Below are 57,671 nucleotides of genomic sequence, written 5' to 3'. Positions count from 1 at the left end.
CTATATAATAAATTTCATTATATTATCAGTGAAATGAGTTTAGAAAATTACGAATCAAAATATTGACAATAAATTATCAATGTGATAATGTTAAAATATATTCATTGAATATATTCGATGAATATATTCAATGAAGTATATAGAATAGTAAGCAAATGGAGGAAGTATTACATGAACAAAAAGTATAGTAAATTATTTGAACCTATTAAAATAGGTAAAGTAGAAATACCAAATCGTTATTCAATGGCACCAATGGGACCAGTTGGATTTACTAGTGAACAAGGAGCATTTAATAAAGCTGGAATTGATTATTACGTAGAAAGAGCAAAGGGTGGAACTGGACTTATAATTACTGGTATTTGTAATGTGGAAAATGATATAGAGCCTTTACAAAATCCAAGCATACCTTGTGTTACAAAGAGTCCACTACACTTTGTACAAAGTGGAAAAATATTAACAGAAAGAGTTCATGCATATGGAGCTAAGATATTTTTGCAGTTAACTGCAGGATTAGGACGTTCAGGAATACCAAGTTTCTTGAAAGGTAAATGTGTAGCACCATCAGCACAAGAAAATAGATGGGATGCAAATATAAAACATAGAGAGTTAGCAACTGAAGAAGTTAAAACCTACATACAAAAATTTGCAATGTCTGCAGCAATAGCAAAAAAATCAGGTTTTGATGGTGTAGAAATACATGCAGTTCATGAAGGGTATTTATTAGACCAGTTTGCAATATCTTTTTATAATAAGCGTACTGATGAATTTGGTGGAAGCTTAGAGAATAGATTAAGATTTGCAACGGAAATAGTTAAATCTATAAAAGCAGTTTGTGGAGAAGATTTTCCAGTTTCTTTAAGATATTCATTAAAAAGTATGATGAAGGGACTAAGAGAAGGTGCACTTCCAGGAGAAGAATTTGTGGAAGTGGGTCGTGATTATGAAGAAGGATTGCAGGCAGCTAAAATATTAGTTGAAGCTGGATATGATGCATTAAATGTAGATGTAGGAACATATGATTCTTGGTACTGGAATCATCCACCAATGTATTTTGAAGATGGTATGTATAGATCATTTGGAAAGATGGTAAAAGAAGTTGTAGACGTACCAGTAATATTAGCAGGTAGAATGGATAACCCGGATATAGCTTTAACTTCATTAGAAAATGGTGAAGCTGACATAATAGGATTAGGAAGACCTTTACTTGCAGATCCATATTTACCTAAAAAAATTAGGGTTGGAAAAATTGATGATGTAAGACCATGCTTATCCTGTCATGAAGGTTGTATGGGAAGAATAGAAAAGGCATCAGGATTATCTTGTGCAGTAAATCCAGCCTGCGGAAGAGAAGCTACTTATGGAATAAGTAAAGCTGATGAAGCTAAGAAAGTATTAGTAATAGGTGGGGGTATTTCAGGGCTTGAATTTGCAAGAGTTAGTGCTCTTAGAGGGCATGAAGTAGAACTACACGAAAAATCAAATAAACTAGGCGGAAATATAATACCAGGGGGAGCACCAAACTTCAAAAAAGATGATTATCATTTAGTTAATTGGTATACAAAAGCAGTTAAAGATGCAGGGGTTAAGGTATTTATGGAATCTGAGATGACTGCTGAAAAAATTAAAGAAAGCAAGTTCGATGTAGTTGTGGTAGCTACAGGTTCAAATCCTATAATGTTAAATCTTCCAGGATTTGATAATGGGAAGGTTGTAACAGCTGATAAAATTTTATTAAATCCAGAATCAGCAGGGCAAAAGGTAGTTGTAGTTGGAGCTGGTTTAGTTGGATGCGAAACTGCGTTATGGTTAGCTCAAAAAGGAAGAGAAGTAACAATTGTAGAGGCAAGTAAGGAAATTTTAGGAGGACCTCACAATTTACCGTTTATGAACTATGATATGCTTAAAAATTTATTAAAATATGAAAATGTTAAAATAATAACATCAACATCTATAGCAGCAGCTAATGATGAGGGAGCAATAGTTAAAAACAGTGATGGTATAGAAGAAATATTAGAGGCAGATACAGTAATAATGTCTATAGGATATAGATCAAATAAAAATTTATATGATGAGTTGAAAATGGAAATAGAAGATTTATATATATTAGGAGATGCAAAACAAGTAAAGAATATCATGTATGCTATATGGGATGCATATGAAGTAGCAAGAAGTATATAATTATAAAAGAGTTGTGTAAAATTATGTTTTTATACAACTCTTTTATTTTTATTTAGCCAATTATCCCTAGTATCGTCTATATTAAATCCACTACTTTTAAAATCTCTAAACGTTTCTTGATGAACGATAGTACTTTAAATTAACTTTAATTTTCAGTATAATATTTTAAGTAATAATAAGGTGAAAATTTAAATAAACTACTTACAAACTGGTAAATGCTATGTAAGGGAGTAATTTAGTATGAAAAAAATGATAGAATCTATAATGCTTATGTTCAAATATTGAAGGAAGAACTAGTTCCAGCAATGGGATGCACAGAACCAATTGCAATAGCTTATGGAGGAGCTAAGACTAGAGAGGTTTTAGGTGGAGTTCCTGAAAAATGTAAAATTGAGGTAAGCAGTAACATTATTAAAAATGTAAAAAGTATTATTGTACCAAATACAAATGGATTAAAGGGGATAGAAGCAGCACTGGTAGCAGGAATAGCATATTTAAATGGAGATGATAAATGATGGATTATCATAAAATATTAGGTGTAGAAAAAAATGCATCAAAAAAAGAAATAAGAGAAGCGTATGAAAAGCAAGTAGAAAAAATTAAAAAGGAAGTAGTTAATGAAAAACGACTTAATGAATTTTTGAAGTTATTTAATGAGGCATATGAAGCTTTAAATAGGTTAGAAGAAAGTCCACTAATGGATAAAAATGAAACGCTAATTATGCAGCCGCAAGAAATAGAAAAGGAATTGGAAGTTAATAATAAAAATAGAAATTCAGTTTCTAGAAATAGATCAAAAAGCAAAGTTAGAAATACTAGCACAAAAAAGAAAGACGATGGTAAAAGAGGATTTTCAGAAAATAAAGATAAGAAAAATAATAGGAATGATAATAGAGAAGAAAAACTTAGAAAACAAAAAATGGTTGAAAAAAGTCCCAAAAGTAATACTAAGCAAATATTTGATTTGTTTATGTTACCATTTAAGATATTAGCTTTACCATTAATAGCTGTATTATCAATAATAATATTATTATGTCAGATCATAAATGTAGTTTCATGGATAGCATCTAAAGTATTAATAGTTGGATCTATATCAATAGGAGCTATACACCTATATCAGGTTAATTTAGGACAAGTTATAAATTATAATATACTGATTTTGGCTACTTCAGTATTATTAGCATCATTCTTCTTACCTTATATATTAAAGTTTGTGTTGAGAATTTTTGAAAAATTAAATAATATGTTAAAAGACTTTGTTTTTTAATATTTATTTAAGATGATATATAAATTTAAGTATTAAATATAATAGGAGTATAAGGAAAACTATGAAAATCTGAATATTGGATTTTGAACTGCTCTCTGTCTACTTGACAGGGAGCAGTTCATTTTCGTGGATTTTTAGCATTTTTTATTTTTATACTTTAGATTAACCATAATATACAATTAATTTAGTTTCAATTTAATAACATAATATATATTTTATGTTATTAAATTTATATAAAAATATTAAGTATATTACATAAATATGATAAACTGATTGTATAATACTATTTATTACATAAAAACTAAAAAATTGTTATAAGGTTAGGTGACGTTATTTTGAAATTAACCAAAGAATATGTTGAATCAACTGCTTATAATGCAAGTTCATTTAATAATGCAAAAAAGCTTGTAAGCAAAAATCAAATTATAAAAACACATATTATAGGAGATAAGACTCTCATTTATGGGGAGTGTATGGGGAGTGGAAAAAAGAATTATATAGTATCAGTAGACTTTATTAATGAAAATGAACCTGTTTTCAGATGTAGCTGTCCAAGCAGACAGATTCCATGCAAACATGCAACTGCACTTTTATATCAATATTTTGAAGATAGCAGTAAGTTTGAAACAGGGGAAATTCCTGAGGATGTTTTAAGGAAAAGAGAAAAAATAGAAAAGAAGGAAGAAAAGAAAAAAGAAGAGATAATAAAGCCTAAGAAGGTTAATGTAAGTGCATTTATAAAGAAAATGAAAACACAGCTTGAAGGTTTAGAAATTGTAGATAAATTTATAAATGACACGCTTTCAGTTGGACTTGCATCTATTACATTATCACAGATAAAGATATACAACAAAGAGCTAATAAAATCTTTAAACAGTAATTATTATCTTCCAGAACATTCAGTAATAATAGGGGATATTTTAGAAAATTTAAGAATTATTAAGGAAGATAAAGATATAGAGGATGAAATATATTATGAAAAAACATTGGATTCATTAGGATATATTCAAAATCTTAATGTAAAAGCTAGAACTGTTTTAAATAAGCATATTAAAGAAAAGAAATTTATAGATGAAGAGAGTGCTGATATATTTACAAAGCTCGGTTATATATGGAAACTTAGTGAACTCAGAAATCTTGGCTTTTACAGTGAAAATGGAAAGTTATTGCAGCTTGGTTTTTATTGTGAAGAAGATGACTTAAGAAAAACCTATATTGATACAGGATTTTACATAAATCTTAGTGAAGATAAGATCTATAAGACGATGAATTACAGACCTTATCGAATAAGTAACAAAATTAAGGAAGAAGATACGATATTTGAAGTTTTTGAGGTACCTGAATTTTATATTTATCCAGGTCAGAATAATCCACGTATAAGATTTGAAGGCGGAGTTATGAGAAAAGTTTCAAAAGAAGATATAAAAGAAATAAGAAAATCTGCTAAGACAAATTATAAAGAAGCTTTAAAAGAAGTAAAGATTCAGCTTAAAAATACATTATATGATAAACATCCAATTTTCTTAATGCATTATAATGAGCTAGTTAAGTTTGGAGAGGAGTTAGCAATAAAGGATGACCATGGAGAAACAATTATGCTTAAAAATACAAAAGATACCTCAATGCCTTCAACACTTGAAAATTTAAAGTTTATGCTTGGTAGTAAAGATTTAAAAGAGAATGTAATGCTTGGTATATTTGAACATGATTTAAATACAGGAAAACTTACAATGCAGCCTATAAGTGTTGTTACAGATGATCAAATTATAAGAATATTAGGATAGTAAAAGGTGATATTATGAACGAATTATTAATACAGTTAAAACATTCCTTAGGACAAGCTGCTGTTTTGGGAACAAAGTCTTTAAGTGATGATTTCAGACTTAAGAAAATATCTGAGAAAATAAAGTTATTAAGCGGTAAAGCGCAAGTTTTTTCTAAAATATATTCAATGCTTGAAGGTCTTTTAAATGAAAGTAGTGAAAATGCTTATATTATAATGTGTGAGCTTGTGAATTTAATTAATGCAGTTTTATATACACAGGGAAATTCCCAAAGCATTGAAAAAGAAGAAAAATTTGAAATTGATGAAAATATAAAAGGAACTTCAGTCTTAAGATATTCAGAAATAAGAAATATAAAAGAAATTTTAAAAGGTGGAACTACTACAAAATGGGCTTCATTAAAAAAAGCATTTAAGGAAAATAAACTTTTTGATTACAGGCTATTAAATGATTTATTAGGCGAATTATCTAATTCATATGTATATGAGTATGATTTTAGTATTGTAACTATTCTTTCACAATATAATGAGGATATTGTACATATATTAATGGAGAAATTTGAAAAAAGTGATAAAGTTGCAAAATGCAATATTGTAAAAATAATATCTAATGTTGGAAAAGAAAAATATAATAATTTTTATAAAAAGTGTGTTCTTGAAGAGGATGCTGATAATGTAATAGCTGTAGCAATCAAAGCATTAAAAGATGATAGAAATAATGAACAATTTCTTTTGGATTTAAAATTAAAAAAGAAAGCATTAAAAGAAGCAAGAATATTAGCGCTAGCATGTATGGATACTGAAAAGGCAGATGAAGAAGTTAAAAAATATTGCTTAAAAAATATAAAATTTTTAAATGAAGTTTTAAATGAAAGACTATTTATTAAAGAAGATGAAATTATTGAACTTATTGAAGAAAGCATGACAAAGGAATTTGGAGAAAAAAATACTAAGGACTATGAGTTTTTTTATGAAATGCTTGATGCATCAAAGAATTTTAAATCCAAAAGGATTATAGAAGTCTTAAAGAAGGCTGTTGATTTTGAATTTAATTTAGGAGATTATAAGAGAAATGCAGCAGTAAACCTTTTTTATCAGGACGATGAGGCGGTATATAAATATCTTTTTGATCTTAAGAAAAAGAGTGAATTTTATATTGGAATAAGTTTTGCAGCTGCACAAAAGATATATTCAAAAGAAGAGATATTTGAAGAATTTTCAAAAATTATAAATAAGAAGTTTTCACCAAATGAATCAACTCTTTCAAATTCAATAAAAATTATGTTTAATTATTATTATATGTCAGGTTATGTTGTAGGAGCATCTGATCGTATACCTGTAAATATAATAAATTTTAAGTCGTGGGACGAAAGATGGGTATATACTGCAATGAATGATAAAAACCTTATTGATTATGCATATGAATTTGTAAGCAAAGATCTAAATGATCAAGAAAAAAGCAGGGTAAAAAAGTTCTGTTTAAATTATATTGAAAATATGAAAAATGAACCTGAATCAAAAGGCAAGAAAGTATATTATCTTGACACAAACCATAGTAAAAATATATGTGATGGAAACAGAATAAGAAGTATAATGACAATATTATTTAAAATTGGAGCCAAAGAAGAAGCCATGAATAATGTTTTATATTTTTCAAAATATTTCAGATATTTAACACCTGCTTATCAAGTATATATGAATGCTGATGATATTACATTTTTAGAAAATCTTAAAAATGAAGTATCAGAATATGTACTTTATGATGATGCTGTATTAAAGAGAATTGATTATCTTATAGACATTTTAGCTTTAGGTAGATAAACATATTTGTTTTAGTGGAATTATAAATAACATTTGAAAAATTAAATGATAAAAATTAGAAGCGGGAAGGATAAATGTAGAATGAAAAAGAAAAAAGATATATTAAGACATCCAGCAGAAGTTCTTTATAAAAAAGAAATTGATATTTTAAAGAAAAGTGATAAAAATTCAATACCATCAGGATGGCAAATGTCTCCTAAAGCAGTTCTTACATATATTATAGGCGGTGAAGTTGATGGCAAGAAAATAACTCCTAAATATATAGGAAACAAGAGGCTTGTTGAAATATGTATTGCAACACTTCTTACAGATAGAGCACTTTTATTAGTTGGTGAACCAGGAACTGCAAAATCATGGCTTTCAGAACATTTGACTGCTGCTATTTATGGAAATTCCACAAAAGTTGTACAAGGCACAGCAGGTACAACAGAAGAACAGATTCGTTATTCATGGAATTATGCAATGCTTCTTGCTAATGGTCCAACTTCAGAAGCTCTTATAAAAAGTCCAGTTTATAGTGCAATGGAAGAAGGGGGAATAGCGCGTATTGAAGAAATTTCGAGATGTCCATCTGAAGTTCAGGATGCACTTATATCACTTCTTTCAGAAAAGAGGATTTCAGTTCCTGAACTTGGAGAAGAAGTTCCAGCAACAAGAGGTTTCTCTATTATTGCTACAGCTAATACAAGAGATAAAGGTGTAAATGAAATGTCAGCAGCACTTAAAAGAAGATTTAATATAGTTGTTCTTCCAGCTCCTGATGATATGCAGACAGAAGTTAATATTGTAACAAAAAGGGTTTCACAACTTTCAGAAAATCTTCAACTTAATTCACCACTTCCATCAGAAAAAATCATAGAAAAGGTAGTTACTATATTTAGAGAATTAAGAAATGGTGTAACAATTGATGGAAAACAAAAAATAAAGCCTGTTTCAGGTGTATTATCTACAGCAGAAGCTATTTCACTTCTTGCAAATAGTATGGCACTTGCAGCCGGATTTGGAAATGGTGATATAAGCGATTATGATCTTGCTTCTTCACTTCAGGGGGCAGTTATAAAAGATGATGAAAAAGATGTTCTGGCATGGAAGGAATATCTAAACAATATATTGAAAAAAAGAGGACAAGAGTGGCGTGAGCTTTATACAGCATGCAATGAGATGAATTCTTAGACTATTAATTGAAAAAAGTTTTAAGGAAAGTGAGAAAAAAGTATGAGTGGAAGCAATAAAGAAGTAAATATCCATGAAAAAAATTATGCAGCCAGCTTCTTCCCTGTAAGACATCTTTCCCCTAATGGAGCATATGCTTTAAAAAAATACTTAGATAAGATAAATCCCGATATTGTACTTGTAGAAGGGCCAAGTGATGCCAATAATGAACTTGATAATATAGTAAATAGACATGTTGTGCCTCCAATTGCAATATTGGCTTATACGGATGAAATGCCTGTTAAAACAATTCTTTATCCTCTTGCATCATATTCACCAGAGTATGTTGCAATAAAATGGGCAAAATCTAATAACAAGGAAGTACGTTTTATTGATTTGCCATCAGATGTGTTTTTGGCAATGGAAAATATGCTTTGTGAAGACGAAGAAAATACAGAAAGATCTGATGATTCCAATATAAAAAAGGATCTGGAACTTAATGATAAACAGATCAGTAATGAAGATGAAATTTATACAGATATATATGAAACATTATATAGATCATGTGATGAATTTGACTATGATGCATTCTGGGAAAGGAACTTTGAACATCTTGACTATAATTATTATAGACAGGCCATGATGGAATTTGGAAGCAATTTAAGGCAGATACAGGAAAGCAGACAAAAAGATGATGCGAGAAATATTTTAAGAGAAGCTTTTATGAAAAGTGAAATTGAAAGGGCTGTAAAAGACGGTTACAGAGAAAATAAAATGGTAATAGTCACTGGTGCATATCATACATTAAGCCTTATGAGTGAAAAGACTTTACCACTTAGTGAAGAAGAAATAAAAAAACTTCCTAGAAAATCTTCAAAGCTTACTCTTATGCCTTATTCATATTACAGGTTAAGTGATAGAAGTGGCTATGGGGCAGGAAATAAGGCACCAAATTATTTTGAAATGATGTGGAAATTATTAAATGAAAATAAACTTGATGAACTTCCACAAAGATATCTTACTGTAATAGTAAGAAGTATGAGAAAAGAAGGTCATATAAAGTCATCAGCAGAAGTTATAGAAGCCGTAAGACTTGCAAAAGCACTTTCAAATATGCATGGAGGGAATATTCCTATTCTTCAGGACTTAAGGGACGGGGCAAAAACATGTCTTGGAGAAGGAACGTTCAGTAAAATTGTGACAGCAGCTGCTGAAGTTGAAATAGGTACTAAAATAGGGCATCTTCCAGAAGGAATGTGTAATACATCTTTGCAAAATAATTTTAATTTTATGATAAAGGATTTAAAGCTTACTTCATATAAAACTTTAGTTGCTACTGATGTAACTTTGGATTTGAGGGAAAACCGAAGAGTAAAAAGTGAGAAATCAGCTTTTATGGATTTAAATCGTTCATCATTTTTACATCAGCTTGAGGTATTAAATATTTCTTTTGGTAAAATTCAGAGAAGATTAAATGGAGATAATAACTGGAAGGAAGCATGGACATTAGCATGGAGGCCTGAAACTGAAATTGAAATAGTTGAAGCATCACTAATGGGGGATACAATAGAGATAGCAGCAGCGTATGTACTGAAAGATAGGCTTGATAAAGCAAGTAAGATAAAAGAAGTTTCAGAGATGATTTCAAAATGTTATGAGTGTGGTATGGATAAAATGGCATCATATTCAATTAATATACTTCAGAAACTTGCAGTGGATATAAATGCTTTAGATGAAATTTCAGAAGTTGCATTTAATTTATCATATATAATTAGATTTGGAACAATAAGAAAGATAGACACAGAAATATTAAAGCCAATTTTATCAGAACTGTTTTTAAGGGCAGCGCTTATAATGGTTGAATGTTCAAACTGTGATGATGCTGCAGCAAAATTATTAAGCAAATCAATTGAACAGCTTGATGTAATAGCACAATACCATGAGGATGTAGTTAATACTGAAATTTATATAAGAGAACTCATAGAGCTTTCAAACAGAGATGACAGAAATTCAAAACTTTCAGGAATAGCATGTTCAATTCTTATAGAAAGAGGACTTATTGATAAGGAAATGCTTAGCAGTGAAATTGGAAGAAGACTTCTTCCAGGAATTCCACCAGATATAGGAGCAGGATGGTTTGAAGGGCTGGCATGTAGAAACAGATATGTTATTTTAGGAAATCTCACTATATGGGAAAAGCTTGATGAATATATTATGAATCTTGATAAGGAAGAATTCAAAAGTGCAGTAGTATTTCTTCACAGAACATTCAGTACCTTTAATGGAAAAGAAAAATATATGGTAGCAGAAAATCTTGCAAACTTATGGGGAATAAGTGCAGATGATTTAAGTGAATATTTAAATGAAGAATTATCAGAAGATGAAGAAAAAATATTAGAAGATCTTGATAATTTCAATTTTGATGATTTTTAGGGGGTAGAATGTTTGGAGAAAACTGAAAATATAAAAAAGTGGAGAATGGTTCTTGGAAAAGAAAGTGAGGAATCATTTAAAAGCATAGTTGGAGATAAAGGAATTATAGCACTTGATAAAGAAGAACTCCTAATGGCTAATGCATTAGATGCCATTTATGACAACAGCAATCATGAACTTGAGAAATATGGCGGTGCAGGTAACGGGTTTTCTGCTCCTAAGATTTCAAAATGGCTTGGAGACATAAGAAAAATATTTGACAAGGATATAGTTAAGGTAATTCAAAATGATGCAATAGAAAGAAAAGGAATGAAACAACTTTTGCTTGAACCAGAAGTATTAAATGGAATGGCACCAGATATAAATCTTGCTTGCACATTATTAACACTCAAAAACCAGGTTCCAGAACGTTCAAAAGAAAGTGTACGTCAGTATATACAAAATATTGTAGAGGATATAAATAAAAGAATAAATAATGATGTGCAGAAAGCAGTTCTTGCAGCACTAAACAAAAAGAATCATGTTTCAAGAGGAACAGCATCAAGTCTTGATTTTAACTATACAATAAGAAGGAATTTAAAAAATTTCAATAAAGATTTAAATAAAATAATACCTGAAAAAATGTATTTTTTTGAGCATATGAATAAAGCAAATGGATGGAATATAATACTTGATATTGATCAGAGTGGATCAATGGGAGAATCAATTTTATATTCAACAGTAATGGGATGTATTCTTGCAAAAATGTCATCTGTAAGTACAAGGGTTGTTGCATTTGATACAAGTATTGTTGACCTTACTGAAAAATATGATGATCCTGTTGATATGCTTTTTGGAATACAGCTTGGTGGAGGTACTGATATACATAAATCAGTAGTTTATTGTGAGCAGTTTATAAGAGATCCAAAGAAAACACTTTTATTTCTCATATCAGATCTTGAAGAGTGGGGTAATCAGGGTGCACTAATAAATAAGATAAAATATCTTAAAGAAAGTGGAGTAACTGTTGTGTGTCTTCTTGCAATAAGTGATAATGGAGAACCATATTACAATAAGGATCTTGCAAATAAGTTTGCTAAGTTTGGAGTACCGAGTTTTGCATGTTCACCCAATTTTCTTCCAGAATTACTTGAAAAAGCATTAAAGGGTGAAGAGATAAGGATAGATAAAAAATAATTTTATGTTGGAACATTTTAATTTCTTGTAAGCAAGTTATATATATTAAGGTAATTAAATAAAAGCAGCAGATAGTTTTGATTTGACATGAAACTATCTGCTGTTTGAGGTTGTACAGGAATTTACAATAAATAAGTTATGAAATAATGTAATCTTCACAAATATTAAAAGATAAAGGACACATAAGTAAATCTTCTATTTTACTTCCATCATTAAGAGCTTTGTTTATAGCGTTAAATGAAGCACTGCAGGTTACAATATTTCTAAATTCATCATTATTAAAACAACCTCTTCTTATTTGATTATCAATAGTTTGATATATCCAGTTATAAGAAGTAAGCTGATCTTTAAATAAAGTAACATTTTCGATGCTACTACATAGTGTCATATTCTCAGCATATTGTACTTCAGGAAAGATAAATTTACAGAATATCTCTGGAATAAAGTTAAATAAGTCACATGCTAAAGATGGATCATTACACATTTTTATGAACTGATAATATAAATTTTCATATTTTTCGTTTGTATCACATAATTTAAACAAATCTAATGCTTTTAGTGTATTGTGAATGACTTGTTCTTTGCTGAATTTGTATTGAGTGTAGGTTTCCTTAGCTTGTATCAAAACAAAGAATTGCTTTTCTGAATATAAAGTAGTTTCTACATCCCATTCTTCTGCAATTTTATTTAATATTTTAGTAATGTTGTTACTTACTATTCCATTTATTCGACATTCACAGTTAACTGAATTAGCAGTTTTGCTAAGATATATTTTTACCCAGTATACTGGTTTGATGCCTAATCTATTTTTTATTTCATTATTAATAACTTCCCAATAATCTATAGGATTTTGTTGAACTTTCTTTTTACCTTGAGATGATATGCAGCTTTTATATAGTTTGAATTTACTTATCTTTTTGTTAAATTTACTTTCAAAGTCTTGTCCATATTCATCCTTTAAAGCATGTGTTATACCACATAAAGCAGAAAAACAGAAGCTGGCAGTTGCCTGTTGTAATGCTATATCTGTAGTATTTCCAACACCTGCTGATGATTCAACAAACTCTTCATTAAATAAATTATGTTTTAACACAAATATAACTTGTGCCATATTTTCAGTAGCTTGAGGAACATGTACTTCTATTTTTAACTTTATATCTGTTATAAATAATGAATTAGATTCTAGTACACTATTTTCAACAGAATTAATCAGTATATTAAGTACTTTTTCTTCATTTGTTAAATCAGAATTATTTAAAGCATTTTCATTTTCTTGAGTATTATAAAAATTATTTGAATCCATATGATTTTTGTCTTTTTTTCCTTTGAATAAGTTGCGTATAAAACCCATTAAATAATCTCCTTTTGTATTTAGTTACAATTTCAATAATATATTTACAGATACTTATTATTCCAATAAAAGTATAAAATAACTTATATGGATTAGTCAACTTAAATAGTAATATCAAAGGATTTAATATTACTATTTAAGAAAATTGAAAAAATCTATTTTCTATGGATATTATTATCGTTGAAATAACTAATACTAATATTGCTTTTTTTTAACTCTATTTAATGCTATGATCTTCATTAGTTCCTTTTAAACAATGCTATAAACGATTTTGTAATTGAGCTTATCATATATATGTAATTATGATAGTAATGTAAAAAAGACAAGGATATAGAAGGAGGAAATAAGATGTTTAATAAATTAACAGATAGAGTTTATTATATGGATTTTGAACAAGAAGGGGATAGACCAGTTTTAGGATTAGTAGTAGGAGATTCGTATTCATTAGTGATTGATGGTGGTAACTCAAAAGATCATGCAGAAAAGTTTTTGAATTATGTACAGGAATTAGATATACCAAAGGTTAAATATTTAGTTTTAACTCACTGGCATTGGGATCATGTTTTGGGAATGAAAACTATGAATTTAATTAATATAGTACATAAAAAGTCTAATGAAAAATTAGAATGGATGAAAGGATTAGAATGGACTGATAAGGCTATTAGGGAGAGAGTAGAAAATGGACAAGAAATAGAATTTTGTGAACAACATATAAAAATAGAGCATCCAAATAATGATAGAAATATAGAAGTAGCAAATGCAGATATTATATTTGATGGAAACATAGGGATAGATTTAGGGGGAGTAACAGTAATGGTAGAATATATAAATGCTGACCATTCAAAAGATTGCTGCTTAGTAAATGTAGTAGAAGAAAAGGTAACATTTATGGGAGATGCGATGTATTTAGATATGTATAATGGGCCATGGAGTTATTCAAGAGAAAAGCTATATCCACTTTTAGATAAGCTTATTTCTTATGGATCGAAATATTATATACCATCTCATCATTCTAAATATACCAATGAAGAGTTTAAGGTTTTCATAAGATATATAAAGGAAATCGGAGATTTGGTAGGGGAATCTACTGATTTAGAAAAGACTATATCAAAAATAAATAAGGTTAGAGATGAAGAACTATCAGAATGTAATATGGAAGATATAAATGTATTTATAGAAGGAAATAAGAAAACTGGTGAAGTTAAGGAAAAACCTACAGCGGATTTATATTAAAGAAAATTATAAAGATAGAAAATAATTATTTAATAGGATTAGTGAATATCATGTAATAGACCAGTAGTATAAACAAATAAAGTAGAATTGTAGCCACCAGTGAATTTATCTATATTCAATGGTGGTTTTTCATTTAAAATGAAATCTAAATTTGTTGAATCGTGGGAAATAATACCGTTGCATTTAGAAAATTCTCTGTTATAATAAATTTATAATTTAATGATATCCATATAATTTTTGCAATTGGGCAAAGAGTTTCTACAAGAAGCCGTAAACTTCTTAGCTATGGGTTAATCCGTTTTTGCTATACAATATTCTATATAAAATTAGAAGCTGTAGCTACCATTGGATTTACCTATATCCAATGGTAGCTTTTTTATATTTATTTTTAGGAGGAGAGTATGAATAATAAAGGAATTCTCGAAAAATTATTTAAGTTAAAGGAAAATGGCACAACAACTAAAACAGAAATTTTAGCTGGAATAACAAGTTTTATAACTATAGCCTACGCCATATTAGTTATTCCAAATATTCTTAAGGAAGCTGGTATGAATTCTCAAGGAGCCTTAGGAGATGCAGCTAATAATTTAAGTATAATAAATGACCCTGTAGTAGGTGCTATATTTACAGCTACTTGTGTTATTTTTACAATAACTACATTATTTATGGGGTTATATTCTAACCTTCCATATGTGCTAGGACCAGGTATGGGACTTGTAGCGTTCTTCACTTATGGAGTATGTTTAACCATGGGATTTACCTGGCAACAAGCGGTGGCAGCTGTATTTATATCAGGTATTGTATTCATAATATGTACAGTAACATCTTTAAGACAGTTAATAGTAAATTCCTTGCCTCAAAATTTAAAAATCGCAATGACTTCCGGTATAGGACTATTCATAGCTTTAATAGGACTTAAAAATGGGGGAATAGTAATAGCAAATCCAGGAACTTTAATGCAATTTGGAGACTTTACTCAAAAGGGAATTTTACTTACTATTATAGGAATTTTCATAATGGTAATTTTAATGGTAAAAAATATTAAGGGGTATATGATTATAGGCATAGCTGCAACTACCCTTATTGGAATTCCTATGGGTATAACAAATTTAGCTAATGTAAAAATATTCTCACTTCCTCCATCTTTGGCACCAACATTTATGAAGATGGACTTTAGTGGTCTTGTATCTCATAATGGGGCTGGGGCTGTAGGAGCAATAACAGCTGTGGTAATGGTTATTTTAACATTTTCATTAGTGGATATGTTTGATACTATAGGAACTTTGGTAGGTACTTCGCAGAAGGCAAATATGATAGATGAAAATGGAACACCTAAAAATATGAATAAAGCTCTTATAGTAGATTCCTTTTCAACCACTCTTAGTGCATGTTTTGGACTTCCTACTATCTCAGTGTATATTGAATCAACTGCTGGAATTGCAGAGGGAGGGAGGTCAGGTTTAACAGCTGTAGTGGTAAGTATATTTACAGCTTTAACTTTATTCTTTTCTGGTTTAGTTGGGATAATACCTGCACAAGCTACTGCACCAGTTTTAATTCTTATAGGTATTTTAATGATTCAAACAATAACAAAGGTTGATTTTTCAACACTAGATGAAGCTATACCAGCTTTCTTTACTATAGTTATGATGCCTTTTAGTTACTCAATAGCTAATGGAATAGCTTGGGGTATAATTACTTATCCAATAGTTAAGTTGGTTGCAGGTAAAAGAAAAGAGGTTCATCCTCTTATGTATATCTTAGCAGCACTATTTGTTTTAAGATATATTTTAATACCACAATAGAAAAATTGTTATAAAAGAATCAAGTAGAAATAAATTGGTACATATAGAATATATACTTATAAAAAAGTGTCTTTAGTCAAAGTTATTTATTATATAAAATGTTTATCATTTTATATAAATTAGGTATAATATTAAATGAGAGATAAAAACACAGTTCTGTTGGTAGTCAGAACCTATATAAATATATAGCAGTAACCTGCCCTCCTGGGTTGTCCATTCTCTTGAGAATTTTTTATTTTCAGGAGGAGAAATTTATGTTAACATCAGTTAAACTAACAGTTTTTTTCAACGAACCTTTTTGGATAGGAATTTTTGAAATTCAAGAAGGGGAATACTACAAAGTTAGTAAAATAATTTTTGGTGCAGAACCAAAGGATGCAGAAGTTTTTGAATTTGTATTAAACAATTATTACAAATTGAGTTTTATTAAACAGGAATTTGAAGAGAAAAAGTTTTTAATAAAGCGTGTGAATCCTAAGAGGGAACAACGACTAATAAAAAAACAGTTAGAAAACAAGGGGATTGGAACGAAAGCACAAATAGCCTTAAAAAAGCAACATGAAGCTAATAAGATAGAAGGTAGGAAGAGAAGCAAAGAAAAAAAGGAAGCAGAAGAAAGAAAACAGTATAAAATGAAGAAAGATAAACGCAAAGAAAAACATAAGGGACATTAGTCATTTAATAAGAGGATATTATATGGAAGAACAATATTATGAAAATATATTAAATATTAAAACAGCTGGAAAACAAGATTTAGAAGAGGCAACTATACATTATAATAGATATGAACCAACAGCCTATGAAGCTTTAAATAAATTATGTGAAGAATATAAATTAAATAATACGGATTCAGTAGTTGATTTCGGATGTGGAAAAGGCAGGCTTAATTTTTACTTAAATTATTTATTCAAATGTGAAGTTACTGGAATTGAAATGAGTAAATATTTTTATAAACAAGCTTTAAATAATAAAAAATGTTATTTAGAAAAGCATAACGGTGACGAAGGTAAGATTAAATTTGTTTGTACATTAGCAGAAAAATATCAGATTCAACCAGAAGATAATAAGTTTTATTTTTTTAATCCCTTTTCAATAGAAATTTTTATGAAGGTAATAGATAATATTATAGGTTCAGTATATAAAAATAAAAGAAATATAGAAATTATACTTTTTTATCCTTCAAATGATTATATATTTTTCTTAGAACAATATGCATTTTTTATGATAAAGAAAGAAATAAGATTAGATAATTTTAAAAATGATAGTAGAGATAGATTTTTAATATATAAGTTATCATATATATAAATATCTTTTAGAAAAAATATAGAACTAATTAAATTAATAATAGGTAGATTTATTTTACATAAATCTACCTATTATTGTATTTAGAATGCCAATAGTTATATTTGTGATTTCGGAGAGATCTTAGTGAGGATTAGAAAAAATAATATAGCATAAGTTGATAATGTCTAAAAACAATCTTTAATGATTTTATATTTGTTGTCAATTTATAATAAATTATGTATTGAGTTTTTAACAAATATTAGCACTTTCCAATTTAATTTATTAAAATGATAAATTAAATAACGTATAATAAGTGGAAATCAGGGGACTAAGAAAGAAAAAAGTTATCAAAATGAGAAAAAAGTTATCAAAGTGATAATTATTTAATTTTTTTTTGTATATAAAATGAATTTAATTATTATAAGCTTAAGTAATGGGTAAAAATAGTAAATTTAATTGGCATAAGTATTGCGTAATAATATTTATAAAAATCATTGTAAACGTATAACAAGGCTTTAGTACAAGGGGGAGTTTTTTTATGGGATTAAATGAGAAGTCTTTACTTTTTCAATTTGAAGGTAGACCAAATTTAAAAGAAATAGTTCCGTTAGGATTACAACATGTTGTAGCTATGATTATTGGGTGCGTTACTCCAGCTATAATAGTAGCAGGTGTATGTGGATTAAGCCCAGAAGATAAAATTCTACTTGTTCAATCATCATTATTTTTTGCAGGGATAGCAACTTTAATTCAACTTTTCCCTATATTTAGAGTAATTGGTTCTAAATTGCCTATAATTGTAGGAACAAGTTTTGCTTATGTACCAACATTAATAGCCATAGCTGATGAATTTAATATTGCAACAATTTTGGGAGCACAAGTAATTGGAGGAATAGTAGCTGTTATTTTTGGAATATTTGTTAAAAAGTTAATTAAATTATTTCCATTAATAGTAACAGGAACTGTTATATTCTCAATAGGTTTATCATTATATTCAGTTGCTATTAGATATATAGCTGGTGGATCTGGAAGTTCAACTTTTGGTTCACCTAAAAACTGGGGGATTGCACTTATAACTTTATGTGTAGTAATATTTTTAAATTATTTTACTAAAGGATCATTAAAGCTTGCATCTATATTAGTAGGAATTATTGTAGGTTATATTGTTGCTTTATGTTTTGGAATGGTTTCTTTTACAGATGTTCAAACAGCAGGGTGGATGCAAATACCTAAATTTATGCATTTTGGAATGAGCTTTAATGCTACAGCAATTATATCTATGGTTATAATGCATATTGTAAATTCTGTTCAAGCAATAGGTGATTTTTCAGCTACTACTGGGGGAGGAATGAATAGAGTTCCTACAGACAAAGAGCTTTCAGGTGGAATAATTGGTAATGGTATTAGTAGCATTGTTGGTGCATTTTTTGGCGGTATGCCTACTGCAACATTTAGTCAAAATGTTGGCATAGTAACCATGAACAAAGTTATAAATAGAAGCGTATTTGTATTTGCTTCAATAGTTATTATAATATCAGGAATAGTACCTAAATTTGCATCAATATTAACAAGTATTCCACAGTGTGTACTTGGAGGAGCTACACTATCAGTATTTGCAACTATTACAATGACTGGAATTAAGATGATTTCATCAATTAAACTTACAGCTAGAAATACTGCTATTGTAGGCTTATCAATTGCTTTAGGTGTAGGAATAGTTCAAGTTCCAGATGCATTAGCTTTATTCCCAGCTTGGTTTATATCAATTTTTGGGAAATCTTCAATAGTTGTAACTACATTAGTAGCTATAGCCTTAAATTTAATTTTACCAAAAGATGAGACAGACGTAATAAGCATTAATAAATAATAGAATATAAATAAAAAATTATAACGATAGCGAGAAAGAGCTAATGGAGCATATAGATATCTCGTCTCTACCATAAAATCCACAATAAATTAGTATTGTGGATTTTTGTATTAATCTTTGTAATTAGCAAGTATTAAGTTTAAGTCAAAAATTATATCATAACATATATTAATAGTTTCATATTATATTTAATATAAAAACACAGTGATTTTATATTTTGTTCAAGTATAGTATGAAAAAATCAAAGCAATTTATGAATACAGTTATAAGAATAAGAAAATTATGTGAAAAATATCAATCCTTATTATGGATTATATGATATAATTTTCCTAAAGGTAATGCTTTTTATTATTTAAATGTAAGGCTCTGTTTTAAATGCGTGTTGATATATGTAATAGGTAAAGTGGCATTTTACTCAGCCCACTTTGCTAAAACATAGCCAAATATAAAAAAATAAAAGGATGGAATTTAACAAAAATGGGGGTCGAGAATTATATGGATAAGTATAAAGTCATTGATATTAAGAAAAGTGTTTTTGAAGATAATGATAGACAAGCAGATTTGCTTAGAGAAGAATTAAAAAAAAGTAAAACTTTTTTATTAAATTTAATGTCCTCACCAGGTTCTGGCAAAACAACAACTGTTTTAAGAACTATTGAAGCTTTGAAAGATGAAATGAGAATAGGAATTTTAGAAGCAGATATTGATTCAGATGTAGATGCAAGTACTGTGTCTAAAACTGGTACTAAAGTAATACAATTGCATACAGGTGGTATGTGCCATTTGGATGCAGATATGACAAAACAAGGTCTATATGGACTAGGAACAGAAGAAATTGATTTTGCAATATTAGAAAATGTAGGAAATTTGGTATGCCCAGCAGAATTTGATACTGGTGCATCAAAAAATGCAATGATTTTAAGTGTACCAGAGGGGGATGATAAGCCTCTAAAATATCCTTTAATGTTTTCTATTGTTGATGTTTTATTAATAAATAAGATAGATGCAATAGATTATTTTGATTTTAATTTAGAAGCAGTTAAAGAGTATGCTACAAGATTGAACCCAAATATTAAGATAATTCCTATTTCTGCTAAAACTGGAGAAGGAATTGATACATGGACTGAATGGATACGTACTGGAGTTAAGACTTGGAACGAAAAATAATGTGATATAAATTTTAAGCTATATTTTAAAACCATGTTGATATTGTAGTATAAAGCTCATGGACAGAGGAATTTACTTTAAGAATACTAAAATATCAACAGGCGCTTAAAGCATAGCAAATTTTAAATGGGGGAATAGATATGGTAAAACAAAAAGTATTGGATTTTGCTAATCATATAAGTATGAAAAAAAGAGGTTCAAAAGCTGCAATTACACCAGAAGACCCAGAATATAAAATTTTAGAACCAGTTGTTACGGATGAAATGGCAGAAGTAGGACTTTGTCTTGAATTACGTAAAAAGAAGAGTGCTGAAGAAGTGGCTGCTTTGTGTGGTAAATCTGTAGAAGAAACAGCAAAGCTATTATTAGATTTAGCTTTTGCAGGTGCTTGCTTTGTAAATGAAATAGATGGGGTTGATAAATTTTGGTTTGATCTTTGGGTTCCAGGGCAAATGGAAATGATAGTTAACCACCCTAGTAGGGAAAGTATTGAAAATTATAAGCAAATTGCAGAGGCTTTTGAAGGGTATGGAAGAAAAAAAGCTTATATAACAGCAGGTGTTTTTTCAGTAGGAACAGGTCCTATGCGTGTTATTCCTATAGAAACAGCTATTCAAGGTGAGACTAGAAGAGCATCATATGAAGAAATTTCTAAATATCTTAATGAAAACACTGTTTTCTCTGTTTCAGATTGTTCTTGTCGTACATCAAGAGAAGCTATGGGAGAAGGATGCGGTCATTTAAAGGAAGATATGTGTATTCAACTTGGACATGCTGCGGAATATTATATACGCACAGGAAGAGGTAGAAAAATTACTCGTGAAGAAGCTTTTGAGATTATTAAAAGAGCTGAAGAAAACGGTTTAATGCATCAAATACCAAATGCAGATGGCCCAGGGCATACTCATGCTATATGTAACTGTTGTGGATGTTCATGTTACGCTACAAGAATTGCTGGAATGTTCCAAAATAATGATATGGTGCGTTCAAATTATGTTTCGAGAATAGATAAAGATAAATGTGTTGCTTGTGGAGAATGCGTTCAAGTTTGCCCAGTTAATGCATTGAAATTGGGTCAAAAATTATGTACTAAAACACCGATTGTTGAGAAGAAGAGAGAAGATTTTGCTCACAATACAGAGTGGGGTGATGACAAATGGAATGTTGATTATCGTATCAATAGAGAAAATGTTGTTGAGACTGGTACAAGTCCATGTAAAACAAATTGTCCAGCTCATATTTCTGTTCAAGGTTATATTAAGTTAGCGTCTCAAGGTAGATATAAAGAAGCACTTGAACTTATAAAACATGAAAATCCATTTCCAGCAGTATGTGGACGTATTTGCCCAAGAAAATGTGAATCTGATTGTACTAGAGGAGATATTGATGAGCCAGTTGCTATTGATGAAATTAAGAAATTTATTGCTGAACAAGATTTAAATATGGAAAATCGTTATGTGCCAAAATTAAGACATGAATATGGTAATAAAATTGCTATTGTTGGCGCTGGTCCGTCGGGTCTATCTTGTGCTTTTTACTTAGCACTTGATGGTTACAAGGTAACTGTATTTGAAAAGCAAAAAGCGCTTGGTGGTATGTTGACACTTGGAATTCCATCTTATAGATTAGAAAAAGATGTTATAAATGCAGAAATTGAAATTTTGAGAGAATTGGGAGTGGAATTTAAAGTTGGTGTTGAAGTTGGTAAAGATGTAAGTCTTAAATATTTAAGAGACCAAGGATACGAGGCATTCTATCTTGCAATCGGTGCTCAGACAGGTAGAAAACTTGGTGTTGAGGGCGAAGATTCAGAAGGTGTTATTACAGGTGTTGATTTTTTACGTAATGTAAATCTAGGCAATGAAGTAAAACTTGAAGGAAATGTAGTTGTAATTGGTGGTGGAAATGTTGCAATTGACGTTGCAAGGACAGCTACAAGAGTTGGTGCTTCAAAAGTTAATATGTTCTGTCTAGAAAGTAGAAAAGAAATGCCGGCACTTGATGAAGAAATTGAAGAAGCAATGGAAGAAGATATCGAGGTTAACAATTCTTGGGGTCCAAAAAGAATTATTAAAGAAAATGGAAAAGTTATAGGAATAGAATTCAAAAAATGTCTTTCAGTTTTCGATAAGAGTGGAAAATTTAGTCCTGTATTTGATGAAAATGAAACAAAGATTGTTAACACAAATCATGTTCTGATTTCAGTAGGTCAAGGAATAGATTGGGGCAATTTGCTAGAAAATAGTAAAGTAGAATTAAATCCAAACAGGACAATTAAAGCAGATTCATTTACTTTACAAACAAAAGAACCAGATGTATTTGCAGGTGGAGATGCTTTGACTGGCCCTAAATTTGCTATAGATGCTATTGCTTTAGGTAAAGAAGGTGCAATATCAATTCACCGTTATGTTCATCCTGGACAAAGCTTAGTTTATGGACGTGATAGAAGAGTGTATCATGCATTGGATAAAGAAAACTTAACTTTAGAAGGTTATGATCATATTAAGAGACAAAAAATAGATCATATAGAAGGAGCTAAATCAAAAGAAACATTTAGAGATTTACGTCCTACATTTACAGAAGAGCAAGTGAAGAAGGAAACAGAACGTTGTCTTGGTTGTGGAGCTACAACTGTAGATGAATATCAATGTATAGGTTGTGGTGCATGTACAACTAGATGTAAATTTGATGCTATTACACTTTACAGAAAATATGATGCACAAAGCGTAACACTTAAAGAGCTTAAACCTAAAGTTATTAAAAATGTAATTAAGCGTAAATTAGTAATTAAAGCTAGAAGAATTAAAAAGAGTCTCAAAAGAAATTCTTAATTAGAAAAAAGTAAGGTGGAATAGCAAAACATTGTACAAAAAAATACAGTGGGGAACACAAAATTCCATTTAGATTTTTAATATAGGGAAGTAGAGGTGGTTTTAGTTGCATGAATTAGGAGTGGTGTTTGAAGTTGTTAAGACTGTTAAAAATTTCGCAGAAAAAAATAGATTGACCAAAATAGAAACAGTAGTGCTTCAAATTGGTGAACTTTCATCTATGATTCCAAAATATATTGAAGCTTGTTATCCAGCAGCAGTTGATGGTACCTTATTACAAAATACAAAATTAAGAATTGAGATATTACCAGGTAATGGTATGTGTAAAAAGTGTAATACAGTTTTTAATATTATTCAAAATAACGGTGAATGCTCAAACTGTGGAGATAAACACTGGGAATTATTATGCGGAAAAGAGTTTATGATTAAGGAAATCATCGCTTGTTAAAACTGCTTTACCATCTTAACATTTATGGAATTATTTATAAAACAAAGAAATGGAGAAAATAGGAATGAACAAGAAGTTAAAAAGAATTATAGCTGCATTAACTATATCTGCATTAGCAGTAGGTGGAATAGGGTGCTCTAGTAATCAAATAGATAAAGTGGAAAAATCAAATACTGAAGCTCATACAAGTGATTTTGAAGCAGTAAAATTTGTATATTCAGATGGTGCTAAGGATTATGATGTAACAGTAAAATCACCAAGACAAAAGGCAGTTACATTATCTCAATTTATGACAGAAATGTTATTAGTATTAGGTTTAGAGAATAAAATGATAGGGACAGCACTTTTAGATAATCCTATATTACCTGAATTTGAAGAAGCCTATAATAAAATACCAGTACTTAAAATTGGAGAAGGTCATTCTGTATCTAAAGAAGGATTTATGGCTACAGGTGCAGACTTTGTAAGTGGATGGGATTCATCTATAAGTGAACAAACTACAGGATCACCAGATGAACTTATATCAAAAGATATAACTCCATTTATGGCTAAGTCTTATAGAGCAGATTCTACAGTAGAAACTGTTTATGAAGATTTTGAGCTATTGGGGAAAATATTTGGAGTACAAGACAAAGCTAAAGAAGTAATAGCTAAAATGAAAAGTGATATAAAAGCTGTAACTGATAAAGTAGGAGATATAAAACAAGAAGATAGAGTAAAAATGATGGTATATGATTCTGGCGAAAATGATGCAATGGTAGTTGGATCAGGTCTTGCTAACAACTTAATAGAACTTGCAGGTGGAAATAATGTATTTTCTAAAAATGCGACTAAGCCTTATATAAATGTTTCGTGGGAAAGCATAGTTGCAGAGAATCCAGAAGTTATATTAGTAACTGATTTCATGGCAGGAAACCCAGTACAAGAGAAAATAGATTTCTTGAAAGCTCATCCTGCGCTTAAAGATGTACCTGCTATAAAAAATAATAAAATATATGTTGTAGGATTAGCTGATTTATCTCCAGGTATTAGAAATCCGAAGCTTATCGAGCAAATGTACAGATATTTTTTTGGACAAAATAAGTAATGCAGGTAGCTTTAGAAGATAAAAAAAGCCTTTCTAAAAAGAAAGGTTTTTTATTTTGGGTTATAGCTTTAACTGCAATATTAGCAGGTGCAGCAGTTGGAGCAATAGCAATAGGTAGTACATATATAGAACCTGGAGAAGTATATAAAGTACTGCTTAGTAAATTAACAAATGGTATAGTTTATAGTGATATTGGAACTATAATGACACAAAATATAATATGGGAAATAAGATTCCCTAGAGTATTACTTGGAGCTATATGTGGAGCAGGACTTGCAATTTGTGGAGTTCTTATGCAATGTGTCACTAAAAATCCAATAGCTGAACCATATATATTGGGTATATCATCAGGGGCATCTTGTGGTGCTGTTTTTGTTATAGTTTTAGGTGGTATGTCATTACTTGGAATAAATAGTATTAGAGCAGGAGCCTTTTTAGGTTCTCTTATATCAGGAATGTTAGTTTTTGCTATAGGCACTCAAATGGGAAAAGCAACATCTACAACAAGATTAGTATTATCAGGGATGGCAATATCAACAATTTTCTCGGCACTTACTAACTTAATTATATATTCAGCAGAAAATTCAAATCAAGCAAAGAGTGCTTTATTTTGGACTGTTGGTAGCTTAGGGGGAGCGAAGTGGGATGTGTTATTATTCCCATTTATTATTTTAGTTGTAGTTATGATAATAGCGTTAATGATATCTAAATCACTAGATATATTACTTCTTGGTGATGACAGTGCAATAATACTTGGAATAAATATAAAGCTTATAAAATCTATAATTTTAATATTAGCGACACTGCTTACATCATCATTAGTTTCTATAACTGGAGCAATAGGATTTATAGGACTTGTAGTGCCGCATATATGTAGAACTATAGTAGGAAGTGATCATAAAAAACTTATAATACTTTCATCATTAATAGGTGCTATATTTTTAATAACAGTAGATATTATAGCTAGAGGGCTTTTCCCACCAATAGAAATACCTATAGGAATAATAACTTCATTAGTTGGAGGTCCATTTTTCTTATACTTAATTTCTAAGAAAAACTATTCGTTTGGAGGAAAAGAGTAATGTTTAAAGTACAGGTTAGAAATTTAAGGTTTAATATAGAGAAAAAAGAAATATTAAAAGACATATCTTTTGAGATTAAAAAAGGTTCATTTGTAGGAATTATAGGTCCTAATGGTTCAGGAAAATCTACAGTACTTAAAAATATATACAGACTCTATAAACCATCAAGTGGAAGTGTATTATTAGATAATAAAGAATTAGATAAGATGAAACATAAAGATTGTGCAAAAGAAATTGCAGTTTTAGCTCAAGAAAGTAATACTCACTTTGATTTTACTGTTGAGCAAATAGTAAAGATGGGAAGATATCCATATAAATCTGTTTTTGAAGATTACTCTAAAGATGATTTACAGATGGTTCGAGAAATGCTAAAAAAGGTAGGCTTAGAAAGCTATAGTAAGAGGAGTTTTTCTCATTTATCAGGTGGAGAGAAACAAAGAACATTAATAGCAAGGGCTTTAGTTCAAAATACTAAATTTTTAATATTAGATGAACCAACAAATCATTTAGATATAGGATATCAGATACAAATTATGGACTTAGTTAAAAGTCTTAATATAACTACGTTAGCAGCTATACATGATATGAATCTAGCATCTATGTATTGTGATTATTTAATTGTAATGAAAGATGGAAGGATAAAGAATTTTGGAACAGTAGAAGAAGTGATAAATTCTGAAATGTTAAAAGACGTGTTTGGTGTAAACGCATATGTGGGAGTTAACCCTGTAAATAAAAAATTACAAGTATCATTTATGCACACACATGAACATATTAAAGGACTTGGAATAGATCATATACATGAAGATGGATTTACAGGAGTGCATACTCATTAAAGTTCAACAGATATTTTATAGAATTAGATACAATTGATTTATTTGGTGATGGATTTTAAAGGTCATGATGGCATCAAACAAGAAACCCACGATTAATTATGATATGCTTCCTTTATAGTAGACAGTTAAAATAATAAAACTGTTTTTATAAAGGGTGCAGTTCATTAAACTTAGCCGTGGGTTTTTACATTTAAATTTTATTATGTCAATTATACTGATTCTGATGTTTTGAATTTAACTTCCTCTAAATCATTATTATTTTCAGAGAAATTTAAATTAACATCATCTAAAGAAATAACTTTAGTTTTATGTTTAATTTTATAACCTATATACAATGCAAGAAATAGGGGAATTCCTATATAAGATGCAATTAAACCTTGCCAATCAATTCCATCGGGTTTTATACATGAGTAGCCTTGTCCCAACATTATGATTGTACACATTATTAAAGCTAATATAGGTCCAAATGGATATAATATAGCTTTGTATTTTAAACTTTTTAAATCCTTACCTTGGTGAATAAATGCTTTTCTAAATCTATAGTGACATATGGCTATACCTACCCAAGCTATAAATCCAGCAAGACCAGATGCAGCAACAAGCCAAACATAAACGGTACTTTCAGCAAATATACCAGTTAAAAAACAAGCTGAAGCAATTAATGTAGTTAAAAGTACAGCATTTACAGGTACTCCTTTTTTATTGGTTTTAGCAAATATTTTAGGGGCCATACCCTCTTTAGCCATGGAAAAAAGCATTCTACTTGATGCATACATGCCAGAGTTACCAGCAGATAATACAGAAGTTAATATAACTGCATTCATTAAGGAAGCTGCTCCTGCTATACCAGCTCTTTCAAATACCATTGTAAAGGGACTTGTATCAAGTCCTGCACTAGTAAATGGTATTATAGCACCTAAGACAATTATTGTTCCTAAGTAAAATATTAATATTCTCCAAAATATTGAATGTATAGCTTTGGGTATAGTTTTTTCAGGATTTTCACTTTCACCAGCAGCAACTCCTATAAGTTCAGTTCCTTGAAAAGAAAAACCTGCAATTAAGAATATAGAAAATATAGACTTAATACCTCCATGAAATGGACCATCAGCTATAGTATAGTTATGAAATCCTATTTCATTTCCACCCATTATACCTAAAATCATTAAAACACCTATTACTAAAAATATAAGAACTGTAACTACTTTAACTCCAGCAAACCAAAATTCTGATTCACCATATGCTTTTGATGATAAAATGTTTAAACCTACTATTATTGTTAAAAATAATATACTCCAGAATAATGCATTTACATTTGGAAACCAATACTTCATAATTAAAGAACCGGCAACCATTTCTGCTGCTATTGTTATAGCCCAGTTGTACCAATAGTTCCATCCAAGGGCAAATCCAAGTGCTGGATCAATAAATTTATTAGCATAGGAACTAAAAGAGCCAGCAATTGGCATATAAGTTGCCATTTCTCCCAAGCTAGTTATTAAAAAGTATACCATGATGCCAACTAATCCATAAGCTACCAATGCACCGCCGGGTCCAGCTACATGTAAGGTATCACCCATTGCAAGAAATATACCAGTACCAATAGAACCACCTATTGCTATCATGTTTAAGTGTCTTGCTTTTAAACTTCTTTTTAATTCATTTTTTTCTTCACTCATTTTTTTATCCTCCTTATGGTTTAAATTTCCATAAGTAAGTAACTAAGATAATATAAAGATTTAGGCACATGAAAAAATAATAGACCAATGCCGCACCATTATTCCTGCACTGCGTTTGGAAAGGGTGCATGGCTAAAAAATCGACGTTTCCACAGTGGCCTTGGCGATTTTTTTATGTGCTTTAAACAATAAAAAATGCCATGAGCATATACTCATGACATAAATACGAAAGTTGTATATTTAAATAAATATTACAATATCGTAAATTTCCATTGAAAATAGCTCTCCACAAAATAATTTGTGACAGTCTTATATATATTTTACATAAGACCAGTAAATAGCATGAAAGCAATCAACTATTTACTTCGGCGAAAGTTCCTTTCGTATTACTTCATTGAGCTTACCTCCATAATACTACTATTAAATTTCGCGCCTCTATCTAAGTTATTTACTTTTTAATTCATACATAATTATGGCGTAAAATTATAAATAAGTCAATAAAAAATAATGTATTTACATTATATAATAATATTGAGAGATTTTTCTTCTTAGTTATATGAATTCTATGTGGTGCAATTTAGTTATTAGAGTTGATACATAAAAATAATGTAATATGGAAAAAGTATTGTTGTTGTAATTGAAATAAAACAACAGTTTAGAAAATATGAAAGAAAATATTTAACAAATTTAAAATAAGGAGGAAAAAAATGAAGTCAAGCGTAAAATCAACAAAAAAATTAACCTTGGTACCTTTGATATTAATGATTTTTACATCTGTTTATGGATTTAACAATATTCCAAGATCATTTTACAAGATGGGTTATGCAGCTATTCCTTGGTACATTTTTTCAGGAATAACCTTTTTTGTTCCGTTTGCATTAATGGTAGCTGAATTTGGTTCTGCTTTTAAGGATGAAAAAGGTGGAATCTATTCATGGATGAAGAAATCCATTGGACCAAGATTCGCATTCATAGGAACATTTATGTGGTATTTTTCTTATGTAACTTGGATGGTTAACGTTGCATCTGGTATGTGGATTCCAGTATCAAATGCTATATTCGGAAAAGATACAACACAAAGCTGGGCTTTATTTGGTATTCAAGGACCACAAGTTTTGGGAGTTTTAGGAATTATATGGATACTAGTAGTAACTTATACATCAACCAAAGGGATGGATAAGATAAAGAAAGTAACATCATTAGGTGGAACAGCAGTTTTATTATTGAATATATTCCTTTGGACTGGTGCTATAGCAGTATTTTTAGGGAACCATGGAAATTTAGCTGAGCCAATTGAAGGAGTTAAATCATTTACACAAACGCCAAATCCTAAATATATTGGAGATATAATTGCTTCGTTAGCATTTGTAGTATATGCTCTATTCGCTTATGGAGGAATAGAGGCTGTGGGTGGATTAGTTGATCAAACTGAAAAGCCAGAAAAAATTTTTCCCAAAGGAATTCTTATTTCAGCAGCTATAATCTCAGTAGGATATTCATTAGGAATACTGTTCATTGGTGTATTTACTAATTGGGAAAGTGTAATGGGGATTAAGGAAGTTAATCTGGGAAATGCAAGTTATATAGTTATGTCTAATCTGGGATATTCACTTGGTACAGCTTTTGGAGCAAGCGAGAACATGGCTATAGTTTTAGGTAAGGGGGTTGCAAGATATGTTGGACTTTCAATGTTTCTAGCATTATCCGGCGCATTTTTTACACTTATGTATTCACCATTAAAGCAGATAATTGAAGGCACACCTACTAAATTATGGCCTGGAAAAATTGGAGAAACTAAACACGGATTGCCTATTAATGCTATGTGGATTCAAGCTACCATAGTTTGTGTAATGATAGGATTGGTAGCTTTTGGAGGAAGCTCAATGGCTGCATTCTTCAATATACTTGTTTCCATGACTAACGTAGCTATGACACTGCCATATGTGTTCATAGCTCTTGCATTCCCGTATTTTAAGAAGAAAACAGAAATCAATAAACCATTCGTAGTGTTCAAAACTCAAGGAATTGCAAATTTTTGGACTTGTATAGTTGTTTTAACAGTAGGACTCGCTAATTTATTTTGTATAATACAGCCAGCTATAGAAGGGGATATGCAAACAACAATTTGGAGTGTAGCTGGCCCCTTAATCTTCTCAGTAGTTGCGTGGTTAATGTATGGCAGCTATGAAAAGAAAAATAAAGATGATTTTTTAGAATAAACTATAAAATCCGCGGTAATGTTTTGATTATATTATCGTGGATTTTTATAGCTAAACTAATAATTAAACTATTTTCTCAATTTTAACATTTAAATTATATTTAGAAAAAAATCTATACTTTTACTTACAAATTATAGACTTTTGTTCTTTAATATAATGATTTATCTTATTATCTACAACTCTAAGATATGAATTAAAATTTTCTATTTCACTTTCTATATATTTTTTATGTCTTAAAAGTATATCTTCACGCTTACAAATGGTTTCAGGACCTTCTATGCATAAATCAACGTATTCTTTGATTTTAGCTATTGGCATATTAGTATTTTTTAAACAACATATTATATTAAGCCATTCCAAGTCCTTATCACTAAAAATTCTATTACCCTGTTTATTACGTTCAATAAATGGAAGTAAACCTTCTTTTTCATAATAGCGAAGAGTATGAACTGATAAGTTATATTTTTCAGCTACTTCTTTAATAGTATATGGCATTATGTTACCTCCTAAAAATAAGTGATATTATATTATACCAATTAGAGTCAACTCTAAGTAAAGAAAAAGTTAGAAAAAATAATTATTAGAAATTATCTATTGACTTAGAGTTAACTCTAAGTTTTATACTAATCAACATAGCAAGCATTACTGCTTTAAAACTTAAAAAAATTAGGAGGCATTAGTATGTCATTGAATATTTTAAATAGAATTAATGAGCCAAAAGACTTAAAAGGACTTAATAATGAGGAATTAAAATTATTATCTAATGAAATAAGAGAAATTTTAATAACAAGAGTAAGTAAGACTGGTGGACACTTTGGATCAAACTTAGGTATGGTTGAAGCAACAATAGCACTTCATTGTGTATTTAATTCACCAATAGATAAGATTGTTTATGATGTTTCACATCAATCATATACACATAAAATTTTAACTGGAAGAAAAAATGCATTTACAAATCCAGATGAATATAAAAGTGTTACAGGATATACTTCACAAAATGAAAGTGAATATGATTTCTTTACAGTGGGGCATACATCAACTTCAATTAGTTTAGCGTGTGGATTGGCAAAAGCACGTGATGTAAAGGGAAATACGGAAAATATTATAGCTGTTATAGGTGATGGATCTTTAAGTGGGGGAGAAGCTTATGAAGGCTTAAATAATGCATCTGCATCAGGAAAAAATATAATAATACTTGTAAATGATAATGATATGTCTATAGCAGAAAATTATGGTGGACTTTATCAAAATTTAGCTTTACTTCGTAAAACTAATGGAAAAGCAGAAAATAATTTTTTTAAATCTTTAGGATTTGATTATCATTATGTTAAAGATGGAAATGATATTGAATCATTAATTGAAACATTTTCAAAAGTTAAAGATATAGATCATCCAGTTGTAGTTCATATGCATACAGTTAAAGGAAAAGGATATGAAGATGCAATGCAAAACAAAGAAGCTTTTCATTGGGTAATGCCATTTGACTTAAAAACCAAAGAATCTTTAGTGAAAAGTGCTAGTGAGACATATGGAAATATTGCAGGAGAAATTTTATCACAAAAAGCAAGAAAAGATAGCAGTATTGTAGCAATAACAGCTGCTACCCCAGCTTCAGTAGGTTTAAGTTCATTTAGACATGAATTTAAAGATCAATTTATAGATGTTGGAATAGCAGAGGAACATGCTATAGCACTGGCATCAGGAATAGCATCACAAGGAGGCAAGCCAGTTGCATCTTTTGTAAGTTCATTTATCCAAAGAACTTATGATCAATTATCTCAAGATCTTGCTATAAATAATAATTCGGCACTTATTATGGTTCATGGTGGAGGCATAAGTGGTGGAGATGTAACACATCTTGGAATATTTGATATACCATTAATATCTAATATTCCTAATATAGTATATCTTGCACCAACAAACAAAGAAGAATATATTGCAATGATGGAATGGGGAATAGAACAAGATAAATATCCAGTAGCAATACGTGTTCCAAATATGACTGTAGTATCAAGCGGAGTTAAAATTGAACCTAACTTTGATAAGTTAAACACTTATAAGAAGGTTAAAGATGGAAATGAAGTAGCAATCATTGCTCTTGGAAGTTTCTATGATCTTGGAGAAAAGGTACAAAAGAGATTAAAAGAATCAACAGGAATAAATGCTACATTAATTAATCCTAGATTCATAAGTGGAATAGATAAAGATCTATTAAATGAATTATTAGATAATCATAAGCTAGTAATAACATTAGAAGATGGAATACTTGATGGGGGATTTGGAGAAAAAATTTCAAGGTTCTATGGAGATAAAGAAATGAAAGTACTAAACTTTGGTGCTTCAAAAGAATTTACTGACAGTGTACCATTAGAAGAGCTATATGAACGTTATCACCTAACTGAAGAGATAATAATATCAGATATACAGAAGACTCTTAAATAGACTTAAATTTAGAAGACAATTTTAATATAGTAAGAAAAATTTTAATTATTATATAATTTTATGCAGAATACATGATACTATATATTAAGGATAATAAACTATATTGAGAATGGAGTGATTCTAATGATAAAACTTATAGCATCAGATATGGATGGTACTTTATTAAATAATAACCATGATATAGATGAAGAAACAGTTGATGCAATTAGAAAAGCAGAAGAGGCTGGAATAATATTTACAATATCTACAGGTAGAGAGTACGATAGTGTTAAAGGCATATTAGATAAGCATAATATAAAATGTCAATGTATTCTTTCTAATGGAGCAGAGTATAGAGATGAAGATGGTAATATTTTAAAGGTAATAAATATAAACGAAAAGTATGTAAAACAAATAATAGAGATATTAGATGAAAATAAATTACCAGCGCGTATATTTACGGATAAAGGTGTATTTACTACATCTACAAGAGAAGAGGCACTTCAAGAGGTTGTGTTTAGAACTTTGACTTTTAATCCTAACTTAACAGAAGATGAAGCTAGAAAAATGGCAGAAAAAGAAGGATTTTTTACAAGTTTAAAATATATTGAAGATGTAGAAAAATTTTTTAAAGATGGAATAGAAGTAAGAAAATTTGTAGCATTTCATAAAGATGTAGAGCTAATAGATAAAATGAAAAAGACTATTGGAAAGCTTGAAGGACTCGCAATATCATCATCATTTGATGACAATATAGAAATAACTGATTTAAATGCTCAAAAAGGAATCATTTTAGAACAAGTAGCTAAAAAAATGGATATAGACATAAAGAATGTTATGATTCTTGGAGATAGTTTTAATGACTACTCAATGTTTGAAATATTTGAAGAAAGTGTTGCTATGAAAAATGCAATACCAGAAGTTAAGGATATAGCTAAATACATAACAGATAGTAATGATAATTTTGGTGTTGCAAAAGCTATTCACAATGTTCTTAATAATGAAATGGATAATATGATTAAATAGATTTGATTTAGGGTCTGTATCAAAATGAATTTGATGCAGATCTTCTTATATTAATAATTTAACTTAAATAAGAAGAATGGTATGAATTACAAACAAAAGTGTAATGATTATAATAATAAATGTTTTATGTAATCAAGCTAGAGTATAATATACTTTACATAAAAGTATTAACTTAAAATATAATTGAAGAGGTAAAAACATGCAAGTAAATTTAAGTGATGTAATAGAGGCAATAGAATTTGAAGGAGAATTATTGAGTCATTATTACAATAAAAAAACAGGTGTAATTATATATTTAGAAGATGAAAGTACTTCAAATTATAAAGCAGATGATATTAACAATCTTGAAAATTTTGAGGAGTGGGAAAGGGAATTAATAATCTGTTTGCATGATTTAAAGGAAAACTTTGAAGACTATATTCAATTACCAAATGAAGATGAGATAAATGAATATGGAATGATGATAGATTTTTGTAAGTCTTTAGATGATGAAAACTTTAAAGATAAGAAATTAGAAGAATTACAAGAAAAATATTCATTACGTAAACTAAGAGAATATATTGAAAATATTGAACATCTTAGTGAATGGTATGATTATAGAGAAAATACTGAATACAAATTAGCTATTGATTGGTGTGAAAAAAATAATATAGAATATATTTAAATGTATATAATAAATAGATTTTTAATAAAGCTTATTTAGATAAATTGTATGTTAAGTGGAAACTTTAAATCACATGATAATACTTTCGTAATGTTATCATAAGGTTTATTTATAGAAAGTATTAGAAACTAATATAGTTTATTATAAAAATACATATAATAAGATTAAATTTTTAAATAATAAAGTAGTAGAGGTGTATAAATATGTGTGGATTTTTTGAAAGATCAAAGGAAATTGAAGAAGAAATAATAAAAAATAGAAGGTTTTTACATGAAAATGCGGAACTTGGAAATGAATTACCTATAACTAAAGAATATGTAATAGAAAAACTTAAAGAAATAGGATGTAGTCCAGAAGAAATATGCAAGAGTGGAATAGTGGCAACAATAGGAGGAAAAAGAAACGGAAAAGTAATATTGTTAAGAGCTGATATGGATGCTTTGCCAATGAAAGAAGAAAGTGGATTAAAATTTTCTTCAAAGACACAATGTGCTCATACTTGTGGTCATGACACCCATACAGCAATGTTATTAGGTGCTGCCAAGTTATTAAAGGAAAAAGAAGATGAACTAGAAGGAACAGTTAAACTTATGTTTCAACCAGACGAAGAAGGTCTGGGAGGAGCAAAAGCAATGATAGATGCAGGAGTATTAGAAAGTCCTAAAGTAGATAGTGCATTTGGAATGCATATATTATCTAAAATTATGCCAACAGGATATTTAGCTTATAGCACAGGATATTGTGCAGCTTCTTCAGATATTTTTAAGATTTTTATTAAAGGGCAAGGTGGACATGGGGCTATGCCAAATCAAACAATAGACCCTATAAATGTAGGTGTACATATACATTTAGCATTACAGGAATTAATAAGTAGAGAAAGCGATCCAAATGATATGGCTGTAATTACTATTGGAACATTTAATTCAGGAGATAGTGCTAATATTATACCAGAAGAAGCTACTTTAACTGGTACTATGAGAAGTTTTTCAAAGAAAAATAGAAAAAAATTACTTGAAAGATTGAATGAAGTAGTAGATTTTACTGCTAAAACTTTTAAGGCAGAAGCTAAACTAGAGATTATTGATTCTACACCTGCTTTATATTGTGAACCTAAAATATCTGAGGAATTTGGTGAATATTTAAAAAAAGAATTAGGCAACAATATATCTAAAATAGATATAAATTTAGGTGGTTCTGAAGATTTCTCTCAAATATTAGATAAAGTACCTGGAACTATGGTTATTTTAGGAGGGGGTAGTGAACAAGAAGGATTTAAGTATGGTCAACATAACCCGAAGGTTATATTTAATGAAGATTGTTTACACGTAGGTGCAGCTGTTTATGCACATAGTGCATTTGAATGGTTAAAGAATAATAAATAGATATAAAAAAAGATATAGAAAAGATATTAAAACTTATAAATAAAAAGAGATCAGGATACTAAATTATACTGGTCTTTTTTTAAGTTAAAAAATTAAACTTTAATACTGATTTAAATTTAAAATACTTCTTAAAAGTATTGGAAATTGATACTTTTGTTAATATTTGTAATATATTTTGTGCAAGGTAATTAAATAGATAATAAGCTTTTATATAAATAAAAACATAAAGTATAAATATTGTACTAGACAGTTTTGTTACTAATTTTTTTATATGTATACTACTAGGAAGAAATAAAAATTAGTAAGTCAGTGATTTCATAGTATATACTTGCCTCTCTTAGGTTATAAAATAATAATGAAGGTTTAAAAGTGATTTCTATAATAATATACAAAGAAATCATATATTTTAAAATATTTAAGGATGGTGAGTTAATGAAGAATACATCTAATAAGCATTGGACGTTCATATCTATAATTATGCTAATGCTGATATTAGTAACTGTTTCTATTGGAATAATTTTCAAGGGAAATAATGAATCAAAAGCGATTTTTTCAGCAGCAGATAGTAAGAATGATATTATTCCAAGACCTCTAAATTATAAAAAAGGTGACGGAAATTTTATACTTACAAAAGATACTTCAATTTATGTAAAAGGAAATACTAAAGAAGAAACAGAAGAGATTAGTAAAATTGCAGAGTTTATAAGAGGAAAATTAAAGGCTTCAACTGGATTTGAATTAAATATTATTAAAGGAAAAGAAGGTAAATCAGGTAGTATTTATTTAACTACTATAGGATCAGAAGAAAATCAAGGTAATGAAGGTTATGAAATGGTAACTACACCTAAAAATGTTAAAATTTTAGCATATAAGGCAGAAGGTATTTCAAGAGGAGTTCAAACATTAAGACAATTATTGCCACCAGACATTGAAAAAAATACTATAGCTACTGATGTAGAATGGAGTGTTCCAGCTTCAATAATAGACGATAAACCTGAATACAATTATAGAGGAATAATGATTGATGTGGCTAGGCACTTTTTTACTATAGATGAAGTTAAACGTCAGATAGATTATGCAGCTCAATACAAAATAAATAGAGTTCATTTACATCTTAGTGATGATCAAGGATGGCGTCTAGAAATAAAAAAATATCCTGACTTAACTACAATCGGTGGAAGTACAGAAGTTGGTGGAGGAAAAGGTGGATATTATAAACAAGAAGAGTTTAAAGATTTAGTTAAATATGCAGCAGAAAGATATGTAGAAATAATTCCTGAATTTGATATGCCAGGCCATAGCAATGCTGCATTAGCTTCTTATGGATTTTTAAATAAAAATGGTAAAAAGAAGCCTTTATATACAGGAACTGAGGTGGGTTTCAGTTCTCTTATGACAGACAGTGAAAAAACATATGAATTTATAGATAATGTAATTAAAGAAGTTTCAGAAATATCACCTTCAAAATATATTCATATAGGTGGAGATGAGGCTAATAGTACTAAAAAAGAAGATTATGATTATTTTGTAGGTAGAGTATCTAAAATAGTTGAAAAGTATGGGAAAACTCCAATAGGTTGGGATCCTATTGATACATCTCCAGAAATAAATTCAAGTTTAATATTACAAAATTGGAAAGATTCAAATGAAGCAGCTAGGAAAAAAGAAATGAAAATGATTGTTTCAATTGCACAAAAAGCTTATTTGGATATGAAATATGATGATAGTACGCCATATGGATTAACATGGGCAGGTTACATTCCAGTAGAAACCGCATATCAATGGGATCCTACTGATTATGCACCAAAGGAATTGGTTTTAGGTATAGAAGCACCATTATGGACAGAGACAATTACTAATACAAAAGCTATGGATTATATGATATATCCAAGGTTACTAGGTTATGCTGAGATAGGATGGACACAAAAAGAAAATAGAGATTGGAATCAGTATAAGAGCAGATTGGAGAAACAGGGGGAAAGAATGAAAAATCAAGGTATAAATTATTATAAAGATAGTAACATATGGGGGAGATAAAAAGAGCAATTAATAGCTATCTCTGATACTGAAGTTAATAAAATTATTTATTTATAAATATGTTGCCTATTATCATTTTATCGTGATATAATGTGGTAATAGGTATTTGCTTTAAATTGTTATAATTTTAACATTGTAGTCTAGTCTTTGTATTGTAAATTAAAGAATAACTAAATCATTCATATTTTATAAACTTAAAAATTAGGAGAGAATATATATGAAAGAATTTAGTATTAGTACAAATGTTTATTTTGGAAAAGGTTCTTTAAGTAGATTAAGTGAAATAAAAAATAAAAGAGTATTGATTGTATGTGATAAATTCATAGAATCTTCAGGAATGGCTGCAAAAGTACAGGAAAAGTTAGTTGATTGTCAGGTAACAATATTTAGTGATATAATACCTGATCCTCCAGTAGAAATCATTGCTGCTGGAATTCAAACATTACAAGTTTGTAATGCACAAATTATGATAGCCCTTGGTGGTGGCTCATCAATTGATGCGGCTAAGGCAATAAGAGAGTATTCAAAACAAATTTTAGGATCAGTCAATGAAATAGAAGAATGTTTTGCAATACCAACTACAAGCGGTACAGGATCTGAAGTAACTGAATATGCAGTAATAACTAACAAGCAAGAAGGATTAAAATATGCGTTAGCAGATAAAGCACTTCTTCCTATGGTAGCAATACTTGATCCTGAACTTGTAACTTCTGTACCTCCAGTTATTACAGCAGATACAGGAATGGATGTAATTACCCATGCTATTGAAGCTTATGTTTCAAAAAATGCTAATGATTTTTCAGATGCTTTGGCGGAAAAAGCGATTTCTTTAGCTTTTAGATTTTTACCAGAAGCTTTTTCTAATGGTGGTAATCTTTTAGCAAGGGAAAAAATCCATAATGCATCTTGCTTAGCAGGTATGGCGTTTAATTCAGCAGGACTTGGTATTACTCATAGTTTAGCACATGCATTAGGTGGTAAACTACATATATCTCATGGAAGAAGTAATGCAATACTACTGCCTCATATAATAGAATATAATGCTAAACTTAATAACAATTTTTATAATAAAGAGTATGAAGTAGCTGCTAAAAAATATCAAAGAATTGCTAAAATATTAAATTTACATGCATCTACTGTAAATATTGGAGTTAATAATCTAATTAGACATATTGTTGAGTTACAAAAAAAATTAATGATTCCTACTACATTAAAAGAACAGGGAGCTGACATAAGTTTATTAGATCAAGTTAAGGAAGATATTTTAAATGCCGCTATGAAGGATATTTGTACAACTGCAAATCCTAGAGAAGCAACAAAAGAAGATTTATTAAATATTTTAGATAAAGTTACAGGAAACAAGTAGTTTAATGAAAACCACTCAAAAATGAGTGGTTTTTTTATTACATTAGTTCATTTTTTTGAAATTAGATATAAATTTGTAATATTAGGTTTAATTATTTATAATATTAAGAATGTGAATGAATTATTTACTTATTGAATATTATCTTACAATTATATAAAATAATATAAGAAAAGCTTATATTCGGTTGTATTATAGTTAAATTTTAGTATGAAAATAAGTGGGGGTATTTTATGAGAGAAAATAAATTGTATTGTATAGGACAAGTTGAGAAAATCTGCAATTTATCTAAAAAAGCACTTAGATATTATGACAAAAAAGGAATACTAAGCCCTGATAAAGTATCTGCTGAAAATGGTTATAGATATTATAGCAAAAAAACGTTACTATCTGTACCAATGATAAAATATTATAAGCAGAGTGGATTTAAACTTGAAGAAATGAAGGAATTTCTTGAAGGAACAAATTATTCGATTTTTGAAAAAAGCTTTGGTCAAAAAATTGATGAACTTAAAGAAATAGAAAATGAAATTAATTTAAAACTTAAATCAATAAAAGACTGGTATGATCTTATAATTGAGGCACAGATGGTAATTGAAAATGATATCAAAGATATATCTATAAAATATGTTGAAGCTCGTACAATGGTTTATTTAAATCAAGATTTTGATTATGACTATATGGATTCCATAATAAACATAGAGTTTACTAATTACATAGAAAGTATAGATAATGCTATAACAGGTCCTGTGATAATAGAATTTCCTTCATTCGAGGAAAAAATTAATGGCAATTGCAATAAAATGAAGATAATGCAGGAAACAATTCTAAAATGCAAGGAGAATGAAACTACTAGATTTGGAGGATTTATGGTTGCTTCTTGTTATCATATAGGAACACATGAGACTATTGATGAAACATATAAAAAGATAAAAGTGTGGGCAGGTAAGAATGGTTATAAATGTGAAGAAAAATCATATGAAAGATATGTTACAGATTATTGGACAACTAAAAATAGTGATAAATTTGTAACAGAAATAATGGTTAAAGTTAATAGAAAAAAGAAATAACCACTAAATGAAAACGTTGCCCTAAGGGGGAATGTATAAGAGATAGATAAGTGTATTTTAAACAAGAATTCTTTTTTTTAGAATAAAAGAATTCTTGTTTTTAGTTTAAGTACATAATATTTATTTAAACTAATGTGATAATATTTTTAGATTTGCTTATAGTAAAACATTGATTAAACCTAGCGTATAGATAATTTTTAACTTCCTAAATAATGTTATATAATTCTAATTTGTATAAATTTATAAATTAAAAATAATTTGTAAATTCATATATAAAATATTCTATTGACTTTCCCCTAGGGGGTAAGGACTATAATTTAATTAATGATAAAAATACTTACAAAGATATAAAAAATGAAAAGTTATTCTGTAATTTCAAAATCAGATAATAGATGTTAATAAAATTATAACAATTGTGAATCCTATGAGACTGTATTTGAATAAAATTCTAAATGGCTCTTGTAAACCTTTACTAGATATCTTATTGTTTACTTAGCTTCAAATATAGTCAGTATAAATTTTTATTTAACAATATATTTTTAACAATATATTTAATGTTTATGAATGAAAGGGGTTTTAGTTTATGAGTGAAATGTCAGGTGTAGATAATTTGTCTGCAATTGCTGCTAAAAAGAAGTTATCATCTAACTTTCTTAAAAAAGGTATTTCAATTGCTTTATTTTCAGGATTAATGTATGGATTTTATTCAGCATTTTTAACACTTGGTATGACTAAGGGAGTTTGGGCAGATTGGTATGGAGAAAACACAGCGGGTTTATCATTGCTTGTTATTACTTACTTACTAGGTGCACTTGGTAGTGCGGTAAATGATACATGTAGTGCCGTTTGGGCTATACTTTATGCAATAGTAAAAGGGAAAATTGGAGATTTCTTTAGATGTATTAAAACTACTCCGGGTGGAGTAATGATTTTGGCAGCTCTTATAGGTGGTCCTATTGCAAGCACAGCTTATGTTGTTGGTCTTCAAATGGCAGGTTCAATTGTTATTCCGATTACTGCTCTTTGTCCAGCTATTGGTGCTATTTTAGGTAGGGTTTTATTTAAACAAGAATTAAATAAACGTATGATGCTTGGTATAGGTATTTGTGTTTTATCTAGTTTTATGATTGGTAGTACAAGTATTGGGGGAGATGCTCCAGAAGGGATGTTTTTAGGTATTTGTATAGCATTTATCGCTGCTCTAGGATGGGGATTTGAAGGCTGCGTAGCTGGTTATGGTACATCCATGATTGATTCAGAGATTGGTATTACTATACGTCAAGCAACATCAGGTCTTTCAAACTTAATAATTTTAGTACCTATATTTGGTATTATTTTTGGCGGAAGTGTTGGTTTTTCAGCTAATTTAGTTGGTAAAGCATTTACAAGCGGACCTGCTATGATTTGCTTTGCTTTAAGTGGTCTTTTCGCATTCGTTTCTTATATGTGTTGGTATAACGGTAATAGTATGTGTGGTGCTGCACTTGGCATGGCATGTAATGGTACATTCTCATTCTGGGGTCCATTCTGTTGCTGGATTGTACTTGGAGTATTTTGCAAAATAGATGGATGGGCATTACCTCCTATAGTTTGGATTGCAGCTGTGTTAATGGTATTTGGAATATTAACAATAGCTATGAACCCATTAGATTTATTTAGAAAAAAGGGGGAAGCTAAGTAATGAAACCACTTAATTATGCAATTCTAAAATATTTCACTAAAGTTAAAGAAGCGTGTACTGATGATGTTATAGATGCATTAAAAGATGAGTATGGCAATTTTAAAGCTCTTAACAAGAAAGATGTATTAACAGCATTAATGACAGCTGAAGCTAATGGACTTCTTGAAGAAACAAGATTTGATTTGGACAATGATGGTGAATTAAGGGTTTATTATCATGCACACAAAGAAGGAGCAGAAACAATTAATAAATATATTAAAGGTTAATAACAAGGAAGGGAGGTATTCTAAATGAGATATTATGGTGAAGAAGCTTTAGGTCTTGTAGAAACATTAGGAATGGTTCCAGCAATTGAAGCGGCAGACAAAATGTTAAAGGCTGCAAATGTGGAGTTGATTTCATATGAAAATGTAGGATCAACCCTTGTTACAATAATGATTAAGGGTGATGTAGCAGCAGTTACATCAGCTGTAGAAGCAGGTGCTGAAGCTGCTGCTGCTATAGGTAAATTAACAGCAAAAAATGTTATGCCACGTCCTATTAGAGAAGTTGGAGATATTGTTTCTGTACATGATGTTGATTCATAAAAACAAGGAAGAGAGAGGATATAGAGATGGCAAGATATCAAGCTTTAGGATTAATTGAAACTTTTGGTCTAGTTTTTGTTTTAGAAGCAGCCGATGCTATGTGTAAGGCAGCAGATGTTGAACTTATAGGCTATGAAAATGTTGCATCAGGTTACATTTCTGTATTGGTTCGTGGAGATGTAGGAGCCTGTAAAGCGGCAGTAGAAGCTGGCGTAAAAGCTGTTAATGATATGGAAAATGGTAATGTTTATAGCTCAGTTGTTATTGCAAGTCCACATCAGGATCTTGAAAAGATTATTGCGCGTTATAAGATTGAAAATTTACTTCCATAAAGGTGAAGACTTATGCATATTAAGTAGAATATGTTGGAATTAAAAAAATATTTCTAATGAAAAGGAGAGAAGAAAATGAGTACTATTGATAATGATTTACTCTCCATACAAGAATCACGAATTCTTGTTGAAAATGCTCGAGAAGCACAAAGAAAATTAGCAACATTCTCACAGGAAAAGCTTGATGAGATCGTTGAACGGATGATAGAGGAAATTAAAAAGCATATTTCAGAACTTGCTAAGATGTCTAGTGATGAAACAGATTATGGTAAATGGGAAGATAAATGTATAAAAAATCGTTTTGTTTGCAAGTATTTGTTTAATAGATTAAAGGGCATGAAATGTGTAGGTATAATTAATGAAGATAAAGAGAATAAGACTATGGATGTAGGTGTACCTATGGGTGTAATCATAGCATTTTGCCCATCAACTAGTCCTGTCTCTACTACAATATATAAAGCATTAATTGCAATTAAATCAGGAAATGCTATTATATTTTCTCCTCATCCAAGAGCGAAAAATACTATGAGTAAAACTCTTGATATTTTAATTAGAGCTGCTGAAGGATATGGTTTACCAGAAGGAGCACTTGCATATCTCCATAATGTAACACCTAGTGGAACTGCTGAATTAATGAATCATAGAGATACTTCTTTAATAATGAACACAGGAGTTCCAGGTTTGTTAAAGGAATCATATAAATCAGGCAAACCAGTAATTTATGGTGGTACAGGTAATGGACCTGCTTTTATAGAACGTACAGCTGATATAAGACAAGCTGTAAAAGATATTATTGATAGTAAGATATTTGACAATGGTGTGGTTTCTGCAGCTGAACAGTCGATAGTTGTAGATAGTCCAATTGCATCTGAAGTGAAAAAAGAGTTACAAAAAAATGGAGCTTACTTTATGGATGCAAATGAATCTGAAAAGCTTGGATCTATCTTTTATCATACAGATGGAAGCGTTGATTTTGAAGTGGTTGGCAAATCGCCTCAATACTTAGCTAAAAGAGCAGGATTTATTGTATCAAATGATGTAAAGGTTTTGATTTCAGAACAAAAATATGTGTCAAAAGGCAATCCTTATTCTAGAGAAAAGCTTTGTCCAGTTTTATCTTACTATATTGAGGATGATTGGATGCATGCTTGTGAAAAGTGTATTGAATTGTTACTTAGTGAAAGACATGGACATACACTAATAATTCATTCAAAAGATGAAGAAGTGATTCGTCAATTCGCTTTAAAAAAACCAGTTGGTAGAGTACTTGTAAATACTCCAGGTTCTTTTGGAAGTATGGGAGCGACAACTAATTTGTTTCCTTCAATGACGTTAGGAAGTGGATCAGCAGGTCATGGAATGACATCCGATAACGTTTCTCCGATGAACTTAATATATATTCGTAAGGTTGGATATGGAGTACGTAAAACAAATGAGATTATTGATTCAGTGTTATCAGATAAAGGTTTATGTGATAACATTGAAAAAAAATCAGAAGTATGTGACATAGATAACGTAGAATTTCTACAAAATATCTTAAAAGAAGTTATTAAAGACTTAAAATAAACTAAACAATCAGGCTATAAGTCTGAAATATATTTAAAGAATGAGAGGTAAAAAATTGGATATTCGTGAATTTTCAAACAAATTTGTAGAAGCCACTCAAAACATGTCTGCTGAAGAACGTGAATGTTTAATGAAGATATTTGAGGGTGTTTCAAAAGAAATCACAAAAGAAGAACCTGTTTTAGAACATGTAGTATGTACTGAAGGCGATAAAATTCCAGATGGAATAACACAACGTTTATTAAAATTAAAAGAAAATTATTTGAAACAAGTTCCATCAATAACTACTTATCGTGCTAGGGCAATTACTAAAATAGCTAAAGAAAATCCAGGCATGCCTAAGATTTTATTACGTGCTAAATGTTTTAAATATTGCTGTGAAACTGCACCATTAGTAATTCAAGATAATGAATTGATTGTAGGAGCTCCTTGTGGTGCACCTCGTGCTGGCGCTTTTTCTCCAGATATTGCATGGAGATGGATGGTTGATGAAATAGATACTATAGGTACAAGAGCGCAAGATCCATTCTATATTTCTGAAGAAGATAAGAAGATTATGCGTGAAGAATTGTTCCCATATTGGGCAGGTAAATCTGTTGATGAATATTGTGAAAATCAATATCGTGAAGCAGGAGTATGGGAGCTTTCAGGAGAGTCATTTGTTTCAGATTGTTCATATCATGCTATTAATGGTGGAGGAGATTCAAATCCAGGATATGATGTAATTCTAATGAAAAAGGGTATGCTAGATATTCAATTAGAAGCAAAAGAACATCTTGAAAAACTTGATTATGAAAATCCAGAACATATAGAAAAAATCTATTTCTATAAAGCAATTATTGATACTACTGAAGGTGTTATGATTTATGCTAAGCGTTTATCTAAATATGCTGCTGAATTAGCCGAAAAAGAAACAAATCCTAAGCGTAAAGCAGAATTACAAAAAATATCTGAAATTAATGCAAGAGTACCAGCACATAAACCAAGTACATTCTGGGAAGCGATTCAAGCTGTTTGGACTATTGAATCTTTACTAGTAGTTGAAGAAAATCAAACAGGTATGTCTATAGGACGTGTTGACCAATACATGTATGAATATTATAAAAATGATATTGAAAGTGGTCGTATGAATGATTTTGAGGCATTTGAATTATCAGGATGTATGCTTATTAAAATGTCTGAAATGATGTGGATTACAAGTGAAGGTGGTTCTAAATTCTTCGCAGGTTATCAACCATTTGTCAATATGTGTGTTGGTGGTGTTGATAGACAAGGACGAGATGCTACAAATGAATTGACTTATCTGCTTATGGATGCAGTTCGTCATGTTAAAATTTATCAACCATCATTAGCTTGTCGTATTCATAACCAATCACCACAAAAGTACCTTAAGAAAATTGTGGATGTAATTCGTGCAGGTATGGGATTCCCAGCTTGTCACTTTGATGATGTGCATATAAAAATGATGCTTGCTAAAGGTGTTTCTATAGAGGATGCAAGAGATTACTGCTTAATGGGATGTGTTGAACCTCAAAAATCAGGAAGATTATATCAATGGACATCTACAGCATATACTCAATGGCCTATATGTATAGAACTTGTACTTAACAATGGTATTCCTCTTTGGTATGAAAAACAAGTTTGCCCTAATATGGGAGATATAAATAGTTTTAAAAATTATGAGGAATTTGAAAGTGCTGTTAAGGAACAAATAAAATACATTACTAAGTGGACAAGTGTTGCTACTGTAATTTCACAACGTGTTCATAAAGAACTTGCACCAAAACCTCTTATGTCTATTATGTATGAAGGTTGTATGGATAATGGTAGAGGTGTTGAAGCTGGCGGAGCTATGTATAACTTTGGGCCGGGAGTAATATGGAGTGGACTTGCAACTTATACAGATTCTATGGCAGCTATTAAAAAGTTAGTATTTGAAGAAAAGAAATATACATTGCAAGAATTAAATGAAGCATTAAAAGCTGATTTTGTTGGATATGAAAAACTTAGAAAAGATTGTTTAGAGGCACCTAAGTATGGTAATGATGATGATTATGCAGATTATATTGCTGCTGATTTAATCAATTTTACAGAACTAGAACATCGTAAATTTAAGACATTATATTCAGTACTTAGTCATGGTACTTTATCAATATCTAATAACACTCCATTTGGTCAGTTAACTGGAGCAACAGCAAACGGACGTAGAGCATGGATGCCGTTATCTGATGGTATAAGTCCATCACAAGGATCTGACTATAAGGGCCCTACTGCAATTATAAAATCAGTTTCTAAAATGTCTTGTGACAGTATGAATATAGGTATGGTTCATAACTTTAAGCTTATATCTGGATTATTAGATACCAAAGAAGGAGAAGATGGCATTATTACTTTATTGCGTAGTGCATGTGTTCTTGGTCTTGGTGAAGTTCAGTTTAACTACCTAGATAATGATACGTTAATTGAAGCGCAAAAACATCCAGAACAATATCGTGATTTAATTGTACGTGTTGCTGGATATAGTGCATTCTTCGTTGAATTATGCAAAGATGTTCAAGATGAAATTATTAGTAGAACTATGCTTACACACTTTTAAAATGCTGTAAATTGTTTTACAAATTGCAGATAGTAAAGAAGTATATTTTGACATTAAATTAATTTTTATAAAACTTGTCACTAACATGAGTTAAATCATGTTAGTGTGCAAGGAACATTTAAAACATTATTTAAAATCAAGATAAATAAAACTGGAGATTGAATACTATGGGGAATATGAATTTAGGAATGATTGAACGAAAAGCAACAATTTTTAATATACAAAAATACAATATGTATGATGGACCAGGAATAAGAACTCTTATATTTTTCCAAGGATGCCCTTTACGTTGTAAATGGTGTGCTAATCCTGAAGGAATGATAAAAAAATATAGGGTAATGTTTAAAAATAATTCATGTGTTAATTGTGGTGCTTGTGTTGATGCTTGTCCAGTAGGAATACATACTATTTCAAAGGAAAGTCTAAAACACGAAGTGAATCGTAATATTGATTGCCTTGGATGTGGGAAATGTGTTGATGCTTGTCTTGAATCTTCATTATCTATAGTAGGACAGGTAAAAACTATTTCTGAACTTTTAGAGATTATAGAAGAAGATAGAGCATTTTATGATATTTCCGGTGGTGGTGTTACATTAGGTGGTGGTGAAGTTTTAATGCAACCAGAAGCTGCTTGCAACCTGCTTATGGCATGTAAACAAGAGGGAATAAACACTGCAATTGAAACTTGCGGTTATGCAAAGCTAGAATCAGTGCTAAAGGTTGCTGAGTTCACAGATTTGTTCCTATTTGATATAAAGCATATTGATTCTGACAGGCACTTCCAATTAACTGGAGTGAGAAATGAACAAATTTTAGAGAATTTAAAAGAACTTATTCGTCGTAAATATAATGTTAAGATTCGAATGCCTTTATTAAAAGGAGTAAATGATAGTAATGAAGATATTGAAAATGTTATGAAATTTTTAATTCAGTTTAAGGATTATAAAAACTTCAAAGGCATTGATTTGCTTCCTTATCATAAGATGGGGGTAAATAAATATAATCAACTAGGAATTGAATATCCTATTGAAGGAGATCCAAGCTTAAATAATGAAGATTTAGATAAAATTGAAAGCTGGATTAAGAAATATGATTTAACAGTTAAAGTGATTCGTCACTAAAGAATTTTTAAATAGATAATAAAATGGAAGGTAAGAGTTATGGGAGAATTTCTTGAAAGAAATATTGAGCGTGTTATACAAGAGTCAGTACCTGGAAAGCAAATTACAATAGCTCATGTTATTGCATCACCAATGCCTGATATATATGAACGTCTAGGAATTGATGAAAAGGGAGCTATAGGAATTTTAACTTTGACTCCTTTTGAAACAGCTATTATTGCAGCTGATATTGCGGCAAAGGCTTCAGATGTTGAAATCGGATTTTTAGATCGTTTTACAGGATCAGTAGTTATAAATGGTGATGTAGAAAGTGTTGAGACAGCACTAAATGCAGTAAATGATACATTGAAAAACTTGCTTGGATTTACTCAGGCTCCCATTACAAGAACATGAGAAAGAAGAGAATAATGGTAATAGGTCCTTCATATTGTGGCAAAACTACATTGGTTAATGCATTAAATAATTATGATGGAAAAGTAAGAAGAACACAGGAAATTATTTATGGTGAAAATACTATAGATGTCCCTGGTTCCTATATAGAAAATGCTTGGATGTATAAACACATAATTGCAACTTCTCAGGATGCATCTCATATTTTGATTTTAGTAGATCAATCTAGATGCACAGAAGTATATTCTCATGGCTTTGCGAAATCATTTAGATGTCCTGTAATTGGTGTAATAACAAAAAGCGACTTGATGCCTGAAAATGAAAAGTTATGTTTAAGGCAGCTAAAAATGATAGGAGTCTTAGAACCATATTTTCATGTTAGTTTTCCAAATGAAACGGGTATTGATGATTTAAAAAAATATTTATTTGAAAAAAGGTAAAAGTAAAGGGGGGCAATGATGAAATTTATTACTGAAGAGTATTTGCGATCCTTATATAAGAAAGAACCTTTTAGTGTTTACGAATTAGATCAAGGAGAGCGTCTTACGCCTGGAGCAAGACAATATCTGTCAGATAAAGGTATAAAGATGTGGGATGATGCTTCTTGCAAAAATAATAAAATTCCTATAGTAAAGCAATCAGAAGCATTGCCAAAGGAAAATAAAAATTTTAATAAGAAGATTTGCTTCAAACTAAAATCTATAGAGGCATTATTCCTTGTTACTAGTAGTGAAATTATAAAGGAAGATATTATTTTAGCACAAAGTATTATTAATTTAGAAAAAAGAATTTCAAACATTAGAAATTTTATAGAAGGAAAAAGTACAATTGAACAACCTTGCCATAAAGAATGTACTGGAATAAATTCAGAGAATTTTTGTGATGATATTGATGATTGTTGTGAAATAACAGAATTTCATATGCAACTTGAAAAAAGCAACGAAATTTTAAAGTTAAATGCACTACGTTGTGCTATTCGTGAAATAGAACCAATTGTGTTTGAAGTATATGGAGACAATCATAACGTAGGAAATCAAATTATAAAAAATATTAACGCAATTATTAATTCATTATCTCAAATGATTTGTCTAACTATTGGAGGGGGAAAATGTCAGAGAAAAGCATAAATTTTGAATACTGCGATAATCTTGTTCATGATTTTGAAGAAGTTATAAATAAAACCATTGTAAGTGAAACATCTACATATTACACAGGTGTTGACCTTGGAACTGCCTGTATAGTATTAGCAGTTTTAGATGAAAACTATAAACCAGTTGCAGGTGTATACAGATATGCAGATGTAGTCCGTGACGGTATGATTGTTGATTATATTGGAGCAGTAAGAATTGTTAGAGAATTAAAGCAGGAACTTGAGGAAAAATTAGGTGCAGAATTACTTTATGCAGCAGCAGCAATTCCACCAGGAACAGATGCTTTGGATTCAGGGGCAATTAAGAATGTAGTACAAGCTGCTGGATTTGAATTAACAAGTCTATTAGATGAACCTACAGCTGCAAATGCAGTACTTAAAATAGAAAATGGTGCAGTTGTAGATATTGGTGGTGGAACAACAGGTATTTCTATTTTGAAAAATGGAAAAGTTGTATATGTTGCTGATGAACCTACAGGTGGAACTCATTTTTCATTAGTTATTTCAGGAGCATATGGTATGTCTTTTGGAGACGCTGATAAATACAAAAGAGACAGTGAAAAGCATAAAGAATTATTGCCTATATTAAAGCCTGTAGTTGAAAAAGTTGCTGCAATCATAAATAAGCATATAGATGGTCATGATGTTAAGGAAATATCTTTAGTAGGTGGTACATGCTGCTTAGAAGGTATAGAAAAAATTATAGAAAAACAAACAGGAATATACACTCATAAACCCCACAATCCTATGTTCGTTACTCCATTAGGGATAGCTCTTAGCTGTACAAAAGAAATTATCGAATAAGGAGAGTGTTAAAAGGTGGATTTTAGAATTATAAAATCACCTTCTGAGAGTACAATAGATATTCTTAGACGGCGTATGGGAGCGAATTGTAAAACAGATTTAAATGATATTGATGCAGTAGGCCTTGTACAAGGTAGAATGATTGATATGATTTTTGCAGCTGATATCGCTGAAAAAGCTGTTGGAGTTACAGTTGAAGATATTAGAGGAAATTGTCCTCAACATATGATATTAATTGGAATTTTTGGAGATACAGCATCAGTTGAATCTGCAGTTAAAGAAATTAAACTTAAGATGGAAGAAGGCAAGAGTTTATGATAATAGCAAAATTAATTGATAATGTATGGGCAACCAGAAAGACAGAATTACTTAATGGTTTTAAGTTTATGTTAGCTGAAGAAATTGGCGGAAGCAGACAAGGTAGAAGGCTAGTAGTAGTGGATATCATTAGTGCAGGAATAGGTGATAGAGTCATTATTTGTACAGGAGCTTCAGCACGAAGAATGTTAGGAAGCGATGATATTCCGGTAGATGCTGTTGTTGTTGGAATAATAGATGAAGATTGCAATTTTGTATAGATTCAGGAGGTATTAAGATGAGTCTTTTAGATATGGTAAAAGATGCTGGTGTTATAGGTGCTGGTGGAGCAGGATTTCCCACACATGCGAAACTTGCATCAAAAGCTGAATATATACTTCTTAATGGAGCTGAATGTGAACCCCTTTTAAGAGTTGATCAACAGTTAATGGAATTATTTCCGGATGAAGTTATAAAAGGGTTTGAAACTGCAAGAAGTATAGTTAACGCTAATAAAGGTATTATAGGAATCAAAGGAAAGCATAAAGAAGTAATATCTATTTTAAGAAATAGAATTAATGAATTACATGTAGGAGATTTAATAGAAGTAAAAGAGCTTCCAGATATTTATCCTGCAGGAGATGAACAAGTTCTTGTTTATGAATTAACAGGAAGAGTTGTACCAGAAGCTGGTATACCAATTCAAGTTGGATGTGTAGTAGTAAACAGTGAAACAGCATTAAACATTTATAATGCTTCTATGGGAAAATCAGTTACTGAAAAATACATTACCATTGCAGGGGATATACCAAATAGAAAAACTGTAAAAGTTCCAGTAGGAATTCCTATTATAGATGTGTTAAAACTTAGTGGAATTGAAAATTTTGATAAGTATTCAGTCATTGATGGTGGACCTATGATGGGCCCAGTTATGAAAAATCTAGACGGGTATGTTACAAAGAAAAATAAAGGATTTGTAATATTAAAAAATGATCATCCGCTGATTCGTAAAAAATCTGTTACCATGGATCAAGCAAAAAAGATAAATAAATCTTCTTGTGAGCAATGTCGTATGTGTACAGATATGTGTCCACGTTTTCTACTTGGACATAATACACAACCACACAAGATGATGAGAGCTATGTCTTACAACTTGGATAATATTGAAGGACAAAAAATTGCACAACTATGTTGTCAGTGTAATTTATGTGAGCTATTTTCATGTCCAGCAGGATTATATCCTAAATCATCAAATCTATATTTTAAACAAAAGCTGGCAGAACAAAATATTAGATACAAGCCAGTTCAAGATAAGTTTGAAGCAAGACAAGCTAGAGAGTATCGCTTAGTACCAAGTAAGAGACTTATAGCAAGATTAGGGTTACGAGATTTTGATAAACCAGCTCCTATGATAGATGGTTTAGTAGATTCTGAAATTGTATATATTGCAATGCAACAACATGTAGGTGCACCTTCAATTGCCTGTGTACATCTAGGACAACATGTTGAGAATGGTGAAGTAATTGGTAAAATTCCAGAAGGTAGTTTAGGTGCTACAATTCATGCAAGTATTTCAGGAACTGTAATTAAAAATGAAGATGGTTTTGTAGCCATAAGGAGGGATTAATATGGCCAATGCAATAGGAATGGTTGAATTTACAAGTATTTCACGTGGTATTTATGCAACAGATCAAATGTTAAAGACTTCTGATGTTGAAATAGTTACAGCTAATTCTGTTTGTCCTGGAAAATATATAGCTATAGTTAATGGTGATGTTGCAGCTGTTAAAGAATCAGTAAGTGTAGGGGAAAAAATAGCAGGAGAATTTTGGGTAGATTCAATTATTATACCTAATGTTAATCCTTTAGTTTTTCCAGCAATTACTGGTGCAACAATGCCTGATAGTATACAGGCATTAGGAATTATGGAGTCTTTCTCTTTAGCAACCATGGTTATAGCTGCTGATGCTATTTTAAAGGCTGCTAATTTAGAACCATTAGATCTAAGACTTGGAACTGGATTAGGAGGAAAATCATTCTTTACTTTTACCGGTGATGTAGCTGCAGTTGAAGCTGGTATTGATGCAGGAAAGTCTATTGCAGAAGAAAAAGGTTTATTAGTTAATGCTGAGGTTATACCATCTCCATCTGATAGATTATTACAGTCTTTACTTTAAATAAGTTTTAGATTTAATAACTATCTAAAAGTATATTAATGAAAGGATGTGAGGATATGAAAAAATTGATTTGTATAAAAGATATTGAAGCCTTGATAAAACAAGGTGAAACTAAATTCTATGTTGATGATAATGTGATTATAACACCGTCAGCTAAGGATTTAGCAAAAGCTAATGGTATAGTATTTTCTACAGAAGCGCCTAAGTGTGAAGTACAACATTCTGAAATTCCAAAAGTTTGTGCCGATGGAATGGACAGTGAAATGCTTCTAAGCTTCTTTAAATCTATGATGGAAAAGGGTCTCTTGCAGGAAATGCTTAATTGCTTAAAAAAAGATAAAAATATGCCATATGTTTCAGAATGTGATTCTGGTGGATTGAAAGTTGTTAGAGGCAATACAGTTAAAATGGATGTATTTGATACAGGAAATCCAAATGCAAAAGCTTATTATCAAGAATTAGTTAGTAAAAATGAATCTAAAATGAGTGCTGGATTTTTAGTAATTGAAAATTCAAAATTTGATTGGGAGCTAACTTATGAAGAAATTGATTATGTTATTGAAGGTACCTTAACAATTGAAATCAATGGTAAGACATTTACTGCATATCCAGGAGATGTATTATTTGTACCATCAGGTTCTAAGGTAGTTTGGGGTTCACCTGATAAGGCAAGGGTATTTTATTCAACATATCCTGCCAATTGGGCAGATCTCTTATAGCAAACTTTAGGGAGGATAAACTATGCAAGCACTTGGGTTAATAGAAACAAGAGGATTACTGGCAGCTATTGAAGGTGCAGACACAATGCTTAAGTCAGCAGATGTTAGCATTTTGGAGAAAACTTATGTAGGTGGAGGCCTTGTTTCAATCGCAGTAACTGGAGATGTAGGCGCAGTAAAAGCAGCTGTAGAGGCTGGCGTTGCAGCTGTAAAAAAACTAGATAGTAAATTGTTGATTTCAGAACATGTGATACCTCGTCCTCATGATGAATTAGATAATATAATTGGAATAAAAAGTTCTTTAAAAAAGTTAGAAGTTTCGTCTAAATCTGAAAATGAGATTTGTGAAAACCTAAATGAGGTTGTTGAAGTTGAGGTTATTAAGAATGAAATTTCTAAAAAAGAAGAAACAATAGAAACCATTGATTGTATAATCAATGATTCTGAGGAAACGAATTTAGAAAAAGATGAAAATATTGACTGTATAGATACTAAGTCTGAAAAAATAAATTTAACAATAGATCATTCATTACCTAAGAAGTTAAAAGAGGAACATTCTAATGATTCAAAAATTGATTTAAACAATTTACAAAAAGCTACTGTAGATAATTTAGTAAATGAAAGTGGAATAGAAAAAACTCTTAAGATACTATCTAATCTTAAAGTAGCAAAACTTAGAGAATTAGCTCGTCAATACAAAGATTTTAAAGTTACGGAAGGAAAAATTTCTAAAGCAAGTAAAAAGCTATTAATAACAAAATTTAGAGCATATTATGAGTAACTTTAATACACAAATACGTTAAAAAGGAGTAATTTGATATGGAGAATTTTGATAGAGATTTGTGTTCAATACAAGAAGCAAGAAACCTTGCTCGCTTAGGAAAAGTTGCGGCAGAAAAAATTGCTGATTATACTGAAGAACAAATTGATAAAATTTTATGCAACATGGTTAAGGTTGCAGAAGAAAATGCTGTTTGCTTAGCACAAATGGCAGTAGAAGAAACTGGTTTTGGTAAGGTTGAAGATAAAACTTATAAGAATCATATGGCATCTACTATATTATATGATTCAATTAAAGATATGAAAACTATTGGTGTTATTAAAGAAGATGAGGCTAATAAGTTAATAGAACTTGCTGAACCAGTTGGATTAGTAATGGGAATAGTACCTTCAACAAATCCAACATCTACAGCTATTTTTAAAGCAATGATTGCTATAAAATCTCGTAACGCAATAGTATTTTCACCACATCCATCAGCAGCACAATGTACAATAAAAGCAGCTAAATTGATGAATGAGGCAGCTATAGAAGCTGGAGCTCCAGAAAATATTATTGGTTGTGTTTCTACTCCAACAATTGGAGCTACAAATGAATTAATGAAGAGTAAAGAAGTTGCTATAATAATAGCAACAGGTGGTCCAGGAATGGTAAAAGCTGCTTATAGTTCAGGAAAACCAGCACTTGGAGTAGGGGCAGGAAACTCTCCAGCATATATAGAAAGAAGTGCAAATGTTGAAAAAGCTATAAGAAATATTATTGCAAGTAAAACATTTGATAATGGTACAATCTGTGCATCAGAACAATCTATTATATGTGAAGAATGTAATCATGATGAAGTAGTTGCAGAATTAAAGAAACAAGGCGGATATTTCATGACAGCAGAAGAAACAGATAAAGTTTGTAATCTGTTGTTTAAGAATGGGCATAGCATGAATGCTAAATTTGTAGGTAGATCTCCACAAGTTATAGCGAGTTCAGCAGGAATTTCTATTCCACAAGATACAAAGGTACTTATAGGAGAACAAAAGGGTGTTGGTGAAGGTTATCCATTATCTTTTGAAAAACTTACAACAGTACTTGCATTCTATACAGTAAAGGATTGGCATGAAGCATGTGAATTAAGTATTGAATTACTTCAAAATGGAATAGGTCATACAATGAGTATTCATACTGAAGATAGAGATATAGTAATGAAATTTGCTAGAAAGCCAGCATCACGTATTTTAGTTAATACTGGTGGTAGCCAAGGTGGAACAGGTGCAAGTACAGGACTTATACCATCATTTACACTAGGTTGTGGTACTTGGGGCGGTAGTTCAGTTTCTGAAAATGTTACCCCAATGCACTTGATTAACATCAAGAGAGTTGCATATGGTTTAAAGGATTGTGCAACATTAGCTTCTAACGATCCAACTTTTAATCACATTAAAACAGAAAATAATTGTCACCATACACAAAATCAATGTGGAAGCTTGAGCCCTGATCAGTATGCAGCTGCATCAAAGTGTATCAATACTGATGATATTAAAAATGCTAACAATGAAGAACTTTTGGATATGATTAATAAGTTAGTTAAGGTGATGAAGGGGGAAGCATAGATGGATGAATGTGAAGCTATGTTGAAACTTCTGCTGGAAACTTTACAAGCTAATTTAGCTAATGGAGAAGCGAAAAAAGATTCATGGGAAATTCCAGTAGGTATTTCAAATAGACATATACATCTTTCAAAAAAAGATTTAGATATTTTGTTTGGTGAAGGTTATAAAATGACAAAGATTAAAGATTTATCACAGCCAGGTCAGTATGCCTGCAAGGAGACTTTAACCATTTGTGGTCCTAAAGGTGCTATTGAAAAAGTTAGAATACTTGGACCTATTAGAAGTAAAACACAAGTTGAAGTATTAGCTGGAGATTGTTTTAGTCTTGGTGTTGCACCACATACAAGGTTATCTGGAAATTTATGTGGAACACCTGGAATTACTTTAATTGGTCCAAAAGGTTCAGTACAGCTTCAAGAAGGTTTGATTGTTGCACAAAGGCATATTCACATGACACCACAAGATGCTAAGCATTTTGATGTTGAAGATGGACAGATAGTTTCAATACAATTTGATGGTTTGAGAGGTGGCATTTACAATAATGTAGCAATTAGAGCAAATGATGATTGCGCACTTGAATGCCATATTGATATAGATGAAGCAAATGCAATGATTGTTAATTCAAAGTCAAAAATTAAAATTGTGAAATAAAAAATTAAAATATAAAAATAACAAAATAATAATGAAGAAATTAGGAGGAATTTAAAATGAAATTTGATGCATTAGGAATGATAGAAACAAAAGGATTAGTTGGTTCAATTGAGGCTGCAGACGCTATGGTGAAAGCTGCAAATGTTTATTTAATAGGTAAAGAATATATTGGTGGCGGTCTTGTAACAGTTATGGTAAGAGGCGACGTAGGAGCTGTAAAAGCTGCTACTGATGCAGGAGCTGCTGCTGCACAACGTGTTGGAGAATTAGTGTCAGTTCACGTTATCCCACGTCCACACTCAGAAGTAGAAGTTATACTTCCATCAACTAAAGAAACTGCAAAATAATAAGAGAACATAAATTAGATAAAATAATAAAAATTGTGGCTGTTGCAAAACTTACTTAAAATTTAGTTTTGCAACGGCTCATTTTGTTGTAAAAAGAACAAAATCGCTAAGGCGACTTTGGAGCCGTGGATTTTTTTAGCCATGCGCCCTTTCCAAACGCAGTGCAGGAATAATGGTGCGGCATATGATTATTTTTTATTCTTTAGGGGTAC

General features: G+C 30.3%; 49 protein-coding genes, 1 pseudogene and 2 riboswitches. Of the genes and pseudogenes, 47 read left to right on the top strand and 3 right to left on the bottom strand.

Annotated features, from left to right (window positions below; genetic code table 11):
- Window positions 1-171: 171 nt before the first annotated feature.
- The 8 genes and pseudogenes from RGC78_RS06675 (at window position 172) to RGC78_RS06640 (ending at window position 11,810) form a co-directional block, all read left to right on the top strand.
- Entirely contained in the window at window positions 172-2,178 is a 2,007-nt protein-coding gene (locus tag RGC78_RS06675; RefSeq protein WP_252214346.1) for an FAD-dependent oxidoreductase, read from the top strand.
- A 257-nt stretch (window positions 2,179-2,435) separates the two neighbouring features.
- Window positions 2,436-2,666: pseudogene (locus RGC78_RS06670) on the top strand (serine dehydratase subunit alpha family protein); the annotation flags it as partial.
- A gap of 23 nt (window positions 2,667-2,689) precedes the next feature.
- Window positions 2,690-3,445, top strand: coding sequence for a J domain-containing protein (locus tag RGC78_RS06665; RefSeq protein WP_252214344.1), 756 nt, complete (start codon window positions 2,690-2,692; stop codon window positions 3,443-3,445).
- Between the two features lie 335 nt (window positions 3,446-3,780).
- Window positions 3,781-5,229, top strand: a complete 1,449-nt coding sequence (locus RGC78_RS06660) for an SWIM zinc finger family protein (protein ID WP_252226432.1) — start codon at window positions 3,781-3,783, stop codon at window positions 5,227-5,229.
- A gap of 14 nt (window positions 5,230-5,243) precedes the next feature.
- Window positions 5,244-7,049: a hypothetical protein gene (locus RGC78_RS06655; protein ID WP_252226434.1), complete on the top strand. Its 1,806-nt coding sequence runs from the start codon at window positions 5,244-5,246 to the stop codon at window positions 7,047-7,049.
- A gap of 81 nt (window positions 7,050-7,130) precedes the next feature.
- The gene (locus tag RGC78_RS06650) at window positions 7,131-8,222 is read left to right on the top strand and encodes an ATP-binding protein (protein ID WP_252226436.1); all 1,092 of its coding nucleotides are present in this window, start codon (window positions 7,131-7,133) and stop codon (window positions 8,220-8,222) included.
- 42 nt (window positions 8,223-8,264) lie between these two features.
- On the top strand, window positions 8,265-10,634 hold the full coding sequence (locus RGC78_RS06645) for a DUF5682 family protein (RefSeq protein ID WP_252214336.1): 2,370 nt from the start codon (window positions 8,265-8,267) through the stop codon (window positions 10,632-10,634).
- Window positions 10,635-10,646: 12 nt separating this feature from the next.
- Entirely contained in the window at window positions 10,647-11,810 is a 1,164-nt protein-coding gene (locus RGC78_RS06640) for a VWA domain-containing protein (protein ID WP_252226438.1), read from the top strand.
- Between the two features lie 136 nt (window positions 11,811-11,946).
- Here RGC78_RS06640 and RGC78_RS06635 read toward each other — a convergent pair whose 3' ends face one another.
- Window positions 11,947-13,161: a DUF6348 family protein gene (locus RGC78_RS06635; protein ID WP_252226440.1), complete on the bottom strand. Its 1,215-nt coding sequence runs from the start codon at window positions 13,159-13,161 to the stop codon at window positions 11,947-11,949.
- A 348-nt stretch (window positions 13,162-13,509) separates the two neighbouring features.
- Between RGC78_RS06635 and RGC78_RS06630 the strand changes: the two genes are divergently transcribed.
- The 11 genes from RGC78_RS06630 to RGC78_RS06580 all read left to right on the top strand — a co-directional run bounded on the left by RGC78_RS06630 (window position 13,510) and on the right by RGC78_RS06580 (window position 26,801).
- On the top strand, window positions 13,510-14,394 hold the full coding sequence (locus RGC78_RS06630; protein ID WP_252226442.1) for an MBL fold metallo-hydrolase: 885 nt from the start codon (window positions 13,510-13,512) through the stop codon (window positions 14,392-14,394).
- 206 nt (window positions 14,395-14,600) lie between these two features.
- A riboswitch (purine riboswitch) is annotated at window positions 14,601-14,700 on the top strand.
- Window positions 14,701-14,795: 95 nt separating this feature from the next.
- On the top strand, window positions 14,796-16,199 hold the full coding sequence (locus RGC78_RS06625) for an NCS2 family permease (protein ID WP_252226444.1): 1,404 nt from the start codon (window positions 14,796-14,798) through the stop codon (window positions 16,197-16,199).
- Window positions 16,200-16,453: 254 nt separating this feature from the next.
- Window positions 16,454-16,873: a YjdF family protein gene (locus RGC78_RS06620; protein WP_252226446.1), complete on the top strand. Its 420-nt coding sequence runs from the start codon at window positions 16,454-16,456 to the stop codon at window positions 16,871-16,873.
- Window positions 16,874-16,895: 22 nt separating this feature from the next.
- On the top strand, window positions 16,896-17,504 hold the full coding sequence (locus tag RGC78_RS06615; RefSeq protein WP_252226448.1) for a methyltransferase: 609 nt from the start codon (window positions 16,896-16,898) through the stop codon (window positions 17,502-17,504).
- Window positions 17,505-18,021: 517 nt separating this feature from the next.
- On the top strand, window positions 18,022-19,350 hold the full coding sequence (locus RGC78_RS06610; RefSeq protein WP_252214322.1) for a uracil-xanthine permease family protein: 1,329 nt from the start codon (window positions 18,022-18,024) through the stop codon (window positions 19,348-19,350).
- Window positions 19,351-19,845: 495 nt separating this feature from the next.
- Window positions 19,846-20,517 carry a hydrogenase nickel incorporation protein HypB gene (gene hypB, locus RGC78_RS06605; RefSeq protein WP_252226450.1) on the top strand — a complete coding sequence of 224 codons (672 nt, stop codon included), beginning with the start codon at window positions 19,846-19,848 and terminating at the stop codon, window positions 20,515-20,517.
- 140 nt (window positions 20,518-20,657) lie between these two features.
- Window positions 20,658-23,348, top strand: coding sequence for an FAD-dependent oxidoreductase (locus RGC78_RS06600; protein ID WP_252214318.1), 2,691 nt, complete (start codon window positions 20,658-20,660; stop codon window positions 23,346-23,348).
- 106 nt (window positions 23,349-23,454) lie between these two features.
- Window positions 23,455-23,796, top strand: a complete 342-nt coding sequence (locus tag RGC78_RS06595) for a hydrogenase maturation nickel metallochaperone HypA (protein WP_252214316.1) — start codon at window positions 23,455-23,457, stop codon at window positions 23,794-23,796.
- 64 nt (window positions 23,797-23,860) lie between these two features.
- The gene (locus tag RGC78_RS06590; RefSeq protein WP_309556281.1) at window positions 23,861-24,883 is read left to right on the top strand and encodes an ABC transporter substrate-binding protein; all 1,023 of its coding nucleotides are present in this window, start codon (window positions 23,861-23,863) and stop codon (window positions 24,881-24,883) included.
- The gene (locus RGC78_RS06585) at window positions 24,883-25,965 is read left to right on the top strand and encodes a FecCD family ABC transporter permease (RefSeq protein ID WP_252214312.1); all 1,083 of its coding nucleotides are present in this window, start codon (window positions 24,883-24,885) and stop codon (window positions 25,963-25,965) included. The genes RGC78_RS06590 and RGC78_RS06585 overlap by 1 nt, the downstream gene beginning before the upstream one ends.
- Window positions 25,965-26,801: an ABC transporter ATP-binding protein gene (locus RGC78_RS06580; protein ID WP_252214310.1), complete on the top strand. Its 837-nt coding sequence runs from the start codon at window positions 25,965-25,967 to the stop codon at window positions 26,799-26,801. The genes RGC78_RS06585 and RGC78_RS06580 overlap by 1 nt, the downstream gene beginning before the upstream one ends.
- A 209-nt stretch (window positions 26,802-27,010) precedes the next feature.
- Here the strand turns inward: RGC78_RS06580 and RGC78_RS06575 are convergent, their stop codons facing one another.
- Window positions 27,011-28,480 carry an amino acid permease gene (locus RGC78_RS06575; RefSeq protein ID WP_252214308.1) on the bottom strand — a complete coding sequence of 490 codons (1,470 nt, stop codon included), beginning with the start codon at window positions 28,478-28,480 and terminating at the stop codon, window positions 27,011-27,013.
- Between the two features lie 271 nt (window positions 28,481-28,751).
- Window positions 28,752-28,926: riboswitch (Lysine riboswitch) on the bottom strand.
- Between the two features lie 261 nt (window positions 28,927-29,187).
- Between RGC78_RS06575 and yjeM the strand changes: the two genes are divergently transcribed.
- Window positions 29,188-30,699 (top strand): glutamate/gamma-aminobutyrate family transporter YjeM, encoded by a 1,512-nt coding sequence (gene yjeM / locus RGC78_RS06570; RefSeq protein ID WP_252214306.1) that lies wholly within the window; start codon window positions 29,188-29,190, stop codon window positions 30,697-30,699.
- A gap of 120 nt (window positions 30,700-30,819) precedes the next feature.
- Here the strand turns inward: yjeM and RGC78_RS06565 are convergent, their stop codons facing one another.
- On the bottom strand, window positions 30,820-31,194 hold the full coding sequence (locus RGC78_RS06565; RefSeq protein WP_252214304.1) for a MerR family transcriptional regulator: 375 nt from the start codon (window positions 31,192-31,194) through the stop codon (window positions 30,820-30,822).
- Between the two features lie 186 nt (window positions 31,195-31,380).
- Between RGC78_RS06565 and RGC78_RS06560 the strand changes: the two genes are divergently transcribed.
- From RGC78_RS06560 to eutM, 27 genes are all read left to right on the top strand, one after another.
- Window positions 31,381-33,141, top strand: a complete 1,761-nt coding sequence (locus tag RGC78_RS06560; RefSeq protein ID WP_252214302.1) for a 1-deoxy-D-xylulose-5-phosphate synthase — start codon at window positions 31,381-31,383, stop codon at window positions 33,139-33,141.
- Window positions 33,142-33,264: 123 nt separating this feature from the next.
- A complete protein-coding gene (locus RGC78_RS06555) occupies window positions 33,265-34,146 on the top strand; it encodes a Cof-type HAD-IIB family hydrolase (protein ID WP_252214300.1) in 882 nt (293 codons plus the stop codon).
- Window positions 34,147-34,345: 199 nt separating this feature from the next.
- Window positions 34,346-34,810, top strand: a complete 465-nt coding sequence (locus tag RGC78_RS06550) for a UPF0158 family protein (RefSeq protein ID WP_252214298.1) — start codon at window positions 34,346-34,348, stop codon at window positions 34,808-34,810.
- A 203-nt stretch (window positions 34,811-35,013) separates the two neighbouring features.
- Window positions 35,014-36,192, top strand: a complete 1,179-nt coding sequence (locus RGC78_RS06545) for a M20 metallopeptidase family protein (protein WP_252214296.1) — start codon at window positions 35,014-35,016, stop codon at window positions 36,190-36,192.
- A 432-nt stretch (window positions 36,193-36,624) separates the two neighbouring features.
- The gene (locus tag RGC78_RS06540; RefSeq protein ID WP_252226455.1) at window positions 36,625-38,229 is read left to right on the top strand and encodes a beta-N-acetylhexosaminidase; all 1,605 of its coding nucleotides are present in this window, start codon (window positions 36,625-36,627) and stop codon (window positions 38,227-38,229) included.
- A gap of 217 nt (window positions 38,230-38,446) precedes the next feature.
- Window positions 38,447-39,595 (top strand): 1-propanol dehydrogenase PduQ, encoded by a 1,149-nt coding sequence (locus tag RGC78_RS06535; protein WP_252214290.1) that lies wholly within the window; start codon window positions 38,447-38,449, stop codon window positions 39,593-39,595.
- Between the two features lie 230 nt (window positions 39,596-39,825).
- Window positions 39,826-40,662: a MerR family transcriptional regulator gene (locus RGC78_RS06530; RefSeq protein ID WP_252214288.1), complete on the top strand. Its 837-nt coding sequence runs from the start codon at window positions 39,826-39,828 to the stop codon at window positions 40,660-40,662.
- 583 nt (window positions 40,663-41,245) lie between these two features.
- On the top strand, window positions 41,246-42,343 hold the full coding sequence (locus RGC78_RS06525; protein WP_252214286.1) for a hypothetical protein: 1,098 nt from the start codon (window positions 41,246-41,248) through the stop codon (window positions 42,341-42,343).
- Window positions 42,343-42,609 carry a hypothetical protein gene (locus RGC78_RS06520; protein ID WP_252214284.1) on the top strand — a complete coding sequence of 89 codons (267 nt, stop codon included), beginning with the start codon at window positions 42,343-42,345 and terminating at the stop codon, window positions 42,607-42,609. The genes RGC78_RS06525 and RGC78_RS06520 overlap by 1 nt, the downstream gene beginning before the upstream one ends.
- A gap of 24 nt (window positions 42,610-42,633) precedes the next feature.
- Window positions 42,634-42,930, top strand: a complete 297-nt coding sequence (locus RGC78_RS06515) for a BMC domain-containing protein (RefSeq protein ID WP_003373634.1) — start codon at window positions 42,634-42,636, stop codon at window positions 42,928-42,930.
- 26 nt (window positions 42,931-42,956) lie between these two features.
- Window positions 42,957-43,262 (top strand): BMC domain-containing protein, encoded by a 306-nt coding sequence (locus RGC78_RS06510; protein ID WP_252214282.1) that lies wholly within the window; start codon window positions 42,957-42,959, stop codon window positions 43,260-43,262.
- Between the two features lie 75 nt (window positions 43,263-43,337).
- Window positions 43,338-44,828 (top strand): aldehyde dehydrogenase family protein, encoded by a 1,491-nt coding sequence (locus tag RGC78_RS06505; RefSeq protein ID WP_252214280.1) that lies wholly within the window; start codon window positions 43,338-43,340, stop codon window positions 44,826-44,828.
- Between the two features lie 55 nt (window positions 44,829-44,883).
- Window positions 44,884-47,424, top strand: coding sequence for a choline trimethylamine-lyase (gene cutC, locus RGC78_RS06500; protein ID WP_252214279.1), 2,541 nt, complete (start codon window positions 44,884-44,886; stop codon window positions 47,422-47,424).
- 167 nt (window positions 47,425-47,591) lie between these two features.
- The gene (gene cutD, locus RGC78_RS06495; RefSeq protein WP_012423521.1) at window positions 47,592-48,545 is read left to right on the top strand and encodes a choline TMA-lyase-activating enzyme; all 954 of its coding nucleotides are present in this window, start codon (window positions 47,592-47,594) and stop codon (window positions 48,543-48,545) included.
- 39 nt (window positions 48,546-48,584) lie between these two features.
- On the top strand, window positions 48,585-48,938 hold the full coding sequence (locus RGC78_RS06490) for a BMC domain-containing protein (RefSeq protein ID WP_003372783.1): 354 nt from the start codon (window positions 48,585-48,587) through the stop codon (window positions 48,936-48,938).
- Window positions 48,935-49,375, top strand: a complete 441-nt coding sequence (locus RGC78_RS06485) for a EutP/PduV family microcompartment system protein (protein ID WP_252214278.1) — start codon at window positions 48,935-48,937, stop codon at window positions 49,373-49,375. Before RGC78_RS06490 ends, RGC78_RS06485 begins: the two co-directional genes overlap by 4 nt.
- Before the next feature lie 15 nt (window positions 49,376-49,390).
- On the top strand, window positions 49,391-50,062 hold the full coding sequence (locus RGC78_RS06480) for a cobalamin adenosyltransferase (RefSeq protein ID WP_252214277.1): 672 nt from the start codon (window positions 49,391-49,393) through the stop codon (window positions 50,060-50,062).
- Complete coding sequence (gene eutJ / locus RGC78_RS06475; protein ID WP_252214276.1) at window positions 50,044-50,889, top strand: ethanolamine utilization protein EutJ; 846 nt, start codon at window positions 50,044-50,046, stop codon at window positions 50,887-50,889. The genes RGC78_RS06480 and eutJ overlap by 19 nt, the downstream gene beginning before the upstream one ends.
- 15 nt (window positions 50,890-50,904) lie before the next feature.
- Window positions 50,905-51,207: a BMC domain-containing protein gene (locus RGC78_RS06470; protein WP_003374733.1), complete on the top strand. Its 303-nt coding sequence runs from the start codon at window positions 50,905-50,907 to the stop codon at window positions 51,205-51,207.
- Window positions 51,204-51,467, top strand: a complete 264-nt coding sequence (locus tag RGC78_RS06465) for a EutN/CcmL family microcompartment protein (protein WP_252214275.1) — start codon at window positions 51,204-51,206, stop codon at window positions 51,465-51,467. The genes RGC78_RS06470 and RGC78_RS06465 overlap by 4 nt, the downstream gene beginning before the upstream one ends.
- A 17-nt stretch (window positions 51,468-51,484) precedes the next feature.
- Entirely contained in the window at window positions 51,485-52,813 is a 1,329-nt protein-coding gene (locus tag RGC78_RS06460) for a 4Fe-4S dicluster domain-containing protein (RefSeq protein WP_252214274.1), read from the top strand.
- A gap of 1 nt (window position 52,814) precedes the next feature.
- Complete coding sequence (locus tag RGC78_RS06455; RefSeq protein WP_252214273.1) at window positions 52,815-53,363, top strand: BMC domain-containing protein; 549 nt, start codon at window positions 52,815-52,817, stop codon at window positions 53,361-53,363.
- A 56-nt stretch (window positions 53,364-53,419) separates the two neighbouring features.
- Window positions 53,420-54,082, top strand: coding sequence for a cupin domain-containing protein (locus RGC78_RS06450; RefSeq protein ID WP_252214271.1), 663 nt, complete (start codon window positions 53,420-53,422; stop codon window positions 54,080-54,082).
- Between the two features lie 22 nt (window positions 54,083-54,104).
- Window positions 54,105-54,863, top strand: coding sequence for a BMC domain-containing protein (locus tag RGC78_RS06445; RefSeq protein ID WP_252226460.1), 759 nt, complete (start codon window positions 54,105-54,107; stop codon window positions 54,861-54,863).
- Window positions 54,864-54,901: 38 nt separating this feature from the next.
- Entirely contained in the window at window positions 54,902-56,461 is a 1,560-nt protein-coding gene (locus tag RGC78_RS06440) for an acetaldehyde dehydrogenase (acetylating) (protein WP_035782169.1), read from the top strand.
- Window positions 56,462-57,112 carry a phosphate propanoyltransferase gene (locus tag RGC78_RS06435; protein ID WP_205449419.1) on the top strand — a complete coding sequence of 217 codons (651 nt, stop codon included), beginning with the start codon at window positions 56,462-56,464 and terminating at the stop codon, window positions 57,110-57,112. It abuts the gene before it with no gap.
- A 56-nt stretch (window positions 57,113-57,168) separates the two neighbouring features.
- Window positions 57,169-57,459, top strand: coding sequence for an ethanolamine utilization microcompartment protein EutM (gene eutM, locus RGC78_RS06430; RefSeq protein ID WP_012425061.1), 291 nt, complete (start codon window positions 57,169-57,171; stop codon window positions 57,457-57,459).
- Window positions 57,460-57,671: the final 212 nt, after the last annotated feature.

This window comes from Clostridium aquiflavi (assembly GCF_031344075.1).
Taxonomy (GTDB): domain Bacteria; phylum Bacillota; class Clostridia; order Clostridiales; family Clostridiaceae; genus Clostridium; species Clostridium aquiflavi.
This window is presented reverse-complemented; position numbering and strand designations above follow the sequence as displayed.

Excerpts from the sequence above, each read along its gene's own strand:
- RGC78_RS06675 (WP_252214346.1), top strand. The coding sequence starts at position 172 with ATGAACAAAAAGTATAGTAAATTATTTGAACCTATTAAAATAGGTAAA.
- RGC78_RS06665 (WP_252214344.1), top strand. The coding sequence starts at position 2,690 with ATGATGGATTATCATAAAATATTAGGTGTAGAAAAAAATGCATCAAAA.
- RGC78_RS06655 (WP_252226434.1), top strand. The coding sequence starts at position 5,244 with ATGAACGAATTATTAATACAGTTAAAACATTCCTTAGGACAAGCTGCT.
- RGC78_RS06650 (WP_252226436.1), top strand. The coding sequence starts at position 7,131 with ATGAAAAAGAAAAAAGATATATTAAGACATCCAGCAGAAGTTCTTTAT.
- RGC78_RS06645 (WP_252214336.1), top strand. The coding sequence starts at position 8,265 with ATGAGTGGAAGCAATAAAGAAGTAAATATCCATGAAAAAAATTATGCA.
- RGC78_RS06635 (WP_252226440.1), bottom strand. The coding sequence starts at position 13,161 with ATGGGTTTTATACGCAACTTATTCAAAGGAAAAAAAGACAAAAATCAT.
- RGC78_RS06630 (WP_252226442.1), top strand. The coding sequence starts at position 13,510 with ATGTTTAATAAATTAACAGATAGAGTTTATTATATGGATTTTGAACAA.
- RGC78_RS06625 (WP_252226444.1), top strand. The coding sequence starts at position 14,796 with ATGAATAATAAAGGAATTCTCGAAAAATTATTTAAGTTAAAGGAAAAT.
- RGC78_RS06620 (WP_252226446.1), top strand. The coding sequence starts at position 16,454 with ATGTTAACATCAGTTAAACTAACAGTTTTTTTCAACGAACCTTTTTGG.
- RGC78_RS06615 (WP_252226448.1), top strand. The coding sequence starts at position 16,896 with ATGGAAGAACAATATTATGAAAATATATTAAATATTAAAACAGCTGGA.
- RGC78_RS06610 (WP_252214322.1), top strand. The coding sequence starts at position 18,022 with ATGGGATTAAATGAGAAGTCTTTACTTTTTCAATTTGAAGGTAGACCA.
- hypB (WP_252226450.1), top strand. The coding sequence starts at position 19,846 with ATGGATAAGTATAAAGTCATTGATATTAAGAAAAGTGTTTTTGAAGAT.
- RGC78_RS06600 (WP_252214318.1), top strand. The coding sequence starts at position 20,658 with ATGGTAAAACAAAAAGTATTGGATTTTGCTAATCATATAAGTATGAAA.
- RGC78_RS06590 (WP_309556281.1), top strand. The coding sequence starts at position 23,861 with ATGAACAAGAAGTTAAAAAGAATTATAGCTGCATTAACTATATCTGCA.
- RGC78_RS06585 (WP_252214312.1), top strand. The coding sequence starts at position 24,883 with ATGCAGGTAGCTTTAGAAGATAAAAAAAGCCTTTCTAAAAAGAAAGGT.
- RGC78_RS06580 (WP_252214310.1), top strand. The coding sequence starts at position 25,965 with ATGTTTAAAGTACAGGTTAGAAATTTAAGGTTTAATATAGAGAAAAAA.
- RGC78_RS06575 (WP_252214308.1), bottom strand. The coding sequence starts at position 28,480 with ATGAGTGAAGAAAAAAATGAATTAAAAAGAAGTTTAAAAGCAAGACAC.
- yjeM (WP_252214306.1), top strand. The coding sequence starts at position 29,188 with ATGAAGTCAAGCGTAAAATCAACAAAAAAATTAACCTTGGTACCTTTG.
- RGC78_RS06565 (WP_252214304.1), bottom strand. The coding sequence starts at position 31,194 with ATGCCATATACTATTAAAGAAGTAGCTGAAAAATATAACTTATCAGTT.
- RGC78_RS06560 (WP_252214302.1), top strand. The coding sequence starts at position 31,381 with ATGTCATTGAATATTTTAAATAGAATTAATGAGCCAAAAGACTTAAAA.
- RGC78_RS06555 (WP_252214300.1), top strand. The coding sequence starts at position 33,265 with ATGATAAAACTTATAGCATCAGATATGGATGGTACTTTATTAAATAAT.
- RGC78_RS06550 (WP_252214298.1), top strand. The coding sequence starts at position 34,346 with ATGCAAGTAAATTTAAGTGATGTAATAGAGGCAATAGAATTTGAAGGA.
- RGC78_RS06545 (WP_252214296.1), top strand. The coding sequence starts at position 35,014 with ATGTGTGGATTTTTTGAAAGATCAAAGGAAATTGAAGAAGAAATAATA.
- RGC78_RS06540 (WP_252226455.1), top strand. The coding sequence starts at position 36,625 with ATGAAGAATACATCTAATAAGCATTGGACGTTCATATCTATAATTATG.
- RGC78_RS06535 (WP_252214290.1), top strand. The coding sequence starts at position 38,447 with ATGAAAGAATTTAGTATTAGTACAAATGTTTATTTTGGAAAAGGTTCT.
- RGC78_RS06530 (WP_252214288.1), top strand. The coding sequence starts at position 39,826 with ATGAGAGAAAATAAATTGTATTGTATAGGACAAGTTGAGAAAATCTGC.
- RGC78_RS06525 (WP_252214286.1), top strand. The coding sequence starts at position 41,246 with ATGAGTGAAATGTCAGGTGTAGATAATTTGTCTGCAATTGCTGCTAAA.
- RGC78_RS06520 (WP_252214284.1), top strand. The coding sequence starts at position 42,343 with ATGAAACCACTTAATTATGCAATTCTAAAATATTTCACTAAAGTTAAA.
- RGC78_RS06515 (WP_003373634.1), top strand. The coding sequence starts at position 42,634 with ATGAGATATTATGGTGAAGAAGCTTTAGGTCTTGTAGAAACATTAGGA.
- RGC78_RS06510 (WP_252214282.1), top strand. The coding sequence starts at position 42,957 with ATGGCAAGATATCAAGCTTTAGGATTAATTGAAACTTTTGGTCTAGTT.
- RGC78_RS06505 (WP_252214280.1), top strand. The coding sequence starts at position 43,338 with ATGAGTACTATTGATAATGATTTACTCTCCATACAAGAATCACGAATT.
- cutD (WP_012423521.1), top strand. The coding sequence starts at position 47,592 with ATGGGGAATATGAATTTAGGAATGATTGAACGAAAAGCAACAATTTTT.
- RGC78_RS06490 (WP_003372783.1), top strand. The coding sequence starts at position 48,585 with ATGGGAGAATTTCTTGAAAGAAATATTGAGCGTGTTATACAAGAGTCA.
- RGC78_RS06485 (WP_252214278.1), top strand. The coding sequence starts at position 48,935 with ATGAGAAAGAAGAGAATAATGGTAATAGGTCCTTCATATTGTGGCAAA.
- RGC78_RS06480 (WP_252214277.1), top strand. The coding sequence starts at position 49,391 with ATGATGAAATTTATTACTGAAGAGTATTTGCGATCCTTATATAAGAAA.
- eutJ (WP_252214276.1), top strand. The coding sequence starts at position 50,044 with ATGTCAGAGAAAAGCATAAATTTTGAATACTGCGATAATCTTGTTCAT.
- RGC78_RS06465 (WP_252214275.1), top strand. The coding sequence starts at position 51,204 with ATGATAATAGCAAAATTAATTGATAATGTATGGGCAACCAGAAAGACA.
- RGC78_RS06460 (WP_252214274.1), top strand. The coding sequence starts at position 51,485 with ATGAGTCTTTTAGATATGGTAAAAGATGCTGGTGTTATAGGTGCTGGT.
- RGC78_RS06455 (WP_252214273.1), top strand. The coding sequence starts at position 52,815 with ATGGCCAATGCAATAGGAATGGTTGAATTTACAAGTATTTCACGTGGT.
- RGC78_RS06450 (WP_252214271.1), top strand. The coding sequence starts at position 53,420 with ATGAAAAAATTGATTTGTATAAAAGATATTGAAGCCTTGATAAAACAA.
- RGC78_RS06445 (WP_252226460.1), top strand. The coding sequence starts at position 54,105 with ATGCAAGCACTTGGGTTAATAGAAACAAGAGGATTACTGGCAGCTATT.
- RGC78_RS06440 (WP_035782169.1), top strand. The coding sequence starts at position 54,902 with ATGGAGAATTTTGATAGAGATTTGTGTTCAATACAAGAAGCAAGAAAC.
- RGC78_RS06435 (WP_205449419.1), top strand. The coding sequence starts at position 56,462 with ATGGATGAATGTGAAGCTATGTTGAAACTTCTGCTGGAAACTTTACAA.
- eutM (WP_012425061.1), top strand. The coding sequence starts at position 57,169 with ATGAAATTTGATGCATTAGGAATGATAGAAACAAAAGGATTAGTTGGT.